This window comes from Maribacter dokdonensis DSW-8 (assembly GCF_001447995.1).
Classification (GTDB): Bacteria; Bacteroidota; Bacteroidia; order Flavobacteriales; family Flavobacteriaceae; genus Maribacter; species Maribacter dokdonensis.
On the sequence record NZ_LDPE01000001.1, the window covers coordinates 1,614,802 to 1,672,472 of the forward strand.

A 57,671-nucleotide genomic window follows, 5' to 3' on the forward strand; every position below is an offset into this window, starting at 1 on the left:
CGCCATGTGCAAAATCATCCGTTTCTCCATAGGATATGTATACAACTTTAGGATGGTTCTTTTTTACATATTCTTTTGCATAATGGTGGGTAAACACATCTAACCGTACACTTTCCCAAATAATTGGCGCTTGACGTTGTATTTCATTTAAGAATATCTCCCTACCACTCAAATCTCCTTGGGCATTCATATACCCTGCATTTACGGGGATTCCGCTCCTTTTATCATTAATAATAAAAGGAAAAACGTCCCAACTGGCAAAAGCGGCAACCTTACCTTTATACCGCTCTTGTTTATTTGCCAATTCTAAAACCGTTACATTCTTATTGTAGTTTTTGTCGTTACTATCAATATGGGCATCATCTGCCTTACCTGTTAAAATCTCATTATACCCAGGATAGGAAAATAACATTTTATTAGTGAGATCAACTTTACTGCCTTTGGTCCTATTGCCGTACAATTGACCATCTTTGGCAATGGTATTCCAAAAAAAAGGCATGATTTTTTCCCTACTTTCTTCAGGTGAACTACCTGAAAACATTTTATTCAATAGCTCTTTGCCCTCTGTATAATTACTCTGCACCAATGCCGTATCTAAACCATGATATACATCTTGCCAACGTACACCATCTAACGTAATTAAAAATACATTAGCCGTCTTATCAATTTGAGCTGTTGCCCCTACCCACATAAATAGCACGGCAAACAGTAGTATTCTTGTTCGTATTTTCATCATCAAATTAATTATTCGTTTTAAATGATTGTGTTTTTGACCAATCGCTCCAATTTAAATGTTGGTCCCTATAGCGTACTCGCCAATAATATTTGGTATTCGGTTTTAATCTTTTAGTGGGTTCATCGGTTAAGTTATCGTTTTTTTGCCTGTTCTCGCCGTAGTACCAATTTTCAGATTGTTTCCAACTATCCAGAACCAATGCATCAAAATCCTCTGTTGTGGATATTTGCCAATGTGATGCCGCATGATAGGCACCTTTAAAGGAACTTTTAAAAGGTTGCGCCTTTAACATTCCTCCAGTATACTCCACCGCACCATTAAATGCAATAGCTATTGGAGTTTCCGGTTGATGTGATTTGGCATAAATGACAATTTCATCTGTTTTTTCATTGTCCCTATACAACTCTTCATTTCCCCTACTGATTCTTTTGATGGTGAATTTTGGATTCTCATGATTACCATCAACCTCTACCATGACAAATCCGTATTCATCTTGGGTAACACTGAATTCATCATAGTCCCTACCCTCAAACTCACCCCAATTATCAATAGCGCCACCTGCGGATGCCACATTGATCCAAAGATGTTTATGATCCTTTGACTGCCCTCTAGAATAGCCATGGGTATGTCCAAAAAAATGCAAACTAGGCTTACCTGTTTTGGTGGTAAATTCCTCTAACATTTTTACCACCTTACCTGAAGATTCTTCTTCACCGGGAATCCATAATTCAGATTTGTGCGGATGGTGCAATTGTGCGAACACAAAATCTATTTCCCCATTCTTAGCCGTCTCTTCAAGCAATGATTTCAGCCAAGCAAATTGCTCACGACTATCACGGTATCCTTCATTTGAATTAAGACCGATAATTCTGGTATTGCCATAATCTTTGTACCACCAATGCTCTGCATATGCGGGTGTACCATTTTTAGGCAAACTAAAATATTTAAAATAATAGTTTGCGTTTCTTTCATGATTACCCAGTACAGGATACACAGGCACTTCTGAAAAAAGTTTTTGCGCAGGCTTAAAAAAGTCGTTTTGCCACTGCTCGTACTTTGCACCGTTCTCCACCAAATCTCCAGGTATTAAAACCATTGCCAAATCATCTGGCGTAGTATTGCCATATTCCGACTTCAAGAAGGGCAGTATACCTTTATTTACAATTTCATTGAACTTATCCGGATTTTGGTGATCAATCTGCATATCGCTCATAGCCAAAAAATTGAACGACTCATTATCACTTGCAAATGGAGGTGTCTTAAACTGATAAATATCTGACACCAACTTATCTGTTTTCACGCGATAATAATAGGTAGTAAATCTTTTTAGTCCCGTTAGTTTTACCTCATGAATACGAGATGGACCAAAGTTGATATCCTCAGCACCACCTACCGCTTTTTTACCCAACTTAGGTGACGTACCAAACTCAACCACGCTTTCTTCTCCTAAAGAAGTCTCCCACATTACCGTAATTTCGGTAGGGTTCGCATCTTGCAAATAAGGCTTAACCACAAATACCGATGTCTCTTGGGCATATAAGGCAACACCACAAAAATAGGTTGCCAAAAAAGTAAAATTCAATAGTTTCATATGTCATTAATTACTAACGCTATCTAGCGCATGTTCTAAAATTTGTATTGCGTTCTTTAATTCAGTTCTAGTAATGGTCAACGCCGGAGCCAATTGAAGCACATTACCTGCGGATACCTTAAAACTCAGACCATTTTTAAGGCAATTGTACATAACCTGTTCAGCTTTTTCCACTGCTTTCTCCTTCGTCTCCCTATTGGTTACCAACTCAACGCCCCATAGTAATCCACGACCACGTATATCGCCTATAAGTTCGTACTTTTCCTTTAAAATGGTCATTGAAGTGCACATTGTCAAAGAATCTCCCGCAACCTTATGCAGTATTTTTTCCTCTTCTATAATTTCTAAGGTCGTCAATGCCGCCATAGCACCTAAGGGACTTTTTTCATGGGTATAATGCCCCAATGAAATGTCCGGGAAGGTATTATACCTATCTCGGGTAACCATACAGGCCTGTGGAAAAATACCACCGCCCAAACCTTTGCCCAAGCAAAGAATATCCGGTTCTATACCGTAATGTTCAAAAGCGAACATTTTTCCGGTTCTGCCCAAAGCAATGGGTATTTCATCTAAAATAAGAACAACCCCATACTTATTGCATAATGCACGAGCCGCTTTCCAAAATGTGACCGAAGGCAATTGAACGTCCGTATTTCGAACCGTCTCTGCGATAAAAGCACCTATATCACCCTCTTTAGCAAATACATATTCCAAATATTCCAAGCATTTAGCTTCATCGCCTTCAAAAATACCCCTATAGGTAACTGGGGGAGGTATTCTTTCTACACCTGGCATCATTGGTCCCATATATTCCCTAAAAACAGCTTCTCCACCAACACTGACAGCATCTAAAGATGCGCCATGAAAAGAGTCCCAAAACGATACCACTTTAAATTTACCGGTAACGGCGCGTGCCAATTTTAAAGCAATACTTACCGCCGAACTCCCGTTTGGAGTCATTAAAACCCTATTTAAATCCGATGGAAGCAATGAAGCCAGCTTCTCCGCAAATTTTATAGCAGGTTCATTCGTATATCTCCTGGTAGAAAAAGACAGCCCCTGTAACTGCTCCGTTAAGCGCTTTACCAATTTTGGATGTGAGAACCCCAGTTGATGCACATTGTTACCATGAAAATCTAAATATCGCTTACCGGATATATTCTCTATATGTGGACCGCTACAATTACCAAGCACATCTAAACAAGGCGTAGACAAAGCTTGATGAAAAAAGTAACGGGCATCTTTTTCCAATAACCTTAAAGTCTTTACATCGGTAATACCATCAATCCATTCATTTCTGGCATGGGTGTTATTTATATCTCCTTCGGTACGTTTATTCTGCAATGGATCATGTTTCATTTTACGGTCATTCAACGTTATCGCACTTTTAAAAAATCCGTAGATAAAATTTGATTAGGCGTTTTATCACCTTCAATATAAACATCTAACCAACCGTCACCACCGCCATTGAACCAAAGCACCTCAACGGTGTGACTACCTTTGTCCATTTCAATACTTCCTGTTTTTGTTCTTACGCCATGGTCCCCGTCATTATCGACAACCAAGTGACCATCTATGAACAGCTTACTACCATCATCTGATCTTACTGCAAAATTGTAACTGTCTTCATGTTCAATTTTGAGCAAACTCTTAAACCTGAACAATGTGTTTGCTTGTATATGCTGACGAACTTCTTCCGATGAAAATTCAAAAACGGTTCCCTTAGCATCCGGTTTTCTATTCCCTATTGATGGAACAAAGGAAAGGTCGTTCAAATGAAAAACCTCATAAGAAACAGGAGCTTTAAGCGATGCTGGTTTTATCCTAAAAAATGCTTCGGAAACCCCACTGCTCAACTTATCAGCAACAAATATGGCACTCTTTACCACCGTATTTTCTTTTAGAACTATGGACTGTGTAAAGGTGTTGGATTCTTTCATTGGCATTGCACCATTTAGCGTATACCTAATTTCACCGTAGGCATTTGGGTTTTCTAATACTAACTGGGTCTCATCATTGAACAAGCCCCCATCTGCTGCATAGCCCTTTGCCGGTCTATTTAATCTTGGTTTTTTCAACTGTACCAAAGTAGGGTAATCATCTTCCACATTTTCACCCTTAAAAGCCTCAAGTACAGGTCTACCGATCCATGCACGTGGTGTTTTAATTTGAAGGGCGTGTGCAACAGTTGCAGCATTGTCATATTGGTATACCGGATATTTTATCCTATAATCTTTTTTTATACCCTTGCCCCAAAGAATAAAAGGTATTTCAATTTCTTCCATAGATTCGCCACCATGGCCTTTGCCCTTACCGCCATGATCAGAACTAATGATTACCATAGTATTATCTGCCATACCAGATTCCGTAATGGCCTTCATAATTTCCGCCAATAATGAGTCTGCCTTTTCAACCGCATGGTAATACTCTTTTGTACCGTGACCAAACTCATGACCAGCATGATCAATATGATCAAAGTGGACAAACGTAAATAAGGGTTTTTCTACTTTGATATAACTACTGGCGTTCACAGCAGTTTCTTCCTCGGTAGCAGGATTTTCATCAAAGTCTACCGCATTTTTCTCAAATAACCGTCCAAAACCACCCCAATGATAAATAGCTCCAATTTTTTCCGATGTTCTTTGCTCACGAATCAAATGAAAAATACTGGGAAACAAAAAAGGTTCGCTCTGTGTAACCGCAGGTAAGGTAAGATTATCTCTTTCCCAAGCATTGGATGTAATACCGTGTTGTTCCGGTCCGGCACCCATAATCATAGAAGCCCAATTGGTACTTGAACTTGTGGGTAAAACTGCCCTTGCGTGCATGGTTGAAGCACCATCTTCTATCATAGTATCAAAAGTAGGCGTATCAGCATTTTGGAGTCCGTCCGGACTCAACCCATCAAAACCGATCACCACAACATGGGTGGTTTCAGAATCCATTTTATCCAACTTGTCATAATCACAAGACCATAGGGAGGTCATCCCTATGGTCAGTGTTATAATTGAAGTGTATTTTTTAACCCTATGCTTAATCAACATCCCACCAAAGTTTGGTATTAATATCATCGGCACCCATACTTTGTACAGCGGCATTGTAGTTTTCGCTATTGGTAGATTTTACGGAATTTGGATATTGAAAACGTACCGGAACCATACCATCGTTAACAGCATCTGGTCCTGGAATTACTTCTGGCATTCCCGTTCTTCTCCAATCTGACCATCCTTCAAAACCGGTATAGAATAACGATATCCATTTTTGAAGCGCAATTTTCGCCAAATTATCATCTGTAGCCGCAGTTAATGCTACAGCATCTTGCCCAACATAAGCCTCAAGATCCGTTGCTTGCATAGCATTGGCAATATCTGACCATCCGCCAGCTGCAACTCTTTCTGTATAATATGCAAATGAAGCTCTAATTCCGTTTTCATAATACATAGCTGCATCGCCAGAAGAAATAAATCCTCTTTCAGCAGCTTCTGCCAAAATAAACTGAAGTTCAGAGTAGCTCATTATAATAGTATGTGAAGCCGTAGCCGAAGCCTGCTCTGGGTTACAGGCCCTACATGCTAAAAGAATACCCAGTCTAGAGATGAAATTTGAGCCGGACTCATCTGGGTTTCCAGAGGGACTATATCCTAATGCCGCTTCATCATCCAACCCATTGGGCATACCTACATAATCATTAAAATCTTCAGAGAAAATACCTTTATCAGAATCTGTGGTTGGCTGTGCAAAAACATATAGTCTATTATCGTTCAGATCCTTTAAACGGGTTTCAAGAGTTTGGCTTAATCTCACCTCGTCAAAACTACCGCTACGGGCGTCATATTTTGGTTGTGGGTTATCAGAATTCCACTCTACAAAAGCCATATCTTCATTACTTTCAAAAATAGGATAGGCAGATGGGTTACCCGTTATTTGAGCCATACCCGCAACTGCGGTAGCATTATCAACATCACTGATACGCATTAGCAAACGCAACCTCAATGAATTGGCAAACTTTCTCCATTTTTCAATATCACCATTATAGATGATGTCACCAGATATATTGCCAGCTCCCGTTAAAACGGTGTTCGCAGTTTCTAAATCTGCCAAAATACCAGCATAAATAGAGCTTTGAGCGTCAAAAGCAGGGGTTACGTTACCATCTTCAATACCACTGGTAGCTTCAGAATAAGGCACATCACCATAGGCATCGGTTACGTAAGAATAAATCCAAGATTTCATCACCAAGGCAACACCATAGTAATTTTGCGCTTCTTCATTGGTCTCCGTATCCCTAATGATATTTTCCACATCGCGTAAAGACGCATATGCATTGTCATAAGGATCACCAGACGGAGACCAGTTATAGGTATCGCCACTGGTAAACTGTAACCTAGCGCCATATTGTACCACGGTAAAACCTTCTTCCCAACCTTGGTTTCCCCAATTATAGGCCATTTCTCGTTGTACGCCCGGCAATAAAAGTTCTGGTTGTGCAGAAGCCGGATAGTTAGGATTTATATTGATCGTTTCAAAATCTTCGGTACAGCTAACCGCAAGTACCAAGGATATTAGAAGTAATAGTATTTTTTTCATGATTTCTTTATATTATTTAGTTTTCGTCAATTAGAAATTAACCTGTAGGTTAAAGGTGAACGAACGCGAACTTGGGTAACTCATGTTTTCTATACCCGGTTGCAACGTTCCCCCGGAAACACCAACCGTTTCTGGATCAAAATGAGGATTGTCCGTCCATAGAATCAGGTTTCTACCTGTTACAGAAATTCTAGCATTGGTGATCGGTAATTGATCGATCATTTTTTGCGGAAATGAATATCCTAATGAAACCTCTCTAAGTTTGGTATAAGAAGCATCATACTTTGCCGCTTCTACATTATCCCTTTCATAATATCTGTTATTGAATGTTCTAGCATCTACATTTATAGTGTTTGGAGTATATACAGGGTTCTCTGCCGTTCCCGTATTTATAACACCTTCTGCAACAATTCCGGTTTCTCTTCCTTCTAAAGTTTCTTGCAGTTGCCCAGAAGTACTACCAATAGTCTTAGTTCTAGATACTACGATACCGCCCTGTCTGGTATCGATTAAAAACCCTAGATCAACATTCTTATATTTAAAGGTATTTTGTATACCCAATGTAAAGTCTGGTGCATAATCACCTTGGTATACCAAATCATCTGTACGTTCTGGAATACCTTGATTATTAATGATCATTTGCCCAAAGTACTCACTAGTTTCATCTTCTACTCTTTGAAAACCTCTACCATAAATAGCACTGATAGAACCTCCTTCACGAGCTTGTATATATGCACCGTTAGCCTCGGTCAACGTAAATTGGATATCATCACCCAAATCTTTCACCTCACTTTTATTAGTGGCAAAATTGAAGGTTGAGCTCCATTTAAAATTATCCGTTAACACTGGAACAAAGTTGGCAATGGCCTCAAAACCGTAGTTACGAACTTCGCCCGCATTGATCAACTGACTGCTATAACCACTGGCAATATCCGTGCTAATATTTATGATCTGGTTTTTGGTAGCACTATCATAATAGGTCATATCCAAATTAATTCTACTTTGCAGAAAACGCAGGTCCAGACCAAATTCATAAGAGCCGGTTATCTCTGGTTTTAAATTTGCATTTGGTATCAGCGAAGATTCTGTCAGTATAGGTGTGGAACTATCAAATTGAGTCTCATTTTGGTAAAAACTACGTAATCTATACGCATCGGTATCATTACCTACCTCAGCATAAGCAGCCCTTACCTTGGCAAACGTTACCCAGTCTGGCATATTGAACATATCACTGGCAATGGCACTTAATGTAACAGACGGATAGAAATATGAATTATTACCTTCTGGCAATGTACTAGACCAGTCATTTCTTCCTGTAATGTCCATAAACAACACATTGTCATAGCCAAATCTGGCATAACCATATAAACTATTGATGCGCTTTTCACTGTTGTTAGAGCTCACTTGCACCGCCTGTCTACTATTATTAAATGAATACACTCCAGGATTGATCAACTGTGGAGCTACACTTTTAGTGAAGTCTTGCTTTTGACGTAATTGGTTTCCACCTGCGGAAATATTTAAATTAAACTTTTCTCCAAAGGTTTTATCATAGCTCAACAAGAAATCAGAGTTACTTTCTTCAAAGAAAATATTATCTTCTTGGTATGTTCCAAAAGGAAAACGCTGCGTACTGAATGCTCTTTTACGAACCCTAAAATCTCTATAGAAATCACGACCGCTACGAAGCAACAACTTCCAGTTTTCACTAATGTCATAAGTAAGACTTACATTACCGAACATACGATCTTTATCTTGCGCATTGGTATTCTCATACATAGTAAAATAAGGGTTGTCATGATAGTTGTAGTTGTAGTTAAACTGCTGTATACCCTCTAAACCAGGTTGCCAATAATCTCTAAGGTTATTGGTATTCAATTGGCGCCCGTACCAAATGAACAGGTACATGATACTTTCCGTACCGTAACCTACTGCAGGTCTATTGTCACTATCTGTCTTTACGTAATTAAGATTGGCATTTACCTTTACTTTATCCGATACATTCATGGTTCCGGAAAAACTTAAGGTATTTCTATTGAGATCAGTATTTGGCAATGTACCTTCTTGATCTAAGTTCTGAAATGACAATCTCATGTTTCCCATTTCACCACTTTTAGAAATGGCAATACTATTGGTTTTTGTAATACCAGTTTCAAAGAAATCTTTTGTATTATCAGGTTGAGACACCCATGGTGTAGGAATAATATCAGCATTACTCACCGAGGTGTCACCACCTCTGGTTCCATCTGTTCTTGGCGAGTCAAATTGTGCGATCATAAGTCCGGTATCCAATCTTGGACCCCAACTTTCATCAACACCATCGGCAATACCGGAACCACTACCATCCACAAAAGAAAACTGTTGGTTATTCCCCTGTCCGTACTCATTTTGCCAGTCTGGCAGCATTAATACATTTTCTACGGTAATTCCCGTATTAAAAGAAACACCAAGCTTACTACTTTGGGATTTCCCTTTTTTAGTTGTTATGATGATAGCACCGTTTGCCGCTCTTGATCCATAAAGCGCTGCTGCAGCCGGTCCTTTTAGTACGTTGATCGATTCTATATCTTGCGGATTGATTTCAGCTGCACCATTACCATAATCTACACTCTGCGTACCTGATCCACTAGAACCAACAATTTCATTACTGATAGGTGTACCATCTACTATGAACAATGGCGAGTTACCATTAATGTTCAGAGAAGCATCACCACGTATAGAAACCCTTGCCGAGCCACCCAATCCGGTTGGGCTGTTGGTAATTTGTAAACCGGCCACCTTACCGGACATACTGTTCAATAAGTTTGGCTCCCGTGCCTGAACAACCTCATCATTATCCAATTCCTGAGAGGCGTAACCCAAAGATTTTTTCTCTCTTTCTATTCCCAATGCGGTAACTACAACCTCATCTAGTTGTTGAGAATCGGGCTGTAGGTTTATGGTGCCCGTAATTTTATTCGCTGTATTATACTCCTGAGCAATATACCCAATATAAGATACCACTAAAATGTCATTTGAACCGTTCAGTTCAATACTGAAGTTGCCATCAAAATCTGTGGCCACCCCATTCGTTGTTCCTTTCACTACTACTGTAGCACCAGGTAAAGGAACTTGGTTTTCGTCTAACACCTTACCCGTAAATACCGTTTGGGCATGTGCTACAAAACTTGCTAAAAACACAAGCATTGTAATTAATAATGTTTTTTTCATTTTGTTCGTATTTGTAAACTTTGGTTTGTTAGTTTAGCAAATATCTAAATGAAAATTCAATGAAAAGCCTATTACACATTAAGCAATTGCAACTATTACAAGGCTAAAGTTAGATTATAGTTAGCTAAACATTATTTACAAATATGCAAAATGTAAGTTTTATGTTAAGCCCCTGCACAATGGCTGATTACAGCTGTAGCACCTACCAAAAAACAATACATTTTATTTTTCATTATGTTTGTAGGAGAACACTTATCAATGGATGATTACCTTATTGGAATTGGCAAACGGATCAAAGAAATTCGTAAAAACGGGAGTTTGACTATTAGTGAAATTGCCATGCGCGCCGGAGTAACAGCAGGACTTATTTCTAGAATAGAAAATGGTAGAACAATTCCCTCTTTACCCGTACTATTAAAAATTATAAGTTCCTTGGATATTGAAGTGACCGATTTTTTTAGCGGACTACCACAATCTAACGGAGCCAATTTTATTGTTTCTAGAAAAGAGGATAATACCTTTATTGAAAAAGAAGACGATGCTATTGGATTTTCTTATTCGCTTATTTTTGGCAAACAGCTTAATAGCCTAGGTTTTGAAGCCGTATTATTACACGTTCACCCCAACTCTAAAAGAGACAAGGTAAAGACCGATGCCTATGAGTTCAAATACATGCTTTCAGGTGAATGTTACTATATTATAGACGAAGAGGAGGTACTGATCAAAGAAGGAGATTCTATATTTTTTGATGGTAGAATTGCCCATGTCCCAGAAAACAGGAGCAACAATACAGCAACTATGCTGGTACTTTACTTTTTTATATAACCAACCAGAACATACAAATAAAAAAAGCCACGATCAGTGGCTTTTTTTTTATTTTACTTTTTAAGATGGTAATAGCAGCTGCCTTAATTCGGTTAAGCTATCAAGAACATGGGTTGGGTTTGCACTTAATAACTGATGTCTGGTATGTGCACCAGTGGTCACCCCGATCGTAACCCCACAATTGGCATTTTTTCCCTCTTCAATATCGATTATGGAATCACCTGCTTTTAGCACTAGTTCTTCATTATGAACGTTAAGTTTCATCATTGCCTCAACGATCATATCTGGATTAGGCCTACCAAGAACCACATCATCTGCCGTTACTAAAACATCATACTGCTTGCCTTTGGTCCAATTCATTTTATTTAATAATAACTGGGCGGTTTTACTATCGTACCCTGTATTCAAAGCTACTTTAATGCCATTTTCTTTTAATGACAGTAACATCTGTTCTACCCCCTCATAACTACCTACGTCTAGCTTATGGTATGCTTCATTAAGCAACACCTTAAAATCTTTAAAAATAGATTCCGCCATATCACTATCAACACTACCGATGTCCGCTATAATAATATCTTTTATTGCTTGATGTTTTTCTTTACCGGCACCGTGTTCCAGCACAAAATCCAAGGTCAATTGAAAACCTCTCTCATTGATCGCCTTTTGTAAAGTCTTATATACTACATTGTCTTCATTGACAACAGTACCTGCCATATCAAATACGGCCAATTTAATTGTATGCATGTTAAATATTAAAAATTTGTTGAATGTTCTGTTTTGAAAAACCTGCACTACCGGTCATTCCCTTACCTCCAATACCGGTAACAATATGAATATTCCTATCAATGGTGCGCTCATAAATATCAGAATTCTTGCATTGAGAATACATGCCAAACCAGCGCTGCTCAATTTCATAGGTGGGCAGGTTAAAAATTTCTTTGGCCCTTGTTAGCATTAGATCATCAATATCCATATTTAAGTCGAACCCAAGATCATCAATATTGTCCGCATCTGCATATTCATGAGAATCCCCAAGAATAACTCCACCATCCATAGCCTGTTTAAATAGAATGTGTACTCCCCATTTTTTCTCAAGACTATCCATTGGTTCTTTGGATTTGATTTTTAAATAAGACGGACACTCAGCAAAAGCCTCATATCTTCTAATGGAAAGTCCCGTTAAAATAGATCCACTAATTTTAAAATCACCTTGTGATTTGGTCTTCATCATCTGTAACTTAGAAACCTCTAAATCACTAGTGGAAAATAGTTCTGGATACAACGTTTTAAAATCGCTACCGTTACAGATAATTACCTTTGCAGACATCAACATTCTACCGTTTGCCAATTGAGTGCTTACTTCATTATTAAGCGCATTGCATTCAATTACCTTAGCCTTATAAAAAATGCTTACCCCTTTTTTCTTTAAATACTTATGTACACGACCGATCATGGTGCGAGGTTCTACAGTAATTTCCTCAGGAAAGAATAAGCCAGCTTTTACGTACCGTTCATTTAATCCTGGGTATTTTCTAAGACATTCCGTCTTTGTAAAAAGAATAGAAGTGTAATCATTGGCTCGGTTAATTTCTTTCAACTCTTCAATTAGCTGAATTTCATCATCGTTAGAAGCCAAATAAATAGATCCTTCTTGCCGTACGGAAATATCAAATTTAGCATGGATCTTCTTATATATCTTTAAGCTTTTACGACCATATTGTTGCCATTTAGTATTCATACCAGAGGGCACCACCTGTCCAAAATTGCGAACTGTAGCCCCTTTTGGCATAGCATCTTTTTCAAGCAAAGCTACTTTTAACCCTTTTTTCATGGCATGATAGGCATGAAAAGTACCTAACACACCACCACCAACTACTACTAAATCATACTCAATATCTGCCATTAACCATGGGGATTTTAAAATGGATACTAGAATTATTTTGCTTGTATTTCTTTTGAAAATAGAACATAGATACTATAGAAACACCTACACCCAAAAAGGCAATACAGTAGGTAGCACCCATGAAAAACTGTAGCCATGAACTATTTGGGCTTCCAAAATTTTTATAAAGTAGTACTGCCATACTACCCAAGTAACCAAAGGAATCTGCAATATAAATAAGGTAACCAGCATTACCTTTAATAGAAAAAGTGGCGATCATCCGATCAAAAAAGATACAATTGAACGGCACATAGCAGGCATAAAGTCCAAAACCAATAAACACCATCCAATACACTGGCTGAAGGGCGCCTTGTTGAAATAAAAAGGTAGAAACCCCTACCAGCACACTTGCCAGTATCAACAAGAAATGAAACCCCATAAAAGCCTTAAAGTTATTTTTTATCAACCCGAACAACCCCAATACAAGTAACACCAAAAATGCTATTGGAAGTTCAGATAGTGTATAAATAGAAGCATCACCGGCATACCCCACACTGTCCCATAATTCTCTAGAAAAATTATCCCTAAAATCCCGTAACGCGGTAAGCGCAGTATAAAAGACCACTAAAATTATAATCGGAAAAGAAAATTTGCTGAAGACCTTTTTACGATCCGCTGCACACATTGGTTTTCTTTTCTTTCTGAGTTTAATATCCTCTGCTGTTGGTGGAGGCAATTTGTTTAAAAAATAAAGGCAAATGAAAAACGGCAGAAGAAACAGGGCTCCCGTAACCGCAGGCATCCAAAATTCAGAAATTGCATAGGTGGTCATTAACCACAACCCAACAGATTTTACAGCACCGCTAGACACTATAAAACTAGAACATAGAATAATACTCAATATCTCGGTCATTTTTCTACCCTCCAAAAAAGAAAACGTAATGCCCCAGATCATACCCAAGGAAAGTCCGTTAAGGAAAAAAAGTATGAAATTATATGGACTTGGCAACAGACCAAATAGCACCAATGTCAATTCTGCAAATAAGATCATGCCCGTTAAATAGCCTACCCTATGTTGTACCTGCAATGCAGAAACCACCCGAATACCAATAAATTTAGAAAGCATATACCCTACGACCTGAGCCAAAATGAGCAAAATTTTGTAGTCGATACCAAACAACATTTGACCATCAAATGTGGCTACTGAAAAAGGCTTTCTAAAAGCATACATACAAAAGTAAAGTCCGAACGAAGCTAAAGCTCCATTTAACAGTACGGCCATATTTATTTTAGAAATCTTAAACACGTAACATTTGTTTACTAATAGTAAATAATTACCTCAAAAATCTATATTTATTTACTATTAGTAACTTTTTAAATGTTATTAGATGGTTATAAAAAGTGATAGATTAAGTTAAACCTCTGAATTATTGAGGAGATTGTTACAAACATTATTCTAAATGGACCTTAAATTTCATTGACTCTTCCCCATTCATCTGTTTTTGAAAAATTAGCGCAAATAATTGTAATGAAAGTATATCTTCATTTCCAGTTTGCCGTTGCAATACATCAAACAAAAAACTATACGTTTTTAATCTATTAGGTTCAATATCAATCAATGCAATTCCATCAGCATTTCTAAGTCGATAAAAATCTAAAATTAAATCTCCACCACTCCAATTTTTAAAATCAGTTTCTGAAACACCAGCATTGTTCATTTTCAACAATAATTCCTTTTCAGAAAAATCCTCGCCTAGAACTTTTTGAACCAATTGCCATCCACTTTTATTTAACAATGACTTTTTTAAATGTTCAGGCCAATTGTTAGGCAATAAACGCCAACGCACCAATTCCTGTAAATGTATATTTGTAAAATCGAGGTAATTGGATGATGCCAAAATAATGTCGTTCCACATTCTATCAGGAAAATTATCTCTTAGGAAATCATGCTCTTTTTTATAATTTTCAAAAAAAGAATTGAAGGAAGCTACCGAATCCAAAACTACAGTCTCTACTTCCAACTTAGATGTATTTTTTATGGTCATTAACTTATAAGCTGGCGGATAAGCAGCCAATGAAGGAGTTTGTATATTCGTTAATGTATTACCATTCTTGGTAGTTATGATACCCGTATCGTTTAAATGCATATGCCCACCCACATGTACTTTCAATCCCATATCGGCAAAAATTTCACCTACGACCTCATCGGGCACACGATGCGCTTGAAAACTATTGACACCGAATAACTGTTTCATATCATCAGTTGCTCCATCATTGAAATCGACCATAGGGTAATGACTAAACGCAATTAACGTCTTACCTAACCGATTGGCGTTTTCTACCACCTTTTCTGTCCACTCTAGCAGATATCGTTTATATGTCAATACTTCATTATAACCTATGCCAGAACCGTTAAACCCTTTACCATCTGATTTTGGCGTGTACACATTAGCATCTATAGCCAAAAGCCAAACACCTTCTACCGGCTCTACCAGATAACTTACGTCTGGAATTGTTTTTAACGTAGCGCTAGACGAAATTCTATTATCCAGTTTAGATGCCAATTCCGCTTTTTTAAAAGTATAGTCTTCATAATCATAAGTAGAGAAAGGAGTTTCCCAATATCTGAACTTTTGTTGCGGAAAAAAGCCATACGCTTTTAACTCTTCTAAAATCTCTTTATACCCCCACTCCGCAATTTCTTTAGCAATCACTGTAGGCTCCTCAGCTATAGTGCTCGATGTATATAAGCCTTTAGTACTCATAATAGGTTGCAATCGACCATGTTTTGAAAGAAAATCACGTTCACCACTTTGTTTTCCAAAAGGTCTCGTGGGATCATGATTACCATTTACCATAAAAAAAGACACATTGTATTCCTCAGCATAATGATTCATTATTTTCTTTAAACCCTTAATATGAACAGGCTGACCATCATCACTAAAATCGCCAGGCATGGCAATAATTTTAATTCCTCTTCTGACGGCATCATCTAAAGCTGCCTGAAAAGCGAAATAATTTTCATTGAACAATCGGGTAGAATGTAATTGTGATTCCATTGACCGTATTAAAACATTTTTACCATTCACGGTGTCTGTATACACATCAGGATTTAAATCTTCAAATTCAGGATACACATCTGCGAAATGAATATCGGCCATGAAGGCAATTTGAACTTCGTTCCTTATAGTTTGAGAAGTACACGCCAAATGAAATAATAGAACAAAGAAAGCTGACATATAACCTTTCATACTTTTAAAATTAATTTTCATGAACAATTATATATTAAAAGAAAACGGCAAGAATTCACATTCTTACCGTTTCCTATTAAAGCTAATTTTTGATTAATACCCAGGGTTCTGCTCTAAGAAACCATCTATACCAGAAGCACCATCAACGGCACTTTGTGGAATTGGGAACAATCTATGGTTTACATCGGTATCCGTTTTTTCCGTCCAAGTATCTTCATACTTTCCAAAACGAATTTGATCTCCTCTTCTAAACCCTTCCCAATACAGTTCAAAACCACGCTCGCGAAATAAGATATCCGTATCTACTGCAGTTAAAGGATCTGGCGTTTGTTCCGGGCGTGCCGTTCTAGAAGTTCTTACCACATTTACATCTGCCAATGCACCGGCAGCATCGCCATTTCTTAGTTTAGCTTCCGCTCGCATTAAATACACCTCGGCAAGTCTCATCAACACTAAGTCAACACTACTGTTACCATTACCATTAGGTGAGGTACGGCTGAATTGATACTTAGATGCCCTGTAGCCCGTATTATGCAAAGATCCTTCATTGGTAAAATCTATTTCCAAAGTATGATCTACGTACCCTATATCCCGAGAAGGACCATTTCCTTTTATCTGTCTTACCGGTAAAATTTTAATAGTACCGTCTTCACAGGTAAGAAACTGGCCGTCATCACCTTTTCTAGGTCCCCATTGTATACCACGAAGAATACCTCTATCCATTTCAAAAGCAACATCTTGTACACAGTAAAAACTATCTTCGGTCTCAGTTTCCAATAATTTTTCACGCCCTTCCAAATCTGCCAGTTGAGCATCTGGCACCAAGGTATTTTTTTGATAGAAACGAGCATCTGCATCCGCAGGATCAACATCTCCATAGGCATCTACCCATGTTTGATAAAAATCTGAAGTAACCGCAGGTCCGTCAGTACCATCGGCACTAGGCCACTCAGGTCTTGGAAACATTGACCCCGCAATTGACCAATATGCCCAACGACTATGTTCCTGGGTCAATACACCACGTTGATCTAAAGCAAATATCAATTCTGGGTTAGAATGGTTCTCATCATTGAACAATTCAAAATACTCTGGAGATAAAGAAAAGTTTCCGGAATCTATAATATTACTGGTGTATGTGATTACCTGGTCCATATCTGCCTGCGTGAAATTAGGCGTACCGTAAGGATCACGGTATACGGCAGCGTTCAAGTTCAATCTAGCCAAAAAACCGTATACAGCAGAACGCGACATTCTACCAGGCCCTTTATCATCATTGATCACATCAACAACAGACAACAACTCGCTCTCAATATAGTCTATGGCATCTTGGGTTCTTAAAACCTCTGAAAGCTCTTCAGATGATTCTTTTTTAAGAACAATACCCCAACTGTCTAGCAATAACATGTTCAAATACGCTCTTAAGGCTTTCATTTCATACAATGCCCCTGCCGCTTCCGCATCTCCCTCATCCGCTAATGGAGCAAGTACTTCAATGGCGGCCAAGGTTCTTGAAATATTCGTGGTAAGCTCATTCCAACCACTAGCGACCAAATCATTAGTAGGGGTGAAATTATGGCTATGAGCCGCCAAGAACTTACCACCGTCAAACCAATCCGTTCCTCCTCTATAAGGTAGTATTGCCTCATCTGATGGTATAAGCTGTAGACCATAATAATTGGTATGCCTCCATGTCCAAGAAATATAACCGTAAGCGGGTGCAATAGCCCCACTAATCACTTCTGCCTGGGCACCTGTTAATGATTCATCTAATAATTCTTCTTCAAGATCAGTACAGCTCCATGTCAACAAAGAGACCAGAACCAGTGATGATATAATTAGTTTATTTTTCATTTTGATAGATTTTTTTTGTGTTAAAAGGATACATTTAAACCAAACAAGATGGTTCTTGAATTAGGGTAAGTATACCGGTCAATACCAAAAGTTTGTATACCATCTATTTCACTACCTGTGTTTACTTCTGGACTGTAGCCCGTATAATCCGTAATGATGAATAAATTTTGACCCGTTAGCGTAAAGCGTATATCGTTCACATAATCATCTAATCCAATTTTACTGGCCAAAAGGTTGTATCCCAATGTAGCATTGTTCAGTTTTAGGTAAGCACCGTCTTCCAAATATCTGGTTGATACCTCATTGGAATTATTAACATCTTCGTTTGGAAACTGAATAGCGAAATCAGTAGTATTCAAATTTCTGCTCAATTGTCCTTTTGAGAATGAGGACATTGCGGTGTGGTTGTAAATTTTATTACCGGACACCCCATTAAAATTAAATCCTAAATCAAAATTCTTATAATCAAAATTCAAATAGAAGGCATAGGTAAAATCTGGCAGGGCACTACCTGCAGCAATACGGTCATCATCTAAAATTTCACCGTCACCGTTTACATCTCTAAATTGATTTAAACCGTCATCACCAATACCAATAAACTCTTTCATGTAAAAGGTACCTATAGCCTCATTGTTCAAATAACCGTTGATCGTTGCGCCAGTTTGCCCACCACCTTGTGCGGCACCGGTGGTAATAATGGCAAAAGGAGAGTCTGTAACCTCATTTTTAATGAAGGTAGCATTACCACCTACATTAAGAGAGAAGTCTTCACCGATCATTGTTCTAAAATCCAACGCAAATTCTACACCGGAGTTATGTATTTCCAAATCTTCAAGATTGGTCCATATTTTCTCGGTTGGTTGAATAGGATCCACTCTATTGGCAAACAATACTACATCTGTAGTTACCTTATTAAAATAATCTACCGTACCCGTAATTTTATTATTCAAGAAACCATAATCCAATCCAATATTGGTCTGGGTGGCAACTTCCCATTTTAGATTAGGATTTGCAGTACGAGCAGGTACCGTACCAAATGGATAACCATCTAATGTAGTAGCACTATCATCTAAAGGATAGGTGTCATTATCACTTTTACTATCAATATAACTTGCCAATGACACTTTATTATCTATACCTTCTTGACTACCCGTTTGACCCCAACTAGCACGTAGCTTTAGGTTGTTTACAATGGTACTTTCTGACAGGAAATTCTCTTTACTTATATTCCAACCTAAGGCTACAGAAGGAAAATAACCGTACTTATTGTTCTCTCCAAATTTTGAAGAACCATCTGCGCGCATGGTGGCAGTCAATAAATATTTATCTTGAAAATCATAATTTACCCTACCAAAGAAAGATTGTAATTCATTTTTCTCTGCCGTAGAGAACAAACTAGTAGGAAATTCCTGGCTACTGATCTGATCTTGATATCTTGGATCAATACCATTATCCGCAAAACTTTGCAACTCAAATTTCTTTTGTTGGAAGAACACTTCTTGGTAAGAGTGACCAACCAAAATTGTTGCTCCATGATCTCCTTTTTCAAATGTATAGGTCAACGTGTTATCTACCTGTGTATTCTGGTTGGTAGTGATCCAACTATTTAAATACCCTTGATTTAAATCTTCTAACAAGGCATACGGTGCACGTTGTTGATCTCTATTTGTAGAGGAATAATCTACACCCAAATTAAGTTTGTACGTTAATCCTTTTACAATCTCTACAGATGGAGAAATATTCGCCAAAATACGGTTACTATTAGACTCATCGGCATAGATTTCATTACGTATCAATGGGTTTAACCTATTATCATCTAACAAAGTGGGTTCACCATTTGTGTATAAAGGTATTGTAGGGTTCAGCTCTAACATATCTGCAACCGTAGCACCAGCATCTGGTCTGTTGTTCAAAGTTCTAGAAGCGGATAAATTGAAATCTACATTCAACTTACCGTCCAAAGCCTTTTGATTCAAGTTCAAACGGCCAGAATATCTTTTTAAAGAACTATTGGCAAACGTACCCTCTTGATCATCAACCCCTACAGAAGCATAATAATTGAATTTATCAGATGCCCCACCACTCATTGAAAAGTTTACGTTTTTAGAAATACCTGTTTGTGTAAGCTCATCTTGCCAATTGGTATTTGCGCCACCATCTACCAAAGTACCACCAACAGCTGGCACCTGTCTTCTGAACTCATCTGCAGAAAACACATCTATTTTATTGGCCAATGTTGCAAAAGCCGTAGAAACCGAAACATTCATTTCCGTTTTACCGGTTTTTCCTTTTTTAGTAGTGATCACAATAACCCCATTTGCAGCACGTGCCCCATAAATAGCGGCAGCAGATGCATCTTTCAACACATCCATGGATTCAATATCTTGAGGATTGATGAAATTTAAAGGATTAGATGCCACACCCGTAGAAGTATTATCTATGACAAAACCATCTATTACGAACAAAGGCGAAGTACCCGATCTAAAACTACCAATACCACGAATAACAATATTTTGTGAAGCGCCAGGCTCACCACTTACCGAAGTAATGTTTACACCGGCAACTTTACCCTGTAGTAATTGACCAGGATTGGCAACTACCCCTTTATTGAAGTTTTCACTTTTAACCGATGCAATGGATCCCGTAACATCCGATCTTTTTTGCGTACCATAGCCCACAACAACAACATCATCCAATTGCGTAGCATCTTCCACCAATTGAACAGTTATTGTGGTTTGGCCCTGCAAGGCAACTTCTTGCGTTGTAAAGCCCAAATAAGATACCTCCAATACAGCATCGCTCTTAACATCAATTGTGAAGTTACCATCAAAATCTGTTGTGACCCCGTTTAAAGTTCCCTTTTCAAGTACCGTAGCACCAACCAATGGAACACCACCCTGATCGGTAACCGTACCATTAACGGTCAAAAACTCAACCTCTACCACTCTTTTGAAAACCTTTGGTTTTACGGTAATAGAAATAGTGTTATTAATCCTTCTAAAGGTTAAATTGGCATCTTTGGCCATTAGCTCTAAAACGGATCGTAAAGACACGCTTTCATAAGCTACACTATAGGTATTCTTAAGCTTACCTACTTTGCGATCGTACACAAAATTAAAATTTGTCTGATCTTCGATATTGGTTAAAATATCCAATACCGTAGCGCCTTCAACGGCGATATCCACTTTGTAATTTTCTAATTTTTGGCCCCTAAGGTCAGCTGCAAGTATGGGATTCAGCATCGCCATGATCATAAGGAGACAAAACGTATTGAATGTCAACTTGATAAATTGTTTATTAGTTAGCAAATTCATAATTTCACATAATGTTTAATGGTTGTTTTTTATAAATAATCTTTGAATAATTGACAGCCTGTTTAGCTCGCCAAAGTGTTACAGGCTGTCTACTTTTTTAGGTTTAGGTCTACATCATAATTGGTTTTTGGTTTGTTAGTCATTATCTCTACATTTTCCTTTGATCAGAATAGTACTGTTCTTCAAGGGTTGAAAAGACAAACCCTTTTTCACATAAGTGATACTTTCTAAAACATTGGACAAACTTTCATTATTGAACGAAGCGGTAATATGGCAATCTAACGGCGTATCATCATGAATTACAAAAGTTACTCCGTACCACTTCTCTAAAACATCAAGTGCCTCTTTCATTGTTATATCATTCAGCGTTAAAAGTCCTTTTTGCCAATTGATCAAATTATTGGTATCAACATCGTTTTTTGAAATACTATCAGAATTTTTATGAAATACGCCCTGTTCATTGGGCAGTAAGAACACCGTATTATCCTTAGCTCCAATTTGCACTTTACCCGTAGCAACGGTTACCAAAATATCATTGCTTTTAGGGTAGGCATTAATATTGAATGATGTGCCCAAAACCGTAGTGCTTAAATCTCCGGATTTTATGATAAAAGGTTTGGTCTTATCTTTTGCCACATTAAAAAAGGCCTCGCCCACTAAGGTGACCTCCCTGGTGTTGCCCAAAAATTTCTCTGGAAATGAAATTGTACTTCCCGAATTCAATTTTATCTCTGTACCATCAGCTAACACAAAATCTTTTCGTTGACCCCATTCTGTAGTTTCAACTATTTGTGATACAGTAACCGTCTTTTTATTTTCTGTATTTAACCCTAAATATGTTAAAACCCCTAGGTTGATTATTATCGCAATAGCTGCAGCAACTTTCACCCAAGATTTATCCGACTTTCTATTTTGCTTGTCATGTATTCTCTTCAGCAGTTTTTTCCCTACCTGTTTTCTATGATCATCATTTTTAAATACATGACCTTCTTTATTAAGCATTAGAGAAGCATCAAACTTTTCTAAAAGTTTTTCTTCTGTAGTTGTAATTGTACCATTTAGGTACTTGTTCATGAGTATTTTTACTTCTTTTTCGGTCATTATACTATTGTTACAATCACAAGTACCATAACCTAAGGGGCACGCACACTCCAAAAAGCAGGCTTAATGGTTACTTAACAAAACAACGGTGTGCTTAACTTTTAGATAATGAAAAGGAAACTAAAGAAAGAAAAACAAGGTTTTTGCCACGGCAAGTTCTTTTCGCAATTGGCGTAAGGCAAAAGAAATTTGGTTCTCTACGGAACGTTGGGAAATATCCAATTTATGGGCAATCTCCTTATTGTCGATATTATTTATACGACTAAGTCTAAAAATTACCTGACATCTTTTTGGAAGGTGAGAGATGACACTATTTATTCTGGTAGATAATTCAATGACATCATCATTTTGATCCACATCTGATGCTACAGACAATGTATGTGCAACCTCTAACTGAATCTTATTGAATTTTTGATTGCGTAAATGATTGTAACATTTATTACGAATAGATTTATATAGGTAAGATTTTAAAAACTTGACATCCAAATCTTGTCTTCGTTGCCAAAAATCTACCCAAATATCCTGCACCACATCTTGGGCTAGACTGTCATTCATGAGTATAGAACAAGCGTAGGAATACATTGGATCCCATAACTCTGTAAACAATATATTGAATGCTTTTTGGTCCGACTTTTTTACACGCAAAACCAAATTTTCAATACTACCGTTATCTATTCCCTCCACTTTCATAGTTCACAAATCTCCTATAAATTAATTGAAGTGATATTATAACATTGTAAACATTAGGTAAAATGATCTCTTTAACCTAATGAGCGGATAGTGCTCTGCAAATTACTTTTTAACAGCAATTTTCAACACCTTTAATAATTTATCAAAAATTTCATTGTTCTCGTACACCCCTTGAAATTCCTGAGACATGGGACCGTAAGCAAAAACAGGAACCATAGTGCCGGTATGGTCATGAGTGGTAAAATCCGCCTCAATCTCATGCCTAACAACATTACCTTGCGGTATGGTCAACCCGCCAGTTTCGTGATCAGCTGTAACCACTACCAAGGTGTTACCATCTTCATCTGCAAACTTTATAGCCTCTGATACCGCCCTATCAAAAGAGATACTTTCCGTAACAACACCTTTTATATCATTGGCATGACCATAACTATCAATCTTTGCACCTTCTACCATTAAGAAAAAAGGCTTCTCTTTATTCAAATATGAAATTCCATTCTTGGTGGCCAAAGCCAATTTTTGGACATTTGATTCGGTCACGTTTTCATTGGAATGATCAAACCAAGCTCCTATTTTTTCATCTACACTTGCGCCTATAGTGTTTATATCGGTTTTCATTACAAAACCGGCATCTTCAATATGCTTTACCGTTTTTGTTGGCTGAGAGATAAACAGTTTTAATTTAGAGATTTTTAAGTCAGAGGCTATTTCTGCCACCATACCCCTATCCGTTCTATGCGCATAAAAAGAAGAAGGTGTTGCCCCAGTAATTTCATCAGTAGTAATGACCCCTGTATAAAAACCTTTTTCAGATAATATTTCTGTGAGATTGAGAATAGTCGCACCTTTCTTATTAGTACCTATTGCCCTATTATTTGTTTTTTGCCCTGTAGCTATCGCTGTACCTGCACCCGCAGAATCTGTGGTAAAATCATCTGCAGATTGTGTTTTAATAAAACCTATACTTTTTAATTGCGTTAAAGACAATTCTCCATTATTTGCTAAAACAGTAGACGATATCTGCGTTAACCCATTACCGTCACCTATCATTAGAATAATATTCTTTGGAACCCTTTTTGCTTGATCTACTTTAAAATTTGGATAATACACTTTAGAAAAAACAGAATTTTGCACTACTCTGTCTTTTAAGGAAGTAACATATGTAACACATTCATTGGGCATATCCGTATTTATATAATCTACACCCATGTCTACAAAAGCCTTCCAAGCAGATTTTGAATCTGGTGTTGCCCAAAAACGAAAAGGTTTATTTAAAGCATGTGCCTTGTCAATAGCTTCAGTAACACTTATAAAGTCCTGAGAAGTAAGTCTACCTTTACCGTTCCATTCAGAATAGTTTTTAAAACTTAAACTTATCAACGCAATTTTTTTAAGCACTTCAGTATTGTTTACAGGCTGCAAACTCTGATAATCAAAGAAAATAAAATCAGGATAATCAATATATTCTTTCAAATCTGGGCGGTTACCCGAGATAACAATTTTTACATTATCGGCGTTAATGATTGCTGGGTATTCTTTCAATTCAGCAACTATAGCATTTAACGTTTTATGTGCGTTTGACTTTACATCTATCAATAATTGCAAAGATTTATTGTTAAGCAACCCTAAGGCTATAGCCTCTTGAAGGGGATTTAAATAAAGTCGAGCTAAGGTTGAGTTTTCTTGAATTTCATTTTGTTCATGTGCTACCAACAGTTTTCCGTCCTTATAAAACACATCAACTTCAACAGATTGCACCTCTGCTCCCAAAGCTTTCCAAAAAGGAATATTTTGCTTGTAATCGTTATGGGAATGCACTTTAAATTCTTGTGTATAACCCGCATATACACTAATGAACAATAAGCAAACTATTGGTAATTTTAAAAGTCTCATAAATAATTATATCAAGAAGAAATTTGGTCAACAAACATTAGATATTATTATACCTAAGCTATTTTCTATGGTTTGCAAAAGTGAGGTCTAAATTTCTTAATTATTTTAAATTAATATCAAGTAAACATTAAGTTGTTATCAAAATGCTCATATCTATTTATTTTTTTTAGCCAGCTGAAAGACTTTTTTATTTATTTTTGAAAACTACCAAAACCACCAATGACCGAAAATATTAAACAAATGTTCAGTAAAATGAACGACGAAACTCGCGAAGAAGCTTTAGAATGCTTAATGGCCGAGTTCAACTTGGAAAGTACCAAATACGCTAAGAAGAATTGGATTATAGGAGGGCGTATACCTGAGGAAAACCAAGAAAGAATTGTTCGTATTTTTCAAAATCTACTTAGAACACAAGCTTTTAGAATAAAGGAAATAAAAGTGAAGCTCTAAAAACTAGCTCTTTAATATTTCACCAACTTCAAGCTTTAATGTTACTCCGCTTATTTTTAAGGCGAATGATTTTTCAATTAAATACTGCAAAAGTTGAGCACCTTGTTTACCACTTAGTCCGTTGGCATGAATATTTGATATACAATTTCTACGCTCATCGGTAAAGCCTATTTTTGGATGATACGTGGTGTAAATACCCATACTTTCAGGTGATGACAAACCTGGTCTTTCACCAATACATACTGCTACAAAATCTGCATGGTAAAATTCCGCTACAGCATCACCAATTGCAACTCTCCCATGTTCCACGAGTGTAACTGCGAAAGTATAGCTTTCGTTCAAATTTGGTAAAAGATGATTTAAAACTTTAAAGGCATAAGTATTTACCGCTTTTGCCGAAAGTCCGTCAGTAATGACAAAAACAATATCGACTTTTTCAGTCTTTGTTAAATGAGTATTAAACAGTAATTGTCTGCCAAGATCAGGTCTCTTCAAATACTCAAGCCTGTCGCTTGCTCTACTTTTAAATGTTTGATATGGTATTTCCTGCGCTTTACATTTTTGGGATAGCCCCTCTACATCTAACTTGGTTACAATAGCATCTTTTGCCATTGCATGTGCATGTTTTAATGCCAGTACTTCGCTCAAAGGCAAACTAGTACCCACATGGCCTAGTGCTACTCTCGCCTTAGTGTGTTCTTTTAATTGTTGCCATTTATTGGCTATGGTTAAATCCTTACTCATAATTTCAACAGCAATTTATTCGCGTCATCTATATTACATTTATTACCCGCTTCATCTATGATACCCATTTTCAACAACCAAGCTTCAAACTCCGGTGCTGGCTTTTTACCAAGAACTTTACGTAAATACAATGCATCATGAAAAGAAGTCGATTGGTAATTTAACATTATATCATCTGTACCGGGTACACCCATAAAAAAATTGCATCCGGCTACTCCTAATAAAGTCAATAAATTATCCATATCATCTTGATCGGCATCTGCATGGTTGGTATAACATACATCCATACCCATAGGCAAGCCCATAACTTTGGCACAAAAGTGATCTTCCAATCCCGCACGGATAATCTGTTTTCCATCGAACAAATATTCCGGACCAATAAAACCAACCACAGAGTTCACTAAAAAAGGATCAAAGTGTCTAGCGACCGCATAAGCCCTTGCCTCCATTGTTTGCTGGTCAACACCATGATGGGCATTTGCAGATAAAGCGGACCCTTGACCAGTTTCAAAATACATACACTGATTACCAATCGTACCTCTCGCCAAAGCCAAAGTAGCATCATGAGCTTCCTTTAAAACTTGTAGATCGATACCAAAAGAACTGTTGGCCTTTTGCGAACCGGTAATGGATTGAAATACTAAATCGACCGGAGCTTTATCCATAATCTGTAAAGCCGTAGTTACATGGCACAAGACACAACTCTGGGTAGGTATTTCATATTTTAAACGAACATCATCAAGCATTTGCAATAGATTAATAGTCACACTAGGACTATCGGTTGCGGGATTAATACCAATAACCGCATCTCCACAACCATACAATAATCCGTCTATCGTACTTGCTAAAATCCCTTTCATATCATCCGTAGGATGATTGGGCTGTAAGCGCACCGAAACATGACCTTTTAAGCCGACCGTGTTTCTAAAACGGGTAATTACTTGAATTTTGGAAGTGACGGCAATCAAATCTTGATTACGCATTAGCTTACATACGGCAGCTACCATTTCTGGAGTCAATGCTTTGCTAACTTCTAAAATATTTTGCCCAGATGTAGTATTTTCTAGTAACCAATCCCTAAGGTCACCTACCGTAAAATGAGAAATATTATCAAAAGCTTTGACATCATGGGTATCGATTATTAACCGAGTAACCTCATCTAATTCATAAGGAACTACTGCTTCATTTAAAAAAACTTTTAGGGGCAATTCACTCAACACATACTGAGCTGCAATTCTTTCCGTATTACTAGCGGCTGCCAAACCCGCCAAAGCATCGCCCGATCGTAACGGACTCGCTTTTGCCAAAACAGATTTCAAATCATCAAAAAGATAATTCTGTTTTCCCAATGTAAATTGATAAGCCATGCTACTTTTTCCGGATTAAAAATACATACACCAAGCTACAAGCAATAAAAATAACAAACGCCGTAAATTGAAGGTATGCAAAAGCCAATACACAAATTAGCGAAATAATTACAGCAGTCATAGCGCTAACGGTTGAGAAAATAGGGTTAAAATCTGAATGTTGATACCAATCGAACTCAGATACCGAAGACCCAAAGCCTTCCCTTTTCCTTAAAACTAACAAAGATGCACTTACCGCCAAATACATACATACCGCCCCAAAAACCGACAGTTCAATTAAAAATCCGGTTTGGCTACTCCATATAGCGACAAGGCTAATAATAAAAACCAACGCAGAAGCAACGGCTCTTTTAGAAACCCCTTTGATTTTTAAATCTGGCAGCAAGGGCTCTAGCTGCGTAGTTGCCGCAAAAGCAATTCCTTGTAAGGAAGCTATGAGTCCAAATAGCCCAATAAATGTAAATAGTTGCACCAAAAAATTCTCTTTCCCCAATATCAATGCCATAGATGCAGGCATGGGATGATTTTCAGTAAGTATATCCATACTTTCTGGCAATGTCCAATCTATACCTCCAGCGGCAAGGAATAACACCAAAAGCGCCAAAGTCAATAAGGTAAAAAAAGCGAGATTATACCCCTTGGTAATTGTTTTTCTAAACCCCTTTCTATCGATCGTTTTGGTCATAAGCGATATCCCTTCAATGGCTAAAAACAACCAAATAGCATATGGTATGGCTTGAACAAAACGCTCAACATCTAATGACCCCACTCCTGAATTCATGAGATTTTCCACTTGAAAAGAACTAACGACAGAACCTTGGTACAAAAATAATTCCGCAATGGCCAATAAGGTTAAAATCACTAACAGACGCACCCCAACATGCATTTCAAAGAGGTTTATGATAGAGAAAAATAATATAAAAAGTGTAGCTATCCAGGGAGACATCGTTAAATCATCTATTAAAAACCCTAAATATTCACCGAGAGAACTGGCAATAGCAGGAGTAGCAAATAAAAATTCAAACAAAATTGCTAACCCTACAAAATAACCCCATTTCTGACCAAAAGCTTTTTCTACATAAGAATGCGGACCATTGGCATTAGGATGTACACATGCCAATTCAATTAAATTTTGCACTAGCCCAAAGTACATTGAAGCCGCAACTGTCACAGGAACAAAAAACCATAATGGTCCGGTAATGGCCCAACCTAAATTCCAGCCGAAAGATTCACCTGAAATCACCATCCCAACACCAATTGCCCAAATGGCAAAAACTCCAATTTTCTTAGAAACAGCAGGTTTTTCAGTAATCTTCATTAAAGTATGAGTAAGGTGATGGATATCAACGTTCACCTTAAAGCTAAGATTAATTATGATAGCTTAAGCCCAACACCGATATAATAAATAAGAATTGACATAGAAGTATGAAATCAATAAAAATAATAGGTCCATAATTAAAAACCGATAATTTAAGACTACCAATTTTTTAGTTTCTGCGGTAAAGTCAAGACACAAAAAACCGACACATTATGAGGATATGCCGGTTTTTTCAACTAACTCAAACTTATTCTAAACTCGCTGCAAAGATGCATTCATTTATTAGGATCAAGTTTAAGTAAACATCAAGGAAACTTTAAATTCGTTTTACATTGACGTATTCTACGATGGAAATAAATTGAACAACCAATCTCTTTTCTATTAACTCAAAGCGACTACACCGCTACACTAGTTCATATTTCGTTTACCATTTTATTCATCTATTTGATTGAATTCTAAAAATTCAAAACTTTATACATGAGAAATACCCGTAACTGGGTATTGTACCGACACCTAACTTCTAATAGTTTTACCCAGTAATCAATCAGATTCAATAGAGCGTGGTTGTTAGTTGTAAAAATCCGTTCTCCCCACAAGAGGACGGATTTAACCTAAGTAAAATGCAAAGACAAAAAGAAGAACTTCAAATTTTAGCCAGAATAGGAGAACGAAAGATAAAATCGTTAAAGAATAGCTATGAATTAACCGAAACTGAGCTTTTAACGATTATTAAACTACATTATAAATACAGAAATAGAAAGGAATTAGATTTTGCTAAAACCTTGAATATATTTTAGACCAAGCCCTTCATGGAAATTGCCTATCGAAATCGGGGGAACTAGAGAAGCAACGAAAATGAAGGGCTTGGTTTTTATATTTTTAATGAAGAAAACAGCTGCAACCTACACCGATTATATTAACAAATCACCTTATATCATACCCTGATAAATTATTAACAATTAGTGTTAATAACATTTTGTGTGCATTTCATCGAATAAATTCAACTTTTCGTCGTTAATGGATAAAGTTTAAATATTTTCGGATTGCGTTAATTTTTTAGCGAGATAAATTTTACCAACATTTACATGAAATTCCACCTTACCAAAGCCTTTTTCGTCCCTGTTGCAGCCATTGTTTTCTTATTAAGTTTATCTTCTTGCGGTAAAGACTACGACCTAGTTTCAGATTACGTAGTACGTGAGAATGTTGAAACCAATATTTTAGAGGATAACATGAATTCCCAAAATTCTAGTGTAACCTCAATAGATGCCCAAAACAATAAGGGTAAATAATAGGTTCCTTCATCCTACTAGACTCCGATTTTTCCCTAGATGTCTTCACATCTATATTTAAGTGTATATATTTGTCAGAAGCGCCACTGTACTTAAATGCTTTTTAACTTTTATACCACTAAATAATACTTAGTTTTCTACCTACTACGTTTCCTTTACCATAAAACAAATTACCTTTCTAACTCATTTTCAACTAACTTTGTAATGATTAGATATTCCTCACTTTTTTGTACACGATAATTGACATAGAAACTACCGGTAACGGTATTAAGGGTAATAGAATTACCGAAATTTCTATTTTTAAATATGATGGTCATGAGGTAGTTGACGAATTCACTTCACTAGTAAATCCGGAATGTGAGATTCCCGCTTTTATTACCGGACTTACAGGTATTGATAATGATATGGTACGTAATGCTCCGCTGTTAGAGGATATTATTCCACAGATTATTGATATTACCAAAGACACCATTTTTGTAGCGCACAGCGTTAATTTTGATTATAATGTCATAAAAAATGAATTTAAACTGCTTGGGCATGACTTTTCTAGAAAAAAATTATGCACCGTACGCTTATCAAGAAAATTATTGCCCGGCTACAATTCTTATAGTTTAGGAAAATTAACCAGTGCCTTAGGCATACCATTAACTGACAGGCACCGTGCCAGGGGTGATGCTCATGCCACCGTACTTTTATTTCATAAATTATTGAGAACTGAAAATGCTGAAATTGTTTTCAAGCAATTTCTCAATGCCAAATCTCAAGAAGCTACACTACCACCCGGCTTACCAAAAGAACAATTTTTAAAATTACCTACGACCCCCGGTGTTTATTATTTTAAAGATCAAAAGGGAAAAATTATTTATGTTGGTAAGGCAAAAAACATCAAAAAAAGAGTGCTTGGGCATTTTTATGATAAAAAGACGAAAGAATTGGTTCTTTGCGCTGAAACCGCTTCTTTAGATTATGAGGAAACAGGTAATGAACTTATTGCACTTTTAAAGGAATCTGCCGAAATTAAACACTATTACCCAAAGTACAATAGTGCTCAAAAAAGGTCTATTCAACAATATGGTATTTTCACTTACGTTGACCGCAATGGTATTTACCACTTGGCGTTCAATAAGATAAAAATGACTCCCAACCCTATTGCCGTTTGTTATAGCCCAACGGAGGCCAGACAATATTTAGAAATCCTGTGTAGCACTTTTGAGCTTTGCCCAAAATATTGCCATCTGCAAGAAAACGTGACGGTTTGTTCCCATTACAAAATTAAGCAGTGCATTGGCATTTGCTCGGATCTAGAAATGGTGGATGAGTATAACGAACGCGTTCATAATGCTATACAAAACATTAAAGATGTTTCCTCCACCTTGGTTATTAAGACCAAAGGCAGAACTTTGGACGAAAACGGCTTTGTAATCATTAAGGAAAATAACTACGCCGGTTACGGCTTTGCACCTACTGAAGTGGCTATTTCACAAATGGAAGACCTAGAAATGTTCATTACACCGCAAAAAAATACGCTAGAAACCCAGCGTATCGTAGAAAGCTATTTAAGGAAACACCCCAACACTATTTTTCAATTATAGCGTAGTAGGGCACACATAGTCCGTCTTCTCCAAATCTTCTTTCTTCAATGCTCCATAGCCACCTTTAACATCGATGAGATTATGAATACCACGACTTTTTAAAATAGAAGATGCTATAACAGAACGGTAACCACCTGCACAATGCACCAAAAATTCTCCCTTTTCAGGAAATTTGGACAAATGTTTGTTCAATTCACTTAAGGGAGTATGAACTGCACCTACCAAATGTTCGCTTAAATACTCACCATCTTTACGCACATCAAAAACGGCATTACCTTTATCTATTAAAGTTTTGGCTTCAGGTGCCGTAATAGAAGTTATTTGATCCACTTCCTTCCCTGCCGCTTTCCAAGCTTCTATTCCGCCTTTTAAATATCCGATGGCAGCATCAAATCCTACACGGGACAATCTAGTAATAGCCTCTTCTTCTTTACCCTCAGGAATCACCAATAGTAATGGCTGTTTGGTATCCGCAATTAAATCGCCCACCCAAGGAGCAAAATCACCGTTCAATCCTATAAATATGGACCTTGGTATATGACCTTTTACAAATTCATCTTGATGTCTAACATCTAACACCAAAGCCTCGGTATCATTAGCTGCTTTTTCAAATGCATCCGGCGATAATTCAACATTCCCACGATTAAGCACATCGTCTATATCTTCATATCCCTCCTTATTCATTTTTACGTTTAAAGGAAAATATTTAGGTGGAGGCAAAAGACCATCGGTTACTTCTTTAATGAATTCTTCCTTGGTCATATCCGCTCTAAGAGCGTAATTCATTTTTTTCTGATTACCCAAGGTATCCACCGTTTCTTTCATCATGTTCTTACCACATGCAGAGCCGGCACCATGTGCAGGATATACGGTAACATCATCAGCCAAAGGCATTATTTTAGTACGCAAACTATCAAACAACGTACCTGCCAATTGCTCTTGGGTCATATCAGCAGATTTCTGCGCTAGATCAGGTCTACCCACATCACCTAAGAACAAGGTGTCACCAGAGAAAATTGCATGATCTTTACCATTTTCATCACGCAACAAATAAGTAGTACTTTCCATAGTATGCCCCGGTGTATGAAGCACTTTAAAAGTGAGTTTGCCCAACTTAAATTCTTGACCGTCTTCGGCAATGATAGCGTCAAAAGTAGGGTTAGCGGTGGGACCGTAAATAATAGGAGCTCCTGTTTCTTTTGAAAGCGTTACGTGCCCGCTGACAAAATCTGCATGAAAATGGGTTTCAAATATGTACTTGATCTTGGCATTGTCATTTTCAGCCCTTTGAATATAAGGTGTTACCTCACGTAACGGATCAATAATAGCAACTTCCCCATCACTCTCAATATAATATGCTCCTTGAGCCAAACAACCTGTATATATCTGTTCTATATTCATACTAAACTACTTTATATTATAACAATCACTTCACCTTTAAGGTACAAGATTTTTTTAATTTATATTTCTTTTGGCCTTGGCCATTCTACTATTTTCATAGGCTACTTTCGCGGCCAATAAGGATATCTCATTGGGGTCATCAAAAAAATCGACAGCTTCTTTTGTTTTTACGAACAAAAATTCTCGCTGTAATTCCTTGATAATACCTGTACTAAAAATAATATCCCTTGTTGGTCCAATGGCACCTGCAATGTAAAATTGCAGTTCACGTTCCCTAATATCATGTATTAATTTAGTCAACATATCCGCAGCGGTGGCGTCAATGTAATTTATGGATTCTGCATTCAAAATAATTCCTTTAAGTGCCGGACCTTTTGCCTTTATATGCTTAAGCAATTGTTTTTTAAAATAAGCTGAATTACCAAAATACAACTGAGAATCGAACCTAACGATTAACAAATCATTACGCACCACCACCTCATCTGCAAAACGAATTACATTCTTATAATAGTCGGAATTGCCAATATTACCAATCTCTACAAAATGGGGTTTAGAAGTCCTATAGACCATTAGCAATAAAGAGCATAGAACACCTATTAATATACCTTGTGTAATACCGATGAACAAAGTGATCAAAAAAGTCACCAGCATCACAAAAAATTCATCTTTTCTGTTTGACCATAAATATTTAAAGTACTTAATATCTATAAGTTTTACTACGGATACCATAATGATACTAGCCAAAATAGCATTCGGTAAAAACTTAAACAACGGTGTTAAAAAAAGTAGGGTCAGCACCACCAAAATAACACTGAAAATAGCACTTAAATTGGTTTTTGTACCAGCATCAAAACTAATTGCCGATCTAGAAAAACTTGCTGTCACTGGATACCCTTGAAAAAAAGAACCCACAATATTTGATGATCCTAAGGCTATTAATTCTTGATTTGCCTTTATGGTGTCTTCCCCTGTTTTATCTTCAATGGCCTTACCTATAGAAATAGCTTCTAAATAGCCCACCAATGCCAATGCTATAGCAATTGGCGCAAGTTGCTTTACATCTTCAATATTCAATGTAGGCATTATTAAAGATGGCAATCCACTAGGTACGTTTCCTACCAATTTAATTCCGTAAGTTTCTAGCTGAAAAAAGTAAACCGCCACAATCCCCAACACTACGATAATTAATATACCGGGAATATTCTTGGCCCACTTTTTAAACCCTAGCAACAAAGCTATACCAACAAGACCGATTGAGAAATCCACATAATTTATTTCTCCTAGCTTATAAAAAATATTGATTACGGTCTTGTAGATTCTGTTGCTGCCTACTACGGAAATACCCAACAAATGTTTCATTTGGCTAAAAACAATTATAATAGCCGCGGCAGATGTAAACCCACTTATTACCGGTTTTGAAAGAAAATTGACCAAGAAGCCCATTCGCAAAACCCCCAATAAAAACTGAATAACACCTACCATTAAGGCAAGTACCACCACCATTTTTATATAGTTTTCTACCCCGGTTATAGCCAAGGTACCCAAACCTACAGCCACCAAAAGCGAATCCATGGCCACAGGACCAACCGCTATTTTTCTTGAGGTGCCTAAAAGTGCGTAAACAAGGACAGGAAATAAAGAGGCATAAAGACCATGTACGGGTGGCAAACCTGCTATCATTGCATATGCCATACCTTGTGGCACCAATACAATACCTACGGTAATACCCGCCAACAAATCTTTTACAAAGTCGGTTTTTTTATAGGATGAAATCCAATCCAAAAAAGGAAAAATGTTTTTCACGCCGTAAATTTAATCATTTCATAGGGCATGAAAGCCTATTTGACAACCAAGATCATGTATTTAAAAGCGTATTAAACTCCAAAGCTTTCGCCACCCAAAAATCCAGGTCATTTTCACTATCGAACCCATCAGGACCAACAAACAAAAAACCACGTGAAGGCTTTCCCGTAAAATCCATTGGGCTACTGCCCGGTTTATTTAGCAGTTCTTCATAATTGAGTTTCCCTACTCTTACCATTAGCTTGTCTTCTTCGGTTTTTTTATCGAACATAATACCTATGCACATTTTTCCATTGACCATAAAAATGAATCCGCCCATCATTTTCTTCTCCTCTACAAACCCCTTGCCCTTTAATCTTGGCCTTACCCTATCTGCCAAATATTCACTGTATGCCATTTTCTAAAAGTCCAATCCGTTAGTTTCAAGTTCCATGTATTTTACCTCATCGGCAATTGAAGCGGTATTGCCTGCATAATTTTTACCTCGAAGCTTGCCCACGGTATGTGCCTCTAATTCCACCTTGTCATTTCTGTTCAATAATTCTTTCAACTCCTTTTCAAAATCCGAATGTGAGGAAAGCCATTGCTCTTCCAAATCATCGGATAGTATTAATGGCATGCGGGGTTCTTTTAATTTAGGGTTATTGTGAATTTTAGCCATCATGCCATTACCAACAGTGGTTACAATTGAAAAAGAATGTATAGTACCACCATGTTCAGGGTGTATCCATTCAGACCATAATGCAGCCAAAGCTAATGGTTCACTGTTTTTTCGGTGGATGAAAAATGGATAGGTGTTATTTTTAAAATGATGATGCTCATAAAATCCGTCCACATAAAGTACACAACGTTTCTCCTTGGCGGCATCTCTAAAAGCAGGTTTCTCAAAAATGGTTTCTACCCGAGCATTTAATGTACTGTTCCAAATTTTCTTTTGTTGATCCACATTATTTACCCAATGCGGAATTAACCCCCAAGTAGCTACTATGGGATAAAAACGATCTTGATTAGTGTAGATCAACACATCTGGATGTGAAAACCCCGATGCATGATGAAGCGGTAGATCGGTCAACGGCCCTAATTTTTCAACAATTTCTTCAATTGCCTTTAAATCTTGATTACGTTTCGCTCTTTTTAGCTGCGCTTCCAAACTGGTTTTCACATCATAACACATACATCTATTCTTAACGGTAATTTTTGACTACAATGGTTTTAAGCTTACCTTAAAAATGGCAGGCTCATCTTTTATCACCATAAATCCTTCCGCTAAATTCTGTTGTGCCACGGCATATGGATAAAAGGTAATCGGCTCTATGCAAACCATATTTGGCACCTCTGTCCAAAGCATAAAATGGCTAAATCCTTCAGATGTTATTTGAATGGATTTCTCATCTTTTAAAATAATGGTATCCGTTTTAGGCACTTGTAGTGCCCTACTACCCACTGCCATTACCTCTGGAATAGTTATATCTTGATTGCCCGTTGAGATTACGGCATTTTCTGAATGTAGCATAAATGCCGGGTGATAACCCAACATAAAAGGCATACCTTCTTCTCCTGAAATAGAAAACGTAACTTCTAAAGTATTGTTCACCAATTCAAGTGTTTTTACGAACTCAAAATCATAAGGCCAACTCAATTTTTCGGCAGTTGATTTTGCTGGATATTTAGAGTTTAAAATCTCCGTATTCGCGCTATATGTTTTAGAAAATATGACTTTACTATCAGTGCTATCCGTAAGTACATATTCCATTTCACGTAATAGACCATGTTGATCTTGGGTAGCGAATCCTTTTGGAGTATTTACCTTAAAGTCCGCTTCATTGGTAGGACCGATCAACGGAAACATTTCAGTGTCTACACTTCGCCAACCAGGGTTACCTTTTTGATGCATAAACTCATGACCAGAAACTTGGTAGCCTACCAATTCTCCAGCGTCAATTTTAACCTGATGTTCTCCTACTTTTAATGTTGTTATATTACTCATTTATCAATCTATAAATTAATAATGCCGTTCTTTTTGTTAATGCTTCTATCGTTTTCAAGTTCACGGTTTCCTCAGGAGTATGGGCTGCATTTCCCATAGTACCCAACCCGTCCAAACAATCTACATATTCCGCTACAAAAGAAGTATCTGCTGCACCTCTTTTACCGGGATCATATGCAATTACCTCACCTTGTTTCAAATCAAGGCTTACTTGATTTAGCTTTGCCAACAAAGCCTTATTTCCTTCTGTAGGCTGCATTGCCGGATAACTATCTTTGAAAGTCACCTTTGCCGATGTATGTGGTAAATTGTTGGCAACAACCGCTCTTATATTGTCACGGGCACGTTCTTTTTGTTCTTCGGATATAAAACGCAATCCGCCACGCACCTCTGCTTTTTGCGCTACTACATTGGTCTTACCGAACACACTACCCTTACTGGTCATTTCATCAAATTCAACAAACGTTCCTCCCACTAAAGTTCCAGGATTAAAGGTCAATAAATCTTCTCCCTTAACATCGGTATAAAAACCGTTCAATATTCTTGACATTTCAAAAATGGCACCTGCACCCGTGTCTTCACTAAAAATACCCGATGAATGCGCTCTTTTACCTTCCACTTCAACTTTCCAGCCAGATGATCCTCTACGGGCAACGGTAGCATAATTGAAACCTGTAGAAGTTTCAAAACCCAGACCAATATCACTTCGTTTGGCTGCCTCAATTAAATCGTGCCTACTTTTTTCCAATGGACTACCAGTACTTTCTTCATCTCCGGTAAAAGCTACTATAATCTGGGCATCATCTAGCAATCCGTTTTCCCGTAATGCTTTTAATGCATAGAGCACAATGACATTGCCACCTTTCATATCATTACCTCCTGGCGCATGGGCAATAGAATCGTTCACCAATTTAAATGTTTGAAACGGACTATCTTCTTCAAAAACCGTATCTAAATGACCTATTAATAATAATTTCTTTCCTTTGGTCCCTTTGATCTCTGCAAATAAGTGTCCCGCTCTATTCATTTCTTCGGGCATAGGAATCCACGTACTTTCAAAACCAATTTCAGTAAAAGCAGTAGCAAACTCTTTTCCTACCATTTCTACCCCTTTAAGGTTTAAAGTTCCGCTATTGATATTGACGACTTTCTCTAAGAATGAAATTGCCTGGGCATTATTTTTTTCGATTGATTTTACAACCTTCTTTTCGTTCCTAGAAAGCTTTTGCGCATTGCTAGTGGTCAATAACAACAATGTAAATAGTGTAAAAAGTAACTTTTGATGCATGTGGTCTGTTTTACACCAAATTTACCAAAAAGGGATTTAACCTAAACTAAATATGGAACAAGCTTATTATAATATACTACTCAAATCGTATCGCCTTTACCGGTGTAATTCTGGTAATTATATATGATGGAATCAGTAACATCAATAAACATAATAACAAGACACCCGCATTTAAAAGAAGAATAGTCCACAGATCTATACTTACGGGTATGTATTCAATATAATACTCCTTTGGATTTGGAAATTTAAATACCCTAAACTGATCCTGAATAATGATAATACCCAAACCAATAAGGTTGCCCCAAAACAAACCTACCGCAATCAAATAAGCTGCATTATATAAAAAAACCTTTCTAATACTCCAATTTGTGGTACCTAATGCCTTTAATATACCGATCATAGGCGTTCGTTCTAAAATAAGCACCAACAATGCAGTAATCATATTAATACCGCCAACTATAATCATAATGCCTATGATCAGGGCAATATTAAAATCAAAAAGTCCGATCCATTCAAAAATTTTATAGTACTTATCTTTTATGGTCTTGGTATCTAAACTAGCAACCGTTTCTCCGTAAATCTCATTTGCTTTTTGATCAATATCATCAAAACTGTTCAAGAATATCTCAAAATTACCAACTTCGGTATCTTCCCACTTATTCATGCGTTGAATATGCCTTATGTCGGTGAAAATATAGAGTCCGTCAATCTCTTCAAATCCGCTATCAAAAATACCCGTAATGGTGAACTTACGTTGATTGGGAATTTTATCCGCTGCATCATCCCGTAAAAAAAAGGTGAAAAACGAGTCGCCCACTTTAAAATTGAGTCGATTTGCCATTATCCTGGAAATCAGCACATCTGAATTCAACTCCCCGGAATAATCTGGCAATACCCCGTCAATAAGAAACTCTTCAAACGGTTTCCAATTGTAATCCTTACCAACACCTTTGGCAATAATACCTTCAAAAGTATCTTCCGTTCTTATAATACCTGCCTTGGTGGCCACCGCCTGAATGTGCTGCACCCCATCTACCATTTTAAAATCCGGATAGAACTCTTGTTCCGTACTCACAGGCACCACAGATACTTCAGAATTATTATTATCGTAATTGTAGATTTGTACGTGACCGTTAAAAGCGGTCACTTTTTCACGGATTTTTTCTTTTAAACCCAACCCCGTAGCAATAGCGATCAACATCATAACCACCCCAATAGCAATTGCGGCAATAGCTATTTTTATTATTGGTGCGGATATACTAATTTTATGCTCCTTACCCTTTATAAGCCGTTTGGCGATAAAATATTCTAGATTCAAATGATGTTATTTTTATCCAATTTCAAAAGTACAGTTTTATTATGGTTTTTGGTATTGGCTACTTGCGGAAACGATTCCGAAAATGTAGCCGAGCGCACGCAAAGCCAAACCGAGCCACAAATAGTACAAGAGAAAAAAGAAATAGTTGTAGCCGCTAACTGTACGGAAGCCTATCTACCAATTTTAAAAGGAAAAAAAATAGCCGTTGTCGCCAACCAGACCAGTGTCATTTTTAAACCTGAAGGTCACACCCATTTGGTTGATAGCCTACTATCTTTAGGTGTGGACATCAAACACGTTTTTGCCCCAGAACACGGATTTAGGGGGAATTTTGATGCCGGTGAACACGTGAACAATAGTAAAGACATAAAGACAGGGCTAGAACTGATATCCTTACATGGAAAAAATAGAAAACCAAACCAGGATCAATTAGAGGGTTTAGACTTAGTGCTGTTCGATATACAAGATGTGGGCGTTCGTTTTTACACTTATATTTCTACCATGCAATTAGTGATGGAGGCTTGTGCAGAAAAAGGTATTCCCGTTTTGGTATTGGATAGACCAAACCCGAACGCACATTATGTAGATGGCCCAACGATGGAAGCAGAACACACTTCTTTTCTTGGCATGACACAAATACCTTTGGTGTATGGTATGACCATTGGTGAATATGCAAATATGATCAATGAAGAAATGTGGCTTGAAGGAAATAAAAAAGTAAATCTAACTGTAATTCCTCTTGAAAACTGGGCGCATGACATGTTCTACAGTTTACCAATTAGACCTTCGCCAAACTTGCCTAACGATACTTCAATTACCCTATACCCAAGTTTAGGAATGTTTGAAGGCACCAATATCAATTCCGGGCGTGGAACGGAGTTTCAGTTTCAACGTTATGGAGCGTCATTTTTAGATTCAAAAATGTATGATTTCACCTATACTCCCAAACCAAATTTTGGTTCTAAATACCCAAAGGAAGAGGGAAAACTTTGTTATGGCAAAGATTTATCGAGAACCGAACGAATGAACCAAGTAACGATGGATTTTATTATTGACGCCTATACCAATACCTTGGACAAAAGTAAATTCTTTTTAACGAGCGGATTTACCAAACACGCAGGCAACAATAGACTTCAAAAACAAATTGAAGCCGGTGCTACCAATGCCGAAATTAAAGCGACTTGGCAAAAAGACATTGAAAAGTTTAAAAAAATAAGGGCAAAATATCTACTTTACTAAAGGCTGTTCATTTACAACGTCTGCTAGGTTACTACCATCTGTGGTAGGTTTTCTATACCCAACAAAAGGATACTTTAGCAATGGTCCAATTTTACCATTGGCAACCTCATCAGGAAAAGTGTCAACGCCGTAGATAATTTTCTCTCGATCTAAATGCATGTACGTACCGAACAAACGATCCCACCAAGAAAAAATATTACCGTAATTAGAATCTGTATATGGTAACACGTAGTGGTGATGTACTTTATGCATATCTGGCGAAATCAACACCCAGCTAATTGCTTTGTCCACACTTTTTGGCAATTTTATGTTCGCATGGTTAAATTGCGACAATACTACAGATAAACTTTGGTACAACATTATAATCCCTATAGGCGCACCAACGATAAAAACCCCAACAAGGGTAAACATATACCTGATCAAACTTTCTAAAGGGTGATGTCTATTTGCTGTAGTAGTATCCACATTATGATCTGTATGATGCACCAAATGAACCATCCACAACGGTTTTACACGGTGCTCTACCAAGTGCGCCAAATATGCCCCTATAAGGTCAAGCAAGGCAACACCTAAAAACACATACGCCCATAATGGCATTTCTGGCAACCAATTAATGATACCGAATTCATTGGCAACCGCCCAGTCAGACGTTTTCAAAAGAAAGAATGCCAACGGAAAGTTTACGATTATGGTGGTCAAGGTAAAAAAGAAATTGGGTACGGAATGTTTCCACTTATTATAAGCACCATTGAATAAGGGGACAATACCTTCCAGTATCCAGAAAAAAGTAATACCACCCACCAAAATTAAAGAGCGGTGTGCAGCAGGTATCGATTCAAAATAGGTTATTAATTGTTCCATTAAATAAGTAAGTAGTTAAATTATAAACTGCAGAAATCAACCTGTAACTCAATTATAGTATCATCAGTAAAATATTCAAATTCTAATGATTTTGCAATTAATTACGTAATATAATAAAGTTTTATTGATTTAACCCGCTACAAATACAGGATACGTATACCATGTCATCCTTGAATTAATGACATTAAAAAATTAGAATTTTACAACAGGGTAAACTTTATTGGGTCCATTACCCGCCAAGTATCTTGTATTTTATATGACTTTTTTAAAACGATCAGAAACTTCTTATCGTTACTTGAACATTCCATAGTAATACTTCCTCTTTCAATAGGTACGTTATGGTCAGGGTTACTTTTATAACTTACTTTTTCTAAAAATATATCTTTCCACAATACCCCGAAAGAGTTTCCTCTTTTACTAATGTATTTAAAATTCTCGATAGCTTTAATCTCAAAGCTTGAAATTATGGTATCTACTGAAGGAATATTTTCATTAGGTTGAGCATTTTTGACCATTGTAATCAAATATTCCACTTCGTTTTTAGTAGGTAAGATTTTTAAAAATTCTTTTTCACTCTGAGTTTTCAGGGCATTAAAAACAGAATTTACAAGCTCAGTATTTCTAAAATTTTCTTGTGCAACGGAAGTATAGGTTGCCAATAAGGAAATCATCAATAAAGAAAAATAAAGGGTACGTTTCATCAATAAAGTTTTGGTTGAATAGTATATCTGAGGTAAATAAAAAACTATTAGCTAATCTAATTCAAAAACAACATTTCTTTCGGTATTTGTCTTATACCTGATTTTGGGAGCAATCTCTAAACTAGCACCATAGCGATAATTTTTACTATTTGGGTTTAGCATATAATCAAGTTGATGTTCAATCATTTTTTCAAACGGGACTAGGAAGTCCGCCGTTTCACATTGCTCAATCGTTCCTTTATTCAACAAGTTTAAAACGGTATAGACCGATTCTATGGTGCTAAGACAAAGTGCTTCTGGTTGTTGTTTGATGATGAATTTTGATGCTATGCTATTATCAAAACTAACCCTATTTAACTTTTGCAAGTTCTTACTCAATTTAAGCATCTTTCTGGCACAGGGCCAGGTACCATCGAGAATGAAGATATTTGCACCTTTGCCTATAAAATTATGCATTTCAGCACTACTTCTTTGAGATAGGTTAAAACTGTTTTTACCCGGGTAAAGTAAAAATGAATTTTCATTACTGTCCAGTAATTCATTTACACGAGTATTATCACTAAAATCTACGCCCACTATTATTTCAGAATTTTCAAGTTGAAGATTCGTCATGTAGCCTGTACCGTTCCTTTCCTTTTTATACTCCTTAGGGTGCATTAAAATAATGAAACGTGTTTTAGTTTTTACGGCACTAATATGTTCACAAATACAGGTACTTGAAGGTCTCATGCATTGGTAACATTTTACTCTTGGATTATTTATATCAACTAGCAATCTTAATTTATTTTCAATATTCTACTTACTTCATCAACTTCTTCATCTCCTCTACAATATTATAAGCAGCAGGACAAATAGCCACATTTTTTAAGGTAAGATTACTAATTTGCTGAAACTTCTTTCTATCCGTATGCGGAAATTCTCGACATGCTTTTGGGCGTACATCATAGATAGAACAATAATTATCCGCTCCCAAAAAAGTACATGGTACTTGCTGTAACACATAATCGTTCTCCTCATCTATTCGCAAATAGCTTTCAATGAACTTCTGTGGTTTCATTCGGAAAGATTTTGAAATTCGTTCCACATCTGCGTTGGTAAACAATGGCCCTGTAGTTTTACAGCAATTGGCACAGGTTAGGCAATCGGTACGTTCAAACTCCGCCTCATGCAGTTCTTGCATGGTATAGTCCAAATCCTTTGGCGGTTTTTTCCTTAGTTTGGCAAAGAACTTTTTATTTTCATTATGTTTTTCCCTTGCCTTTTTGGGCAATAGACGTAAAACCTCTTCCATGTATCAAATTAATTCTTCAAAACTAGGAAAGTAGTACCAAAAAGCGAGACTTTTGCAGACAGAAATACTAGAATTTTGGACAAGGACATTTTAGGAACAGCGCTCTTAGATTATCAACAAGGTAATTATTCAGAAGATATCATCACCTATTCTTCGCTTGAAGAAGAAGATATATTACCATTACCCTATATGTTCAGAAATTTTGGGGAAATGCCTAAAATTGAACAAAAAGCTCTGAAATTATGTAAAGGCAAGGTTCTGGACGTTGGTTGTGGCGCAGGTAGCCACGGTCTATATTTACAGGAAAAAGGTCTATTGGTCACTGGTTTAGATGCATCGGAAGGTGCAATATCCGTAAGCAAGCAACGTGGACTTAAAAGCACCGCACATTCAGAACTTTTAAAATACGAAGGAGATAAGTACGATACTATTCTCATTTTGATGAATGGCGTTGGTTTAGCAGGTACTTTAAACGGCTTAGAACCCTTTTTCAATAAGTTAAAGTCACTACTTAATGAGAACGGACAAATTCTTTTAGACTCCAGCGATATTATCTACATGTTCGAAAATGACGAAGATGGTGGATATTGGATACCCGATAATGTTAATTACTACGGTGAAGTGAACTTTAGTATGGAATATAAAAACGAAAAAAGCGCTACTTTCCCTTGGCTCTATGTTGATTACAACACGCTACAAAGGGCTGCAAATTATAGCAATTTAACATGTAATCTTGTAATGGAAGGCGAACATTACGACTATTTAGCAAGATTGACCCATATGAAGTAATAGGTCAACTTTTTTTTCGTTATCCTATGCATACATATATTATTATGACCAAATACAAAGGTTTATTGCTGTTAGGTATTCTACTATTTACCTTTTCTTGCTCTAAAAGCTCTTCTGATTCTGAAGATGTTAACGCTACAACACAAGTGGATAAGAGCGGTAATCTTTTGGCAACAGGAGATTCTGCCTTTGATATACTTTCAAATGACAATTTTGACAAACTTTTAATAGAGATAGCTTACGTAAGTGGTTTCAGACCAACGGAGTCAGCTATGACCCAATTCACCGATTACTTGAAACAGCATACGTTCAAAGAAGATATTGAATTGGTTTACAATGAACTATCCAGTCCGTCAGAAGACGAACTTACCCTTCAAGAAATTGCAGATTTAGAAACTTCTAACAGAACCGTATTCAATACGGGCAGCACTTTGGCAATTTATATTTATTTTGCCGATGCCCCTGCGGAAGGTGATGATCTTGATGGAGGTTTAGTAACCCTAGGTTCGGTATATAGAAACACTTCAATGATCATTCATGAGGTAACCGTTAGGGAATTGGCAAGTTTAAGTTCGTCGATCAACGAGAGCGATGTGGAGACAACTACCCTAAACCATGAATTTGGGCATTTGTTCGGGTTAGTGGATTTAGGTACTGAAATGGTCAATGACCACCAATCTCAATCTGAAAACGAAGATGGTCAATTAGTGGGTGATAACCATTGTAATCAAGAGGGATGCCTTATGCGAGCAGAATTACAATTTGGAGGTTCATCAGGAAAATCTTTATCCTCAAATGCTTTGGCCAAGTATGAGGCCGGTATAACATCCGGTTGTACTTTATCTGGAGCCACCGTATTACATCTTTTACAGCAAAACACTGCAAAAGGTGTTGCCACAGTAGGTTTAGACCCAGAATGTTTGTTAGATATACAAGCAAATGGCGGTCGCCAATAAGCAAAAAATCAGTTAAGGAATATTAAGGTATTTATGGGTCTGTAAAGACACTTTCCATTTAGGATTGTTCATTACATAATCTACAATCATTGGAACCACCTTGTCTCTAACACTCCATTCGGGCTGTAAGTACAAAATACAATTTGCATTGGTTTTGGCTGCTTGCTCCTCGGCAAAAATTAAATCGTGTTTGTTATAGACAATTACTTTAAGCTCATGCGCTTCGTCATAGATACGACCTTCCGGTAATTTATTTTTCTTTGGTGACAGGCAGATCCAATCCCACTCACCCGATAAGGTATATGCACCCGAAGTTTCAATATGGGTCTTTAGCCCCTTTTCCCTTAAGGCCTTGGTAATGGGGTTCATATCCCACATTAATGGCTCTCCTCCGGTAATGACAATGGTATCTGAATATTTGGCAGCATTATCCACAATATGCTCAATGGCCGTAGGCGGATGTGTTTCTGCATTCCAGCTTTCTTTCACATCACACCAATGGCAGCCTACATCGCATCCGCCAACACGAATAAAATAAGCTGCAGTTCCCTTATGGAATCCTTCACCCTGTATGGTATAAAACTCTTCCATTAAGGGTAAATACACCCCTTTATTCACTTTCTCCAGTACCTCCTCATTTTTCATTCGGCAAAGATACGCTTTAGTTCACAATTTATATAAGAAGAACATGATGGTTAATTCTGCCTTAGACTAGTACTATAGGCGCGTACAATGTTAAAAAGTAGTGATATTTAAGGGTGATGTTGTTTTTTGGTTTGGTGAAAAATGCCCTATTTTTATCGAAAATATAGAAAATGGCCGGTACCGAAGATTTTTTTGACCATATAGAAAAAGGATATGCCACAAAGGGCGATTATATAAATATGGGCGCTGCCATGTTAAATGGTGAAGCCGTAAAAAATGCCTTCGTAAAAATACCTTTAAAAACCTTGAATAGGCACGGGCTTATTGCCGGAGCTACCGGTACAGGAAAAACAAAAACATTACAGGTTTTGGCAGAAAATTTATCTGACAAGGGTATTCCGGTAATGTTGATGGACCTTAAAGGTGATTTAAGTGGATTGGCACAACCTAGTCCCGGTCATGCAAAAATAGACGAGCGCCATGAAAAAATAGGCTTCCCTTTTGAGTCCAATAGTTTTCCCGTAGAAATACTTTCGTTATCAGAGCAAGATGGCGTAAAATTGAGAGCCACAGTTTCCGAATTTGGTCCTGTGCTGTTATCAAGAATACTAGACCTTTCCGAAACGCAATCTGGTATTGTGTCCGTGGTATTCAAATATTGCGATGACCAAAAAATGCCCCTATTGGACCTAAAAGATTTTAAAAAGGTATTACAATACGCAACGGGTACTGGCAAAGCAGAATTCACCAAGGAATATGGTAGAATATCCACAAGCTCTACCGGTGCAATTCTTAGAAAAATCATTGAGCTGGAACAGCAAGGTGCTGAATTGTTCTTTGGTGAAAAATCTTTTGATGTAAACGACCTTACCCGAATAGATGATGAAGGACGAGGCTATATCAATATTTTACGACTGACCGATATTCAAGATAGACCTAAGCTTTTCTCTACTTTTATGTTGAGCTTACTTGCAGAAATCTACGATACCTTCCCTGAACAAGGTGATAGTGACAAACCAGAATTAATTTTGTTCATAGATGAAGCCCACCTTATTTTCAAGGAAGCTTCAAAAGCACTGTTAGATCAAATAGAGAGTATTGTAAAACTAATTCGTTCAAAAGGAATAGGTTTATATTTTGTAACCCAAAACCCTACAGATGTACCAAATGATGTCTTATCTCAATTAGGGCTAAAAGTTCAGCATGCGTTAAGAGCGTTTACCGCCAGGGACAGAAAGGCTATCAAGCTAACGGCAGAGAACTACCCGGAATCTGACCATTACGATACTAAAGAAGTGTTGACTTCCCTTGGTATAGGCGAAGCATTAATTTCAGCTTTAGATGAAAAAGGTAGACCTACCCCACTTGCCGCAACCTTACTACGTGCACCAATGAGCCGTATGGATGTTTTAACAAAAAAAGAATTGGACGAAGTAGTCAACAGCTCTTCATTGGTTAAGAAATACGGTGAAATAATCGATAGGGAAAGTGCCTATGAAATTTTGAACGAAAAAATTGAAACTGCCGAAAAGTTAGCAGTAAAAGAAAAAAGTAAACCGGCTGCGCGCAAGACCACCAAAAGAGCCAGTACCAGACAGAACCCCGTAATAAAGGTGTTAACCAGCGCTACGTTTATAAGAGGTGTACTTGGAGTATTAAAAAAAGTGATGAGATAACCTATGAAGTTTAGATATACCCTTATATTGATTATTTGTTGCATACTAGCAACTAGTTGTGCCGATCAACAGAATAATGATTTTAAAATTACCGGCAACCAAGTTGGCAAATTATCAAAAGAAAGCTTGGCAAGAGATATAGAGTTAATTTTTGAAAAAGACTCTGTAGTTCAAGATACCGTTAAACTAAATTTTGGCAATGGCGCCAGTAAAATCAAAATCTATGAAAAAGGTGGGGCTTTGCTATTGACCTTAACACCTAATAACGATAGTATAGCCACTATACAAAACGTACTTGTTAACGATGAAAGATTTGAAACCGACAAGGGCATCTCTAAAATGAGCACATTTAAAGAGATTCGCGAAAACTATTCCATAAAAAAGATTATTACTTCTCTTAACAATGTAGTGGTATTGTTAAAAGACAATGACCTTTATTTTACCATAGATAAAAAAGAGTTGCCCGAAAGCCTTAGATATAATGCCAATAATAATATTGAGGAAGTACAAATACCTGATAACGCAAAAGTAAAATATATGATGATTGGCTGGGACTAACAGTATACCCTACAAATAAACAGTGATTACCACATCAATACTTACTAATTTCAAAAAACTCATAGGTGCCCTTATTTCTTCAAAAACTTATTCCTAAACTATACGGTCTATACTTTAATATTCTAGTTTGGTTTGCTCCAAAGAAAACTGCCTACAAAGCTTTTACGGTATTTGCAACCGTACGAAAAGGCAGGGTCTTGCCAAATCAAAAACAATACTTGGACAATGCCAAATTAGAAGTCGTTACCACGGGTGATCACAAAATACAAGTTTATAACTGGCCTGGAAATAATGAAACAGTATTATTGGTACATGGCTGGGAAAGCAATACATGGCGATGGCATAAACTTATTGAAAAACTACAAAAGGAAAATTACAATATCATTGCATTTGATGCCCCTGCACATGGATATTCTACAGGGAAAATACTTCATGCCCCATTATACGCTGAATTTGTACAGGTCATGTTACAAAAATACAAGCCCACAATTGCTATAGGGCATTCTATGGGAGGTATGACCATTTTGTACAATGAGTATCAAAATCCAAATTTAGTTTTAGAAAAAATGGTAACCATAGGTTCACCTTCTGAATTTCATGAAATACTAACGCATTACAAAAACCTTCTTGGTCTAAACAGTAAGGTCGTTAACGCTCTCAAAAAATTTGTACATAAAAAATTCAATTTTACAACAGATGAATTTTCAAGTGCCAAATTTGTTGAGAACAATACTAAAAAAGGATTGCTCTTTCATGATCGATTTGATAAAATTGCACCTTACCATGCATCTGTTGATGTACATAAACATTGGAAAGGGAGTGAATTTATAAGCACTGAGGGATTTGGACACTCCATGCACCAAGATGAGGTCAACGACAAAATAATTTCCTTTTTAGCGGAGTAATTTCTTGTTGTATACAGCACGTTCACAGACCATTAATTATTTATTTTTAAAATAAAAAATGGCAAAATCAAATAACATACCGCAAATTAAAAACGAAGAGCAATATGAAGCATTGGTAGACAAGGGCTATAGCAAGGAAAAAGCAGCTAGAATCGCCAATACTGAAAATGCGGGCAAAAAAGGTGGTAAAGCATCTACTTATGAAGACAGAACAAAAGATGAGCTTTACGAACAAGCGAAGAAAATTGGTATTGAAGGACGTTCTAAAATGAATAAAAAAGAGTTAATTTCAGCATTAAGAAACAACTGAATATGCAAAACGTTACACCTTTTCACATTGCCATTCCTGTACACAACTTAGCGGAATGTAGAACTTTTTACAGAGAAATATTGAATTGCGAAGAAGGCCGTAGTAGCGACCACTGGGTGGATTTTAATTTATTCGGACATCAATTGGTGATACACTACAAGCCTAAATCTGAAACCGAAACCGTACATCACAACCCTGTTGACGGTCATGATGTACCCGTACCGCATTACGGAGTTGTTTTACCTTGGGATACATTTCAAAGCTTTTCAGAAGAGCTAAAATCCAAAGGTGTACAATTCGTCATAGAGCCTTATGTGCGTTTTGCAGGTAAAACAGGAGAGCAAGCTACCATGTTTTTTTATGACCCAGCGGGTAATGCTTTGGAATTTAAAGCTTTTAAAGATATGGGACAGTTGTTTGCGAAGTGATTTAACAGCATAACAATATTTAGAAAGCCATCAACTATATATTATGTTGATGGCTTTCTAGATGTAGCGAATATCTATTAAAAAAATAACTACTGCGACCAAGAAGTAGGCACTCTATCCCAACGGTGCTTTTTCAATTCTTCGTACAATTCGTTAGATAACAATTTGCCATCACTAGTGGCCGTATTCGCCAAAACATTGCGTTGTTTACGCATACCGGGTATGGTAGTACCAACATTATCGTTCATTAGTATAAAACGCAATGCCATTTCTGCCATGGTCATACCTTCAGGAATTAGCGGTCTTAAAGCATCGGCATGCTCTACCGAAGAAATTAAATTCTCAGGCACGAAGTAGGTACCACGCCAATCCCCTTCAGGGAACGTAGTTTCCTTCGTCATAGTTCCTGTCAAAGTTCCTTCATCAAAAGGTACGCGTGCAATGGTTGCGATATCCAACGCTTTACAAAGTGGAAATAAATTATCTACTGGCGCTTGATCGAATATGTTATAAATGACCTGAACGGCATCTAACATTCCTGTTTTTAAGGCTTTTATTCCATTTTCCGGTTCCCAACGATTCATACTAATGCCCATTGCAGCAACTTTACCTGAAGTTTTTAAATCTTCAATAGCACGTTGCCATTCTTCTCTGTTGCTCCAACCGTCATCCCAGGTATGAAATTGCATAAGGTCTATTTGCTCCAACCCTAAATTCTTTAAAGTCTTATGGGTGTATTCCATAATATGCTCCGTAGGATAAGATTCCTCAAAAGCATATTCTGGCTTTGCTGGCCACTGAAAATTTTTAGGTGGAATTTTACTAGCCGTGTATAATTTCTTGGAAGGGTGTCTTTTTACCAACTCGCCCAACAGCTCCTCACTATGACCTTCTCCGTATCCCCAAGCGGTATCAAAGAAATTGACGCCGTTTTCAACTGCCAAATCCAACGATTTTGCAGATTGCGCGTCATCACTTGCCGTCCAACCGGCCATTCCCCACATTCCGTATCCAACTTCGCTTACTTGCCAATCTGTTCTTCCGAATCTTCTGTATTTCATCACATTTTATGCTCTAATTATTATATACACATTAAATAGCGACAAGCATCTTTGTATACTTAAACGCTTCTCGATACTAATTTTTCGTGCCTCAAAATTCACTCGAAGTGACATCCTTATTTTGACTGCACAACTAGCATTACTTATACCTCCAACTTGTTAAATCGGCATCTTTTGGAGCACTTTTCTCAATACGCTCCATAATCTTTGGCACATACATACTATTGTAACGTAGGCGTGTTATGGCATTAGGTTGATCAGGATCACCGTTCCAGCAATGTTCATCACGGTCGCCGTATTTTACTTCGCCTTCATAATAAGGATCTGTTGTATTTTCAAGAAAATCCTCCATTAGGTAGACAGCATTATTTAAGTAGTAATTATCCATATCACCACAATAAATATGAATTTTCCCTTTTAAGTTATCGCCCAGTTTATCCCAATCACGCTCAAGAATATGTCTTAGATCAAAATTCTCTTTCCAATACTCGGCAACCTCATGGTCAATATCTCCTGTCATTTTATCCCAAATTCTTTCAGGATAGCCATCTTTACCCTGTGGGGAATAAGTTGCTTCCCAAATATCCCATTGTTGCCCTGACCTAGATTTATCCCCCAACACCAATTCTAAGTGATTTCCCTGTCGTAAGGTAGATTGAATTTGCCCTAAGTAATTTCTATGTGAGGGCACTTCTAATTTTTTATGCGCGCTTGGATAATAATATGCATTTTCATCTTCATAAATATTGGTCAAGGTATACGCCCTAAAATCTATAGGGTCGGGGCATGCCGCAAAACACCCATTATACTCTTCCGGATATTTGACCTGTACCGCTAAAGCTTCCCAACCGCCGGTAGAGCCGCCGTAAAGAAAACGAGACCACCCCTCTCCCATGCCCCTGAACTGTTTTTCAATTTCAGGAATAAGTTCATAGGTAATAGCATCTCCATAAGGACCTTGACTAGCAGAATTTACTGCATATGAATCATCATAATATGGGGTTGGGTGTTGAATTTCAATAATTAAAAAGCGGGGAAAATCGGGCTCGTTCCATCGTTTGTAAAAATCGTAGGCTTCTTGCTGTTGAATAATATTATACCCTTCTAAACTAAAACGCTCAGAATACTCTGGCTTTAAATTAGGGTCTGGTGGTGTAGTTCTAAATCCGCCAAAATCCGAAGGAAAATGACCGTGAAAAACCATCAGTGGGTACTTGGCCTCCGGATGCTCGTTAAATCCCTTAGGCAACAATACATGAGCTCCTAAATAGATATCCCTCCCCCAAAACTCGGATAATTTTTCAGATTTCACCTTTATATGCTTGATCCACTCGGTATCTTTTGGTTCTTCAATGGGCGGAATCACCTGATCTAGTTCTACAGACACATTCTCAAACCCGTTGCTAGCAACCCTTATCTTAAAAGGCTTGCTATATAAATTACCTGGTGATTTATTCCATTGTTGTCCCTCGCCATTATCCATAGGCAACTTTACGGTATGGCCGGTAGAAAGGTTAAACGTTTCATACACATTAAGAAGTGCCTGCACATTATACTCCCCTGGCGGTACATCTTTTAAACTTTCATAAGGGTAACCAAACACAGATTCATCAAAGGTCAAAATAGAATCTTGAACCCAATTCTCTACATTCATACCGAAAATGAGTTGAGTATTAAGTCCGTCATTAATTTGAAATCGAGGTTCATCACTATCATCAGACGATAACATTAGCAATAAACGACCATCTACAGATTCTTGACCAATATCATTACTAAAAGATACTTGTATAGTTTGAACAGGCTCTACAACCTTTTCACAACTTATAAAAAGACCTAATACCAATGCTACTGCTATTACTTGTTTTATCATGGCAAATAAATTTACATGCTTAAAGATAATTAATGAAACCACTCAAGTGGATATTCAGAAACATTATTATGCCATATTTACCAAGATAATAATACCGGATAGTAAAAATTATTGCGTAGGAAAAACAATGGTAAACAAAGCCCCTTTATTTAGCTCGCTATCTACCGTGATCGTACCGCCTAGACTATTAATTTGATTATGTATTAAATAAAGACCTATGCCTTTGCCATCTTGTTCGGTATTAAAACGTTCATTTAAACCAAAAATCTTGCTGCCATTTTTAATCATATCAAAGCCTTGACCGTAATCTTTGAAATATTGAACTATCTTACCATCTACAAATTCCGTTTTAATTTCAATTCTTGGTGCTTCACCAGGAATAGTATACTTAATAGCATTGGTAATTAAGTTTAAGAAGATACTTTCCATATAAGAATTATCGAACAAAACACTTTTGCAAAGTGTAAAATCATAAGAAATTGAGGTTTTAGAATTCTTGATAATCGAACTTAATACGTTTTGGGTTTTGGCAAGTACATGATCAAAATAAATCTCCGTTAATGTGTTTAGCCCTTTACGTGCATTTTCAATTAATTTTAAATAATTCTCCAAAGACTCTTTCACCCCCTTGGCGGAAATCTCCATGTATCTCAAAATCTGCAGCGTATCATCATCTAGGACATTGTAATCTAGAACATCAAAAAGGGAAATTAAGTTATTTAATGGCGCCCTTAAATCATGTGAAGTAGTATAATTTAGCCTTACCAGATCATCGTTGACCGTTTTCATTTTTGCAAATTCAAGAATTCTAGCATTCTTTAAATTCATTTCATGGGTAATGTCCTTGGCTATAGCATAAACAAGTTTTTCACTATCTACCGGTACTGCGCTCCAAGATAACCAGACCACACCGCCGCTCTTGGTCACATACCTATTTTGAAAACTGATTAATTTTTTGTTTTCGTGCAAGCTAGCCCTTGTCTGTTGCGTTACCTCTTTATCCTCTTCAAAGACAAAATCATTAATTTTTCTGGACATTAATTCTTCTTTATCATACCCTAGTAGTTTGATAAATGCCGGATTTACATCTTCAAAGTATCCATCATAATTAGCTATACAAAGCATATCTATGGATGCATCAAAAAAATGGTTCAATTTCATAGTCTAGAAGTGTAAAAAAGAAGCCTAAGCGATTGCTAATCACCTAAACCTCTGCTAAACATAGACAAATATCTGTCAGCCTAATAAATACTTATGAAAATTTAACAACCTAACGATCTCTTATGCATTAATTATTTGGGTTTGAAAACATACCATATTAAAGATAAGAACGTTTTAGTTAAACATTGGGTGTTAACATTAAACGTAGTTGTTATGAAAAAAGTAATTTACGCGATTATATTAAGTTGTTCTATAACCATCATGGCAAGCTGCGATTATGATGACAGCAACGATATTGATATTTTAACCCCAAATGACACTACAGAAACCGGAGCAGTGATTAAAAAACTACCTGCATAAAAAAAGCCCTGCGATTGTTCCGCAAGGCTGATTTCATCATTTTATTAGATACTAGTTTCTACTTCTATGTCTCTCACGAGCCAGTAAAGTGTTTTTCAACAACATGGCAATCGTCATAGGACCAACCCCACCTGGTACAGGTGTAATATATGATGCTTTTTTACTAACGTTTTCAAAATCAACATCACCGGTTATATAGTATCCTTTTTCTTTTGTATCATCTGGAACTCTTGTAATACCTACGTCTATAACTACGGCATCATCTTTTACCATTTCCGCCTTTAAAAAATTAGGTACACCTAGAGCTGAAATTACAATATCCGCTTGAGAAATAATCTGGGTAATATTTTTAGTGTGACTATGAGTTAAGGTCACTGTAGAGTTACCGGGCCAACCTTTTCTACCCATTAAAATACTCATTGGTCTACCTACAATATGACTACGACCAATAACTACGGTATGCTTACCCTTGGTATCAACTTTATAACGCTCCAATAATTCTAGAATACCAAATGGTGTTGCGGGTATGAACGTACTCATATCCAAAGCCATTTTACCGAAGTTGGTAGGGTGAAATCCGTCAACATCCTTATCTGGATCAACGGCCATAATTACCTTTTGGGTATCTATTTGTTCCGGTAAAGGCAATTGAACAATAAAACCATCGATATCATCATCAACGTTCAATTCCTTGATCTTGTTCAATAATTCTTGTTCAGAAGTGGTACTGGGCATTTGAATTAACGTTGATTCAAAACCAATACGCTCACAAGAACGCACTTTACTACCCACATAGGTTAAACTGGCACCGTCACTACCAACAATTATTGCCGCTAAATGTGGTACTTTTTCACCACGCTCTTTCATCTTGGCAACCTCAGCCTTGATTTCTTCCTTTATTTGATTGGATACTTTTTTACCATCCAATAATTCCATATCCGTCTCTTTTTTAGTTGTGTTGTTCGCTTATTATTTCATTCCTTTCATGGCGCCCATCATCTGCATCATCTTTTTACCGCCACCGCCTTGCATCATTTTCATCATCTTGCTCATTTGATCAAATTGCTTTAACAATTGATTGATCTCTTGAACTTCCCTACCGGAACCTTTTGCAATACGTTTTTTTCTACTGGCATTTAATTTAGACGGTGTAGAACGTTCATCTGGTGTCATTGAATATATGATCGCCTCAATATGTTTAAAGGCATCATCATCAATATCCAAACCTTTAAGGGCTTTACCTGCACCAGGTATCATCCCCATAAGGTCTTTCATATTACCCATTTTCTTGATTTGCTGAATTTGGCTCAGGAAATCATCGAAACCGAATTTATTCTTTGCAATTTTCTTTTGGATCTTTCGAGCCTCTTCTTCATCGAACTGTTCTTGAGCTCTTTCTACAAGTGATATTACATCACCCATACCCAAAATACGGTCCGCCATACGTGATGGATGAAAAACATCAATTGCTTCCATCTTCTCACCAGTACCAATAAACTTAATTGGTTTATCAACTACGGACTTAATGGATATAGCCGCACCACCACGGGTATCACCATCTAATTTTGTTAATATAACCCCATCAAAGTTCAAGATATCGTTGAAAGCTTTTGCCGTATTCACAGCATCTTGCCCTGTCATAGAATCTACAACGAACAATGTTTCTTGAGGTTCAATGGCTTTATGTATGTCAGATATCTCTGCCATCATTTTATCATCTACCGCCAAACGACCTGCGGTATCGATTATAACAACATTGTTACCGTCCGCTTTTGCCTTTGCAATACCAGCTTTTGCGATAGCTACAGGATCGGTATTATCCCTATCCGAATATACCGGAACCCCTATTTGCTCACCTACTACATGCAATTGATCTATTGCCGCCGGGCGATACACATCACAGGCCACCAATAATGGGTTCTTTGATTTTTTGGTCTTAAGAAAATTTGCAAGCTTTCCAGAAAACGTAGTTTTACCAGAACCCTGCAAACCGGACATTAATATTACCGACGGTTTACCCGATAAATTTATACCCTCTGACTCACCACCCATTAACTGGGTAAGTTCATCTTTAACAATTTTCACCATTAACTGACCTGGTTGTAAGGTCGTTAATACGTTTTGCCCCAATGCCTTCTCTTTAACCCTATTGGTAAATTCCTTGGCAATTTTAAAGTTTACATCGGCATCTAATAAGGCACGGCGTACTTCTTTGGTAGTCTCCGCAACATTTATTTCTGTAATTTGACCATGACCTTTTAGTACATGTAAAGCCTTATCTAGCTTATCGCTTAAATTATCGAACATTCTTTTCTTTTTTAAGGGGCTACAAATTTAATAATATCAATGCTAATTCGGTAGCAAGTACCACAAAATATACAAAACAAAAAGAGCACCCATACTAAAATGGATGCTCTTAACTTAGTTGTGGGGCAAAAAAGGAATTACATTTTCAAAAATTCCCAAAATAAAACCTCCATCAATACCGCCAACGAGGCCCAACTCTTTACTGTTGACGGTATATTTCTGGATGTTTTAATCTTACTCTCTTTCTAAGACCAGTTGATCATAAAAACCTGTCTCATTTTCATGCTTCAACTCAATCCTAGTTTCCTCGATCTCAAGAATTTGATAATCATTTGCCAATGGCAAGTAATTACTGCCTGTTTCAAAAGAAATAATCATTTCAAGTTTACCGGTAAAGGCGTTTCTATACACAAACCAGTTTCCAGTACTGAAAACGTCTCCGTTTAGGTCTCTTACCTCTAAGGTACCATCATTCTCCATATATAACTTTACATCTGCATAAAGTGCTGTGGACTCATCGTTATTTTCTGCGAAGTAAGCTACCTCCCAAGCAGCATTATCAAAAATGTTCTTAATGAAAGTGATATCTTCTTCCACATCGTCATCCACCAAACATTTTTTAACGATGACCAATTCATAAAAAGTTTCTTCAACGTTGAACTTAATTATTCGGTCTTTTAAATCTGTTAACAACCATTCAAAACTCACGGCACCTTCATCACCCATAGTAATGGCAACCACAAAACGACCTTCCGCATTTGTAGTAATTTCCCAAGTACCCTCAGTAACGGTTGCATTGTTGGTCAACGTAATTACACCTTCCGCTTGAAATTCAAATTCACCACCTAGTAACCTATTGATATGATCTCCGTTATTTTTAACTCTTTTAATAACCCAAGAACAATCTCTTAAAGTCTCTCTAAGATCTTCAACCGTTATTTCCAGCAAGTCTTCCTCACAGAATTGTTTCATTATAATTCTGTTACCGGCATCATTATATAACTTAATTTGATCATCACCTAAGTCATATACCGTCCACTCTAAATTAAAATCAGTATTAGA

Annotated in this window: 50 protein-coding genes (2 of these 50 only partly in view); 14 read left to right on the forward strand and 36 right to left on the reverse strand. The window is 37.1% G+C overall.

Translation table 11 applies throughout. The annotated features are described in order from the left end of the window. The 6 genes in view from I600_RS07055 to I600_RS07080 are tightly spaced (at most 30 nt apart) and all read right to left on the reverse strand, a layout consistent with a single transcriptional unit that may run on beyond the window. Window positions 1-736 carry the 5' portion of an alkaline phosphatase family protein gene (locus I600_RS07055; protein WP_245188855.1) on the reverse strand. Its footprint begins 353 nt before the window's first position, so only the first 736 of its 1,089 coding nucleotides appear in the window; the start codon lies at window positions 734-736; its stop codon lies off the left edge, out of view. A gap of 4 nt (window positions 737-740) precedes the next feature. After that, window positions 741-2,327 (reverse strand): fibronectin type III domain-containing protein, encoded by a 1,587-nt coding sequence (locus I600_RS07060; protein ID WP_058103753.1) that lies wholly within the window; start codon window positions 2,325-2,327, stop codon window positions 741-743. 6 nt (window positions 2,328-2,333) lie between these two features. After that, window positions 2,334-3,686: a (R)-1-hydroxy-2-aminoethylphosphonate ammonia-lyase gene (gene pbfA / locus I600_RS07065; RefSeq protein WP_058103754.1), complete on the reverse strand. Its 1,353-nt coding sequence runs from the start codon at window positions 3,684-3,686 to the stop codon at window positions 2,334-2,336. A 17-nt stretch (window positions 3,687-3,703) separates the two neighbouring features. Next, a complete protein-coding gene (locus I600_RS07070) occupies window positions 3,704-5,371 on the reverse strand; it encodes an alkaline phosphatase family protein (protein WP_058103755.1) in 1,668 nt (555 codons plus the stop codon). Further along, entirely contained in the window at window positions 5,361-6,914 is a 1,554-nt protein-coding gene (locus I600_RS07075; protein WP_058103756.1) for a SusD/RagB family nutrient-binding outer membrane lipoprotein, read from the reverse strand. The genes I600_RS07070 and I600_RS07075 overlap by 11 nt, the downstream gene beginning before the upstream one ends. A 30-nt stretch (window positions 6,915-6,944) precedes the next feature. Continuing rightward, entirely contained in the window at window positions 6,945-10,124 is a 3,180-nt protein-coding gene (locus I600_RS07080; protein WP_058103757.1) for a SusC/RagA family TonB-linked outer membrane protein, read from the reverse strand. A 258-nt stretch (window positions 10,125-10,382) separates the two neighbouring features. On the opposite strand from I600_RS07080, the gene I600_RS07085 reads away from it, so the two are divergent. Continuing rightward, entirely contained in the window at window positions 10,383-10,949 is a 567-nt protein-coding gene (locus I600_RS07085; protein ID WP_082642945.1) for a helix-turn-helix domain-containing protein, read from the forward strand. Between the two features lie 60 nt (window positions 10,950-11,009). Here I600_RS07085 and I600_RS07090 read toward each other — a convergent pair whose 3' ends face one another. From I600_RS07090 to I600_RS07130, 9 genes are all read right to left on the reverse strand, one after another. After that, a complete protein-coding gene (locus I600_RS07090; protein WP_058103759.1) occupies window positions 11,010-11,693 on the reverse strand; it encodes a phosphonatase-like hydrolase in 684 nt (227 codons plus the stop codon). A 1-nt stretch (window position 11,694) separates the two neighbouring features. Next, the gene (locus I600_RS07095) at window positions 11,695-12,852 is read right to left on the reverse strand and encodes a TIGR03364 family FAD-dependent oxidoreductase (protein ID WP_058103760.1); all 1,158 of its coding nucleotides are present in this window, start codon (window positions 12,850-12,852) and stop codon (window positions 11,695-11,697) included. Beyond that, window positions 12,839-14,113: a DUF5690 family protein gene (locus tag I600_RS07100; RefSeq protein ID WP_058103761.1), complete on the reverse strand. Its 1,275-nt coding sequence runs from the start codon at window positions 14,111-14,113 to the stop codon at window positions 12,839-12,841. The genes I600_RS07095 and I600_RS07100 overlap by 14 nt, the downstream gene beginning before the upstream one ends. A gap of 169 nt (window positions 14,114-14,282) precedes the next feature. Next, entirely contained in the window at window positions 14,283-16,082 is a 1,800-nt protein-coding gene (locus tag I600_RS07105; RefSeq protein ID WP_245188856.1) for a metallophosphoesterase, read from the reverse strand. A gap of 93 nt (window positions 16,083-16,175) precedes the next feature. Then, complete coding sequence (locus I600_RS07110; RefSeq protein ID WP_058103762.1) at window positions 16,176-17,933, reverse strand: RagB/SusD family nutrient uptake outer membrane protein; 1,758 nt, start codon at window positions 17,931-17,933, stop codon at window positions 16,176-16,178. Window positions 17,934-17,953: 20 nt separating this feature from the next. Continuing rightward, window positions 17,954-21,175: a SusC/RagA family TonB-linked outer membrane protein gene (locus tag I600_RS07115; RefSeq protein ID WP_245188857.1), complete on the reverse strand. Its 3,222-nt coding sequence runs from the start codon at window positions 21,173-21,175 to the stop codon at window positions 17,954-17,956. 207 nt (window positions 21,176-21,382) lie between these two features. Further along, window positions 21,383-22,348 (reverse strand): FecR family protein, encoded by a 966-nt coding sequence (locus I600_RS07120; protein WP_058103764.1) that lies wholly within the window; start codon window positions 22,346-22,348, stop codon window positions 21,383-21,385. Between the two features lie 120 nt (window positions 22,349-22,468). Beyond that, the gene (locus tag I600_RS07125) at window positions 22,469-23,038 is read right to left on the reverse strand and encodes an RNA polymerase sigma-70 factor (RefSeq protein ID WP_058103765.1); all 570 of its coding nucleotides are present in this window, start codon (window positions 23,036-23,038) and stop codon (window positions 22,469-22,471) included. A gap of 102 nt (window positions 23,039-23,140) precedes the next feature. Next, window positions 23,141-24,931: an alkaline phosphatase gene (locus I600_RS07130; RefSeq protein ID WP_058103766.1), complete on the reverse strand. Its 1,791-nt coding sequence runs from the start codon at window positions 24,929-24,931 to the stop codon at window positions 23,141-23,143. Between the two features lie 219 nt (window positions 24,932-25,150). On the opposite strand from I600_RS07130, the gene I600_RS07135 reads away from it, so the two are divergent. Beyond that, window positions 25,151-25,381, forward strand: coding sequence for a hypothetical protein (locus I600_RS07135; RefSeq protein WP_058103767.1), 231 nt, complete (start codon window positions 25,151-25,153; stop codon window positions 25,379-25,381). Between the two features lie 3 nt (window positions 25,382-25,384). On the opposite strand, the gene eutC is transcribed toward I600_RS07135, so the two are convergent. From eutC to I600_RS07150, 3 genes are read right to left on the reverse strand one after another with little or no spacing between them, the layout of a single operon-like run. Then, a complete protein-coding gene (gene eutC / locus I600_RS07140) occupies window positions 25,385-26,125 on the reverse strand; it encodes an ethanolamine ammonia-lyase subunit EutC (protein WP_058103768.1) in 741 nt (246 codons plus the stop codon). Next, complete coding sequence (locus I600_RS07145) at window positions 26,122-27,492, reverse strand: ethanolamine ammonia-lyase subunit EutB (RefSeq protein ID WP_058103769.1); 1,371 nt, start codon at window positions 27,490-27,492, stop codon at window positions 26,122-26,124. Before I600_RS07145 ends, eutC begins: the two co-directional genes overlap by 4 nt. 1 nt (window position 27,493) lies before the next feature. Next, entirely contained in the window at window positions 27,494-28,810 is a 1,317-nt protein-coding gene (locus I600_RS07150) for an amino acid permease (RefSeq protein WP_058103770.1), read from the reverse strand. A gap of 620 nt (window positions 28,811-29,430) precedes the next feature. On the opposite strand from I600_RS07150, the gene I600_RS19170 reads away from it, so the two are divergent. From I600_RS19170 to I600_RS07160, 3 genes are all read left to right on the forward strand, one after another. After that, window positions 29,431-29,607, forward strand: coding sequence for a hypothetical protein (locus tag I600_RS19170; RefSeq protein ID WP_157490851.1), 177 nt, complete (start codon window positions 29,431-29,433; stop codon window positions 29,605-29,607). A gap of 288 nt (window positions 29,608-29,895) precedes the next feature. After that, window positions 29,896-30,102 (forward strand): hypothetical protein, encoded by a 207-nt coding sequence (locus I600_RS07155; RefSeq protein WP_058103771.1) that lies wholly within the window; start codon window positions 29,896-29,898, stop codon window positions 30,100-30,102. A 227-nt stretch (window positions 30,103-30,329) separates the two neighbouring features. Next, window positions 30,330-31,694, forward strand: coding sequence for an exonuclease domain-containing protein (locus I600_RS07160; protein ID WP_058103772.1), 1,365 nt, complete (start codon window positions 30,330-30,332; stop codon window positions 31,692-31,694). Here I600_RS07160 and I600_RS07165 read toward each other — a convergent pair. The 7 genes from I600_RS07165 to I600_RS07195 all read right to left on the reverse strand — a co-directional run bounded on the left by I600_RS07165 (window position 31,689) and on the right by I600_RS07195 (window position 39,491). Continuing rightward, window positions 31,689-33,095, reverse strand: coding sequence for an MBL fold metallo-hydrolase (locus I600_RS07165; RefSeq protein WP_058103773.1), 1,407 nt, complete (start codon window positions 33,093-33,095; stop codon window positions 31,689-31,691). The two genes, I600_RS07160 and I600_RS07165, sit on opposite strands and share 6 nt — an antisense overlap. A 54-nt stretch (window positions 33,096-33,149) precedes the next feature. Next, window positions 33,150-34,898 carry a SulP family inorganic anion transporter gene (locus I600_RS07170; RefSeq protein ID WP_058103774.1) on the reverse strand — a complete coding sequence of 583 codons (1,749 nt, stop codon included), beginning with the start codon at window positions 34,896-34,898 and terminating at the stop codon, window positions 33,150-33,152. A 52-nt stretch (window positions 34,899-34,950) separates the two neighbouring features. Continuing rightward, entirely contained in the window at window positions 34,951-35,295 is a 345-nt protein-coding gene (locus I600_RS07175; protein ID WP_058103775.1) for a TfoX/Sxy family protein, read from the reverse strand. 3 nt (window positions 35,296-35,298) lie between these two features. After that, complete coding sequence (locus tag I600_RS07180) at window positions 35,299-36,072, reverse strand: SOS response-associated peptidase (protein ID WP_058103776.1); 774 nt, start codon at window positions 36,070-36,072, stop codon at window positions 35,299-35,301. 27 nt (window positions 36,073-36,099) lie between these two features. Further along, window positions 36,100-36,885 carry an aldose epimerase family protein gene (locus tag I600_RS07185; protein ID WP_157490852.1) on the reverse strand — a complete coding sequence of 262 codons (786 nt, stop codon included), beginning with the start codon at window positions 36,883-36,885 and terminating at the stop codon, window positions 36,100-36,102. Next, entirely contained in the window at window positions 36,878-38,173 is a 1,296-nt protein-coding gene (locus tag I600_RS07190; protein ID WP_058103777.1) for a M20/M25/M40 family metallo-hydrolase, read from the reverse strand. Before I600_RS07190 ends, I600_RS07185 begins: the two co-directional genes overlap by 8 nt. Before the next feature lie 76 nt (window positions 38,174-38,249). Beyond that, on the reverse strand, window positions 38,250-39,491 hold the full coding sequence (locus tag I600_RS07195) for an ABC transporter permease (protein ID WP_058103778.1): 1,242 nt from the start codon (window positions 39,489-39,491) through the stop codon (window positions 38,250-38,252). Between the two features lie 3 nt (window positions 39,492-39,494). Between I600_RS07195 and I600_RS07200 the strand changes: the two genes are divergently transcribed. Beyond that, a complete protein-coding gene (locus I600_RS07200; RefSeq protein WP_058104313.1) occupies window positions 39,495-40,730 on the forward strand; it encodes an exo-beta-N-acetylmuramidase NamZ family protein in 1,236 nt (411 codons plus the stop codon). On the opposite strand, the gene I600_RS07205 is transcribed toward I600_RS07200, so the two are convergent. The 4 genes from I600_RS07205 to I600_RS07220 form a co-directional block, all read right to left on the reverse strand. Beyond that, entirely contained in the window at window positions 40,719-41,591 is an 873-nt protein-coding gene (locus tag I600_RS07205; RefSeq protein ID WP_058103779.1) for a sterol desaturase family protein, read from the reverse strand. The genes I600_RS07200 and I600_RS07205 overlap by 12 nt on opposite strands. A gap of 200 nt (window positions 41,592-41,791) precedes the next feature. Next, the gene (locus I600_RS07210; RefSeq protein WP_058103780.1) at window positions 41,792-42,292 is read right to left on the reverse strand and encodes a hypothetical protein; all 501 of its coding nucleotides are present in this window, start codon (window positions 42,290-42,292) and stop codon (window positions 41,792-41,794) included. A gap of 51 nt (window positions 42,293-42,343) precedes the next feature. Next, window positions 42,344-43,066, reverse strand: coding sequence for a tRNA-uridine aminocarboxypropyltransferase (locus I600_RS07215; protein ID WP_262493595.1), 723 nt, complete (start codon window positions 43,064-43,066; stop codon window positions 42,344-42,346). A 25-nt stretch (window positions 43,067-43,091) separates the two neighbouring features. Beyond that, window positions 43,092-43,583 carry a YkgJ family cysteine cluster protein gene (locus I600_RS07220; protein ID WP_058103782.1) on the reverse strand — a complete coding sequence of 164 codons (492 nt, stop codon included), beginning with the start codon at window positions 43,581-43,583 and terminating at the stop codon, window positions 43,092-43,094. Window positions 43,584-43,658: 75 nt separating this feature from the next. Between I600_RS07220 and I600_RS07225 the strand changes: the two genes are divergently transcribed. Both I600_RS07225 and I600_RS07230 read left to right on the forward strand, forming a co-directional pair. Next, complete coding sequence (locus tag I600_RS07225) at window positions 43,659-44,372, forward strand: class I SAM-dependent methyltransferase (RefSeq protein ID WP_058103783.1); 714 nt, start codon at window positions 43,659-43,661, stop codon at window positions 44,370-44,372. A gap of 44 nt (window positions 44,373-44,416) precedes the next feature. Then, entirely contained in the window at window positions 44,417-45,328 is a 912-nt protein-coding gene (locus I600_RS07230) for a hypothetical protein (protein ID WP_058103784.1), read from the forward strand. Between the two features lie 12 nt (window positions 45,329-45,340). On the opposite strand, the gene I600_RS07235 is transcribed toward I600_RS07230, so the two are convergent. Further along, the gene (locus I600_RS07235; protein ID WP_058103785.1) at window positions 45,341-45,973 is read right to left on the reverse strand and encodes a 7-carboxy-7-deazaguanine synthase QueE; all 633 of its coding nucleotides are present in this window, start codon (window positions 45,971-45,973) and stop codon (window positions 45,341-45,343) included. Window positions 45,974-46,143: 170 nt separating this feature from the next. On the opposite strand from I600_RS07235, the gene I600_RS07240 reads away from it, so the two are divergent. From I600_RS07240 to I600_RS07260, 5 genes are all read left to right on the forward strand, one after another. Beyond that, entirely contained in the window at window positions 46,144-47,649 is a 1,506-nt protein-coding gene (locus I600_RS07240; protein ID WP_058103786.1) for a helicase HerA-like domain-containing protein, read from the forward strand. 3 nt (window positions 47,650-47,652) lie between these two features. After that, window positions 47,653-48,207: a hypothetical protein gene (locus tag I600_RS07245; RefSeq protein WP_058103787.1), complete on the forward strand. Its 555-nt coding sequence runs from the start codon at window positions 47,653-47,655 to the stop codon at window positions 48,205-48,207. Between the two features lie 65 nt (window positions 48,208-48,272). Beyond that, a complete protein-coding gene (locus I600_RS07250; protein ID WP_058103788.1) occupies window positions 48,273-49,112 on the forward strand; it encodes an alpha/beta fold hydrolase in 840 nt (279 codons plus the stop codon). Window positions 49,113-49,170: 58 nt separating this feature from the next. Next, window positions 49,171-49,422 carry a DUF7218 family protein gene (locus I600_RS07255; RefSeq protein ID WP_058103789.1) on the forward strand — a complete coding sequence of 84 codons (252 nt, stop codon included), beginning with the start codon at window positions 49,171-49,173 and terminating at the stop codon, window positions 49,420-49,422. A 2-nt stretch (window positions 49,423-49,424) separates the two neighbouring features. Then, on the forward strand, window positions 49,425-49,850 hold the full coding sequence (locus tag I600_RS07260; protein ID WP_058103790.1) for a VOC family protein: 426 nt from the start codon (window positions 49,425-49,427) through the stop codon (window positions 49,848-49,850). Window positions 49,851-49,939: 89 nt separating this feature from the next. On the opposite strand, the gene I600_RS07265 is transcribed toward I600_RS07260, so the two are convergent. The 3 genes from I600_RS07265 to I600_RS07275 form a co-directional block, all read right to left on the reverse strand. Next, entirely contained in the window at window positions 49,940-50,911 is a 972-nt protein-coding gene (locus I600_RS07265) for an aldo/keto reductase (protein WP_058103791.1), read from the reverse strand. Between the two features lie 139 nt (window positions 50,912-51,050). Continuing rightward, on the reverse strand, window positions 51,051-52,781 hold the full coding sequence (locus tag I600_RS07270; RefSeq protein WP_058103792.1) for an alpha/beta hydrolase-fold protein: 1,731 nt from the start codon (window positions 52,779-52,781) through the stop codon (window positions 51,051-51,053). Window positions 52,782-52,889: 108 nt separating this feature from the next. After that, complete coding sequence (locus I600_RS07275; protein ID WP_058103793.1) at window positions 52,890-53,942, reverse strand: sensor histidine kinase; 1,053 nt, start codon at window positions 53,940-53,942, stop codon at window positions 52,890-52,892. Window positions 53,943-54,155: 213 nt separating this feature from the next. On the opposite strand from I600_RS07275, the gene I600_RS07280 reads away from it, so the two are divergent. After that, window positions 54,156-54,302: a hypothetical protein gene (locus I600_RS07280; protein ID WP_156894565.1), complete on the forward strand. Its 147-nt coding sequence runs from the start codon at window positions 54,156-54,158 to the stop codon at window positions 54,300-54,302. A gap of 51 nt (window positions 54,303-54,353) precedes the next feature. Here I600_RS07280 and I600_RS07285 read toward each other — a convergent pair whose 3' ends face one another. The 3 genes from I600_RS07285 to I600_RS07295 form a co-directional block, all read right to left on the reverse strand. Further along, window positions 54,354-55,238, reverse strand: coding sequence for a bifunctional 5,10-methylenetetrahydrofolate dehydrogenase/5,10-methenyltetrahydrofolate cyclohydrolase (locus I600_RS07285; protein ID WP_058103795.1), 885 nt, complete (start codon window positions 55,236-55,238; stop codon window positions 54,354-54,356). Between the two features lie 33 nt (window positions 55,239-55,271). Then, a complete protein-coding gene (ffh, locus tag I600_RS07290) occupies window positions 55,272-56,609 on the reverse strand; it encodes a signal recognition particle protein (RefSeq protein ID WP_058103796.1) in 1,338 nt (445 codons plus the stop codon). A 234-nt stretch (window positions 56,610-56,843) separates the two neighbouring features. Beyond that, window positions 56,844-57,671 carry the final stretch of a hypothetical protein gene (locus I600_RS07295; RefSeq protein WP_245188858.1) on the reverse strand. It continues 945 nt past the right edge of the window, so 828 of the gene's 1,773 nt are visible here — the last part of the coding sequence; the start codon falls outside the window, past its right edge; it ends in the stop codon at window positions 56,844-56,846.

What these genes read in the sequence shown, in the direction of transcription:
- I600_RS07060 (WP_058103753.1), bottom strand. Translation starts at nt 2,327, where the DNA reads ATGAAACTATTGAATTTTACTTTTTTGGCAACCTATTTTTGTGGTGTT.
- pbfA (WP_058103754.1), bottom strand. Translation starts at nt 3,686, where the DNA reads ATGAAACATGATCCATTGCAGAATAAACGTACCGAAGGAGATATAAAT.
- I600_RS07070 (WP_058103755.1), bottom strand. Translation starts at nt 5,371, where the DNA reads ATGTTGATTAAGCATAGGGTTAAAAAATACACTTCAATTATAACACTG.
- I600_RS07075 (WP_058103756.1), bottom strand. Translation starts at nt 6,914, where the DNA reads ATGAAAAAAATACTATTACTTCTAATATCCTTGGTACTTGCGGTTAGC.
- I600_RS07080 (WP_058103757.1), bottom strand. Translation starts at nt 10,124, where the DNA reads ATGAAAAAAACATTATTAATTACAATGCTTGTGTTTTTAGCAAGTTTT.
- I600_RS07085 (WP_082642945.1), top strand. Translation starts at nt 10,383, where the DNA reads ATGGATGATTACCTTATTGGAATTGGCAAACGGATCAAAGAAATTCGT.
- I600_RS07090 (WP_058103759.1), bottom strand. Translation starts at nt 11,693, where the DNA reads ATGCATACAATTAAATTGGCCGTATTTGATATGGCAGGTACTGTTGTC.
- I600_RS07095 (WP_058103760.1), bottom strand. Translation starts at nt 12,852, where the DNA reads ATGGCAGATATTGAGTATGATTTAGTAGTAGTTGGTGGTGGTGTGTTA.
- I600_RS07100 (WP_058103761.1), bottom strand. Translation starts at nt 14,113, where the DNA reads ATGGCCGTACTGTTAAATGGAGCTTTAGCTTCGTTCGGACTTTACTTT.
- I600_RS07105 (WP_245188856.1), bottom strand. Translation starts at nt 16,082, where the DNA reads ATGAAAGGTTATATGTCAGCTTTCTTTGTTCTATTATTTCATTTGGCG.
- I600_RS07110 (WP_058103762.1), bottom strand. Translation starts at nt 17,933, where the DNA reads ATGAAAAATAAACTAATTATATCATCACTGGTTCTGGTCTCTTTGTTG.
- I600_RS07115 (WP_245188857.1), bottom strand. Translation starts at nt 21,175, where the DNA reads ATGCTGAATCCCATACTTGCAGCTGACCTTAGGGGCCAAAAATTAGAA.
- I600_RS07120 (WP_058103764.1), bottom strand. Translation starts at nt 22,348, where the DNA reads ATGACCGAAAAAGAAGTAAAAATACTCATGAACAAGTACCTAAATGGT.
- I600_RS07125 (WP_058103765.1), bottom strand. Translation starts at nt 23,038, where the DNA reads ATGAAAGTGGAGGGAATAGATAACGGTAGTATTGAAAATTTGGTTTTG.
- I600_RS07130 (WP_058103766.1), bottom strand. Translation starts at nt 24,931, where the DNA reads ATGAGACTTTTAAAATTACCAATAGTTTGCTTATTGTTCATTAGTGTA.
- I600_RS07135 (WP_058103767.1), top strand. Translation starts at nt 25,151, where the DNA reads ATGACCGAAAATATTAAACAAATGTTCAGTAAAATGAACGACGAAACT.
- eutC (WP_058103768.1), bottom strand. Translation starts at nt 26,125, where the DNA reads ATGAGTAAGGATTTAACCATAGCCAATAAATGGCAACAATTAAAAGAA.
- I600_RS07145 (WP_058103769.1), bottom strand. Translation starts at nt 27,492, where the DNA reads ATGGCTTATCAATTTACATTGGGAAAACAGAATTATCTTTTTGATGAT.
- I600_RS07150 (WP_058103770.1), bottom strand. Translation starts at nt 28,810, where the DNA reads ATGAAGATTACTGAAAAACCTGCTGTTTCTAAGAAAATTGGAGTTTTT.
- I600_RS19170 (WP_157490851.1), top strand. Translation starts at nt 29,431, where the DNA reads ATGCAAAGACAAAAAGAAGAACTTCAAATTTTAGCCAGAATAGGAGAA.
- I600_RS07155 (WP_058103771.1), top strand. Translation starts at nt 29,896, where the DNA reads ATGAAATTCCACCTTACCAAAGCCTTTTTCGTCCCTGTTGCAGCCATT.
- I600_RS07165 (WP_058103773.1), bottom strand. Translation starts at nt 33,095, where the DNA reads ATGAATATAGAACAGATATATACAGGTTGTTTGGCTCAAGGAGCATAT.
- I600_RS07175 (WP_058103775.1), bottom strand. Translation starts at nt 35,295, where the DNA reads ATGGCATACAGTGAATATTTGGCAGATAGGGTAAGGCCAAGATTAAAG.
- I600_RS07180 (WP_058103776.1), bottom strand. Translation starts at nt 36,072, where the DNA reads ATGTGTTATGATGTGAAAACCAGTTTGGAAGCGCAGCTAAAAAGAGCG.
- I600_RS07185 (WP_157490852.1), bottom strand. Translation starts at nt 36,885, where the DNA reads ATGAGTAATATAACAACATTAAAAGTAGGAGAACATCAGGTTAAAATT.
- I600_RS07190 (WP_058103777.1), bottom strand. Translation starts at nt 38,173, where the DNA reads ATGCATCAAAAGTTACTTTTTACACTATTTACATTGTTGTTATTGACC.
- I600_RS07200 (WP_058104313.1), top strand. Translation starts at nt 39,495, where the DNA reads ATGTTATTTTTATCCAATTTCAAAAGTACAGTTTTATTATGGTTTTTG.
- I600_RS07205 (WP_058103779.1), bottom strand. Translation starts at nt 41,591, where the DNA reads ATGGAACAATTAATAACCTATTTTGAATCGATACCTGCTGCACACCGC.
- I600_RS07210 (WP_058103780.1), bottom strand. Translation starts at nt 42,292, where the DNA reads ATGAAACGTACCCTTTATTTTTCTTTATTGATGATTTCCTTATTGGCA.
- I600_RS07220 (WP_058103782.1), bottom strand. Translation starts at nt 43,583, where the DNA reads ATGGAAGAGGTTTTACGTCTATTGCCCAAAAAGGCAAGGGAAAAACAT.
- I600_RS07230 (WP_058103784.1), top strand. Translation starts at nt 44,417, where the DNA reads ATGACCAAATACAAAGGTTTATTGCTGTTAGGTATTCTACTATTTACC.
- I600_RS07235 (WP_058103785.1), bottom strand. Translation starts at nt 45,973, where the DNA reads ATGAAAAATGAGGAGGTACTGGAGAAAGTGAATAAAGGGGTGTATTTA.
- I600_RS07240 (WP_058103786.1), top strand. Translation starts at nt 46,144, where the DNA reads ATGGCCGGTACCGAAGATTTTTTTGACCATATAGAAAAAGGATATGCC.
- I600_RS07245 (WP_058103787.1), top strand. Translation starts at nt 47,653, where the DNA reads ATGAAGTTTAGATATACCCTTATATTGATTATTTGTTGCATACTAGCA.
- I600_RS07255 (WP_058103789.1), top strand. Translation starts at nt 49,171, where the DNA reads ATGGCAAAATCAAATAACATACCGCAAATTAAAAACGAAGAGCAATAT.
- I600_RS07260 (WP_058103790.1), top strand. Translation starts at nt 49,425, where the DNA reads ATGCAAAACGTTACACCTTTTCACATTGCCATTCCTGTACACAACTTA.
- I600_RS07265 (WP_058103791.1), bottom strand. Translation starts at nt 50,911, where the DNA reads ATGAAATACAGAAGATTCGGAAGAACAGATTGGCAAGTAAGCGAAGTT.
- I600_RS07270 (WP_058103792.1), bottom strand. Translation starts at nt 52,781, where the DNA reads ATGATAAAACAAGTAATAGCAGTAGCATTGGTATTAGGTCTTTTTATA.
- I600_RS07275 (WP_058103793.1), bottom strand. Translation starts at nt 53,942, where the DNA reads ATGAAATTGAACCATTTTTTTGATGCATCCATAGATATGCTTTGTATA.
- I600_RS07280 (WP_156894565.1), top strand. Translation starts at nt 54,156, where the DNA reads ATGAAAAAAGTAATTTACGCGATTATATTAAGTTGTTCTATAACCATC.
- I600_RS07285 (WP_058103795.1), bottom strand. Translation starts at nt 55,238, where the DNA reads ATGGAATTATTGGATGGTAAAAAAGTATCCAATCAAATAAAGGAAGAA.
- ffh (WP_058103796.1), bottom strand. Translation starts at nt 56,609, where the DNA reads ATGTTCGATAATTTAAGCGATAAGCTAGATAAGGCTTTACATGTACTA.